Source organism: Halotalea alkalilenta DSM 17697, assembly GCF_000621205.1.
Classification (GTDB): Bacteria; Pseudomonadota; Gammaproteobacteria; order Pseudomonadales; family Halomonadaceae; genus Halotalea; species Halotalea alkalilenta.
Window position 1 is genome coordinate 126,457 of record NZ_KK211230.1, and the last position, 57,671, is coordinate 184,127.

Genomic DNA, 57,671 nt, shown 5'->3' on the forward strand with positions numbered 1-57,671 from the left:
GGGTCGGCACCAGCCTGCCGCGGCCGCGGACGAACAGCTGGAAGCCGACCTGGTCCTCGAGGTCGCTGATCAGCCGGCTCACTGCGGGTTGGGAGACGAACATCATCTCCGCCGCCCGGGTGACGGTCTTGTACATCATCACATGGCGAAAGGCGTTGATCTGTCTCAGGTTGAGCACGGGGAAGCTCCGTTGGAAGTGTCGCGACGCCGCGGGTCTCAGCCGGCGTGGCCGATCATGGCGGCGTAGCGTTGCTCGAACATCGTGACGAAATCCCGGGCGAGCCGGGACATCGGTTGGTCGCGGGAGCTGAGCAGGGCGAATTCCAAGCCCAGGTCCTCGACCAGCGGGCGGGTGATCACTTCGGGATGAGGGGAGAGCGCTGCGCTGATCGGATCGACCAGGGCGATGCCGTGGCCCTGGCTCACCAGGCGGATCGCCTGCAGCGTCAGCGAGACTTCGAGCCGCGCCGGGGGGCTGGGTTCGGTCGCGTCCCGCAGGCGATCGAGGCGCCTTCGCAGCGGATCGTTGCGCTCGAAAGTGATCAGGTTCTCCTCCGCCAGCGCCGCGAGCGGCACTTCGTCCAGCTCAGCCAGCCGGTGTCCGGCGGGCATCATGCACAGGCAGGGCAGCGCGAAGCGACGCAGCTCGCAGCGCTCCTCGCGCTGCTCGAGGATCGCGAAGCCGAGATCGCAGCGCTGGGTGAGCACTTCCTCGATGACCTGGGCGGAGCGGTAGTTGCCGAGCTGCAGGCTGGCGCGCGGGTGGAGATCGAGAAACTCTCCGGCCAGGTCGGGTAGGAAGGTCAGGCCGAGCATCGGCATGGCGCAGATCCTCAGCGCGCCGATCTCGCGGTCGCGGATCCTCGTCGCGGTGGTGCGCAGCTGCTCGAGTCCGATCCAGGCACGCTCCACCTCCCGGTGGAAGATGCGTGCCTCCGGGGTAGGGTGCAGCCTGCCGCGCACTCGTTCGAACAGCTCGAAGCCCAGGTCCTCCTCGAGCTGGCGCAGCAGCCGGGTCACGCCGGGCTGCACCGTATTCATGCGCTGCGCCGCCTTGGAGACGGTGCCGCACTCCATCACATGCTTGAAGGCGAGGATCTGCCGATCGCTCAGCCTGGGGGATCGTATCGTCACGGCTATCACTTGTTGTTATCGGTCAGGCGACAACCATTATTCGTTTCGCCGATCGGCCGATGCAATGCTGGCGTTCGAACCACCATACGGCGCTTCTTCCACCATGAGTCAATCAAGCCCCGGGACATGGCTGATCGTCGGCGCCGGGCTGGTCGGGCTTTCGCTCGCCTACGGCCTCGCCCGGCGAGGCGCTCGCGTCACCCTGCTCGACGCCGGCGAAGGCGAGCCGCGCGCCGCTCAGGGCAACTTCGGGCTGGTCTGGGGGCAGGGCAAGGGGCTTGGGATGCCGGCCTATGCCGATCTGAGCCTCGATGCCTGCGCCGACTGGCGCTCGTTCGCCGAGGAGCTTGGCGCGCGCAGCGGCGTCGATCTCGGCTATCGGGGCGGCGGCGGGGTCGATCTCTGCCTCGACCACGGCGAGGCAGCGGCCCGGCGCGAGGAGTACGCGAGCGCCATGCGGGCGCGGCCCGGCTACGCCGCCCGGCTCGGGGTCGAGTTTCTCGATAACCGCCAGCTGGCCGAGTGCCTGCCCGGCATCGGCGGCGAGATCCCGATGGGCAGCTGGTCGCCCCACGATGGCGCCTGCGATCCGCTGGCGCTGGTCCAGGCGCTGCATCTCGCCTGCCTGTCGCTCGGCGTCGAGTATCGCCCGGGGTGGCGCGCGACCCGGATCGATGCGCTGGCGAACGGTTTCGAGGCACGCAGTATGGAGGGGTGGCGCGCACGCGGCGAGCGGCTGCTGCTCGCCGCCGGACTCGACACCGCGAGGCTCGGCGCGCCGCTGGGGTTGGGCGCGCCGCTGACCGCGGTCCGTGGCCAGCTGATGGTCACCGAGCGGATCGCCCAGGCTCCGCGCTTGCCCACGCCCCAGGTCCGGCAGACCCGGCACGGCGGCTTCCTGTGCGGTGAAACCCACGAGCGGGTCGGGCGCAATCTCGACACTACGCCCTCGATGCTCACCGCGATCGCTCGCGACAGCCTCAGGATCTATCCGTTCTTGAGCGCGGCGAGGATCGTGCGCGCCTGGGCGGCCTTGAGGGTGATGACCCCTGACGGCTGCCCGGTCTATCACGCCTCGGCGCGCTGTCCCGGCGCCTACGCGGTCAGCTGCCACAGCGGGGTGACGCTCGCCTCGGTACATGCCGGGCGCCTCGCCGGGGCGCTGCTGGATGATCGCCTGGAGACCGACTTCGCCGCGTTTTCCGCCGCGCGCTTCGCGCCTGCGGTGACGGCCTGATTCGACCGCTGCCGGCCTGGCCTGCCGGTGAGGCGGATTCCACGGCCCGGCTCGCGATCGCGAGCCGTCGATGACGACATGCAATCGATGACAACGTACAACCCATGGAGATGTCGATCGTGAAACGCCCGCTTTGCCTCATCACCTTCTCACTGGCCGCGCTGCTTTCCGCCCGGGCCCTGGCCGAACCGCCGCTCAAGGTCGCCGTCGACGTGCCCTACGCGCCGTTCCAGCTGCAGCATGCCGATGGCAGCTTCGATGGTTTCGAGGTCGAACTGGTGAACGCCATCTGTGCCGAGATGCAGCGCCGCTGCGAGTGGGTCAAGCAGCCCTGGGACGGGATCATCCCAGGGCTGCTCGCGCGCAAGTACGACATCATCGCCTCGGCGCTCAGCATGACCGAGGAGCGCGCTCGTCAGGTACGCTTCGCCGAAGCCTACTACGTGGTGCCGTCTAGCTGGGTCGCGCCCGCTGAGGGCATGCTCGATCCCAACGCGGACCTGAGCGGGCGGACCATCGGCGTGCAGCGGTCGACGATCCAGGACGACTACGTCACCCGCGCCCATCCTCAGGCCGACATCCGCCGCTACCCTGACGCTAGCGCCCTGGCCGCGGACATGAGCGCCGGGCGGCTGGATCTCGCTTTCATCACCACGCCGCTGGCCCAGGAGGTGTTCGTCGACCAGGGCGGCTACCGGCTGGTCGGGGAGCCGATCCGCGAGCCCCGCGAGATATTCGGCGAGGGCATCGCCGCGGCCTTCCGGCCTCGTGACCAGGCGCTGGTCGAGCGCTTCGACCGCGCGCTTCACCAGGTCGTCGCCAATGGCACCTACGGGGAGCTGATGGCGCGCTACTTCGACTACGACGTGCGTCCCGACGGGCTGCGCTGAACCGGTTTCAACGCGCACCCGCTCGGGGCGGCAACGCATCGGGATCGCTCGGGGTGGTCCTCGGCGCTGTGCGGGTATCCGCACGGGCCGTTCGGCCCGGTCGGATTATCGTGCGCGTCCCGCTGCTCCATACTGAGGAAGTTTCTCTGTCCCTCATGGAGCCTTCGCGATGGAACTTCGTCAGTTGGGCGCGGGCGGTCCGCGTGTCTCTGTGCTTGGGCTCGGCTGCATGGGCATGTCGGGGATGTATGGCGCGTCCGATCGCGCGCAGTGCATCGCGACCATCCACGGCGCGCTCGACGCCGGTATCGATCTGCTCGACACCGGCGATTTCTACGGCATGGGCCACAACGAACTGCTGATCCATGAAGCGCTGCGCGAGCGACCGCGCGACGAGGTGTCGATCAGCGTCAAGTTCGGTGCGCTGCGCGACCCGGCCGGCGGCTGGGGGGATACGACGCCCGGCCCGAGGCGATCAAGAACTTCGTCGCCTATTCGCTGACCCGGCTCGGGGTCGATTACATCGACGTCTACCGCCCGGCGCGGCTGGACCCGCAGGTGCCGATCGAGGAGACCGTGGGTGCGATCGCACGGCTGGTCGAGGAGGGCTACGTGCGCTACATCGGGCTCTCCGAAGTCGGCGTCGAGACCCTGCGCCGCGCCGCCTCGGTGCATCCGATCAGCGACCTGCAGATCGAGTACTCGCTGATCTCGCGCGGCATCGAGACGCGGATCCTGCCCGCCTGCCGCGCGCTGGGCATCGGCATCAGCGCCTATGGCGTGCTCTCGCGTGGACTGATCAGCGGCCACTGGCGCGCAGGCGCCGCCGGTGGTGGAGACTTCCGCGCCCATAGCCCGCGCTTCCAGGGCGAGGCGCTCGAACACAATCTCGCCCTGGTCGAGAGGCTGCGCCAGCTCGCCGAGGGGTGCGGGCTGACGCCGGCGCAGCTGGCGATCGCCTGGGTCGCGGCCCAGGGCTCGGATGTCGTCGCACTCGTCGGTGCGCGCAGGCTCGATCGATTGAGCGAAGCGCTCGGCGCAGTCGATACCCGGCTCGATCACGCCACGCTCGAGGCCCTGGATACCGCCTTTCCTCCCGGCATCGCCGTGGGCGAGCGCTATGCGCCGGCGCAAATGTCGATGCTGGACAGCGAACGAGGCTGATCAGCCTTCTCCGACCACCAGTACGATCTTGCCGATGTGGTGGCCGGCGTCCATCAGCGCATGGGCATCGGCTGCGCGGGCGAGGGGGAAGGTGGCGTCGATCAGCGGCTTGATCTCGCCGCGTTCGATCAGCGGCCAGACCTCGCGCTCGAGCTCGCGGGCGACCTCGGCCTTCTCCGCTACGCTGCGCGCGCGCAGGGTCGAGCCGGTATGGGTGAGGCGCTTCTTCATCAGTTCGAAAAGCTCGACATCGCGGCCGTGGCCGCGCTGGGTGGCGATCTGGATGATCCGCCCGAATTTGGCCGCGGCGCGGTAGTTCCTGGTCACGTAGTCGCCGCCGATCATATCGAGGATCAGGTCGACCCCGTAGCCGTCGGTGAGCCGTGAGACCTCCTCGACGAAGTCCTGTTCGCGATAGTTGATCGCGGCGCTGGCGCCGAGCTTCAGGCAGGCCTCGGCCTTGGCCTGCGAGCCGACGGTGACGATCACCTGCTCGGCGGCGAAGGCGCGGGCGAGCATGATCGCGGTGGTGCCGATGCCGGACGAGCCGCCGTGGATCAGGACCCGGTCGCCGGCCTTCAGCCGGCCGTCCTGGAACAGGTTGGTCCACACCGTCATGAAGGTTTCCGGCAGCGCCGCCGCCTCGACCATGCCAAGCCCAATCGGCACGTGCAGCGCGTTGTCCTCGTGGATTACGCAGTATTCGGCATAGCCGCCTCCGGCGACCAGGCCGCAGACCCTTTCTCCCTCCTCGAAGCGGGTGGCGCCCGCGCCCAGCCCGACGACCCGGCCCGCGATCTCGAGGCCAGGGATGTGTGATGCGCCGGGTGGCGGTGGGTACTTGCCCTGGCGTTGCATCACGTCCGGCCGGTTGACCCCGGCCGCGGCGACCTTGACCAGTATCTCCCCCGGCCCTGGCGTGGGCAGCGCATGCTCGCGGATGGCGATCACCTCGGGGCCACCGGCGCCGTCGAACTCGATCACGCTCATATGGCTCGGTAGTGACTGATTCATGCAGCTCTCCTTGTAGCGGTTGGCCCGCCCCTGTTCGATGGCCCTCGGTAAGGACGAGGAGAACGGCCGGGCGGGGCGGGCAATGACGAGTGGTTCAAGCGTAGGTCAGCGCGTGCTCGGCGTCACCCGATCTGGCGGCGGGGTCCGGCGCGCCGCAGCGCCAGCCGCAGCCCGTCGATCGCCAGCAGCAGGGCGAGGCTTGCGCCGAGCACCGGCAGCGCCCAGCCGAGCAGCGCCGTGGCGAGCGCGAGCGCAGGCCAGGCCCGGCGAGGCAGTCGGGCGAGGGCGTACCACAGCGGCTCGAGCCGGCGCGGACGCCGCCGCCACCAGAGCCGGTAGCCCCAGATGATCAGTAACGCGAGCCCCAATGCCGTCGCCGCCAGCAGCAGCTGGTTGGGCAGGCCGAAGAGCATGCCGATGTGGGCATCCACCCCCCAGCGGGTCAGCTTGGCGGCGAGCGGAAAGTCGGCGAAGCGCAGCAGGTCGACCACTCGTCCATCGCGCGGGTCGATTGCCGCGCTGTCGGCCTGGGTCGGCCATTGGTAGTCGATCTCGCGCACCGTCCAGGCGCGGGCCTGGTCGTTCGACGGGCGCAGCTCGATGCGTGGCGCGCCGAGTCCGGCGCCGCGGGCCGCTGCGAGCACCAGGTCGGCCTGGGCGGGATCGAACGCGGCGGTCGCCGGCTCGTCCATCGCGCCATGATGCGCCGCTTGGGGATCATGGCGTGGCTCGATCCGGGCGGGGTCGAGCTGGGTAGAGACACTCGGGGTACCCCAATCCAGCGCGCTGCGCAGCTCGGAGATTCGCTCTCCCGCCCATTTCGACCAGGTCAATCCGGTGGCGGAGAAAAACGCAAGGCCGACCAGCAGTATCAGGCCGAGGGTGGCATGGTGACGCGCGGTGCCGCGACGCTGGCCGCCGCGGCCGAGCCACCATAGCGCGGTGCCGCCGAGCGCCAGGAGCCATAGCCAGGAGGCGGCCAGTTCGCTGTAGGCGCGACCGAACTCGCCGAGATGCAGGCTGCGATGGAAGTGGTCGATCCAGGTACGCAGCGGCAGCAGGCCGCTGGTGCCATAGACGGGCAGCGTCCCGCGCAGCTCGAGGCTGACCGGGTCGACGAACACCGCGAGGTGCATCGAGCCACCGAGCTTCGGCTCGGCGAACATCACCCGCGTCGTCGTGCCCGGCAGGGGCGCGGGGCGTATCGCGGCGGGGGCGGGGTGGCCATCGATCGACGCGCGCGCGGCTTCGACCTGGGCGGAGAGCGGCTGTGGTGCGCCGCTCGCCGGGGCGCGCAGTGCATCGGCGTAGAGCCAGGCCTCGAGCGAGGGCGTCAGCGCATAGAGTGCGCCGCTCAGTGCGGCGGTGAGGATGAATGGGGCGACCAGCAGGCCGATGTAGAAGTGCAGGCGGTGGATCAGTGCGATCCACACGCCGCGCGCCTTGGCATCGGCGCGCGGTGGGGCAGCGGAGGCGGGCATGGCCGGTTCCTCGAGCGTGAACGCAATCCTGGGCACGGATTGCGGGGCGCCGACATCCTCGTGAGATGCGGCGGGTGACGGTTTCAAGCGGCTCGAGCTGCGGCGGGTGGTGCGCGGGGCGGGGCGTGGATGGAACGCGCGCTGCCCGGAAAACCTTGGTCGGGGCGCGCGGTGAGCAGCTGCCGGTCGAGATTGCCCAGCTTGGTGAGGACTGGGGGGCTCGGGGGCAGGCTGGGTAGCTGGAGCAGGTGGCAATAGCCGCACTTGGCATGGTCCTGCGCGGCGTGGGGCGCCTGTGCCGGTGGGGCCGGGCCGTCGCGGTGCTGCGCTTCGGCGTGGTGCGGGGTCGACGAGCGATGCGCGGGCGGATGGTCGTGCGCCATCGCCGCCGGTTCGAAACGCCCGGGCATCTGCTGCGCCAGCGCCACCGTCTGAGAGACCAGTGGGGCGATGGAGATCAGCAGCATGGCGCAGAGCGCGATCCAAGCGGTGAGGTGGCGACGATCGAGACGCATTGAAGAGCAAGCTGCAGGAATGGGAACGCAAGGGTGCGGCGAATCCGCCTTTGGGTCAATCCTATGTGCTACACATAATTGTTATTTAGTAACGTTTTTGGCATCCTGGGCAGCGCTTGGCCGTATCGATTGCACCGGACCCTGCACTGCCTTAAGGTCGATGCCGACTATCGTGCCCAGCGGGAAGCCGGTGAGATTCCGGCGCGGTCGCGCCACTGTATTCGACGCCCGTCGAGAGCCAGACCTCGCGAGTCACGCCCCTGCATCCACTGCCAATGGGACGCGTCATCCCAGGAGAACCCATGCCCTACGTTTCAGCGGCGCTCGTTTCGCGGCGCCAGCTTCTACCGCTGTGCTTGAGCATGGCGAGTCTCGTCCCCTCGCTGGGACAGGCCGCCACCGACTATCCGCTGCGTATCGACAACTGCGGCCGTACCCTGGTCTTCGAGCAGGCCCCCGAGCGGGTGGTGAGCATCGGCCAGGCGAGCACCGAGATCCTGCTCGGCCTCGGGCTCGGTGCGCGAATCGTCGGTACCGGGGTGTGGTTCGGGCCGCTGCCGCCAGCGCTCGCCGCCGAAGGTGCCGCGGTGCCGCGGCTCGCCGACAACGCGCCGAGCTTCGAGGCGGTGGCCGGTACGCGCCCGGACCTCGTCACCGCCCAGTACACCTATCACCTCGGTGCCAATGGTGAAGTCGCCACGCCCGAGCAGTTCGAAAGCCTCGGCATTCTCTCCTACGTCTCGCCGTCCGACTGCGAGGACAAAGGAGTGACCGCGGACTCCAACGCCGACGGCAGCCGTTCGCAGCCATTCGAGATGGCGCTGGTCGAGCGCGAAGTCAGCGAGCTGGCCGAGATCTTCGACGTCGGGCCGCACGGCGAGACGCTCAACGCAGCGCTCGGGGCACGTATCGCACAGGCCCGCGAGCGCCTCGCCGGCGGCGCCTCCGAGCCGCTCAAGGTGGTGTTCTGGTTCTCGAGCCCCAGGCTCGAGGGCGACCCCTGGGTGGCGGGCAGTAACGGTGTGCCCGGCTACATCGCACGCACCCTCGGGCTCGACAACGTGATCGAGACCGAGGAGGAGTGGCCCGCGGTGAGCTGGGAGCGGATCGCCTCGCTCGACCCCGACGTCATCGTGGTAGCGCGGATGGACCGCAGGCTCTATCCCGCCGACGACGCCGAGGTCAAGCGCGCTTTCCTCCAGCGGGACCCGGTGACCCGCGAGCTGCGTGCAGTGCGCGATGGCCGCGTGCTGGTGGTGGATGCCCAAGCGCTCAATCCTTCCCTTCGGGTGGTCGATGGCATCGAGACGCTCGCCGATCAGCTCGATGCCGCTGGGGCGACGCGGTGATCGAGCGGTTCGCCGCTGACGCCGGCTGGGCCTGGCGCTATGGGCTTGCGCTGGTCGCGGTGCTGGGCCTGGGGGTCGCCGTGGTGCTCGCCGCCTCGATCGGTGAGATGCGCATCCCGTTCACGGTGTCGTTGAAGGCGATCCTCAACGGGCTCGGTCTCACCGACTATCCGCTCGATAGGATCCAGCAGGGCATCGTCTGGGAGTACCGGGTCAGCCGCGCGCTGGTCGCGGCCTGCTGCGGCGCCGGGCTTTCGGTGTGCGGGGCGATCCTCCAGGCGCTGCTGCGCAACGCGCTGGCCGAGCCCTACGTGCTTGGAATCTCGGCCGGGGCTTCGACCGGCGCCGTGCTGGTCATGCTGCTCGGGGTCGGCGGTGGCGTGATCGGGGTCTCGCTCGGCGCCTTTCTCGGCGCGGCGCTCGCCTTTTCGCTGGTGCTGCTGCTCGCCGCCAGCGGCCGTGCCGGGGTGACGCGGGTGATCCTCGCCGGGGTCGCCGGCGCCCAGCTGTTCAACGCCTTGACCGCTTACATCGTCTCCACCTCGGCCAACGCCGAGCAGGCGCGCAGCGTGATGTTCTGGCTGCTCGGCAGTCTCGGCGGCGTGCGCTGGCCCGACGTCTGGCTCGCAGGGCTGGTGGTCGGGGTGGCGCTCGTGGCCTGCCTGCTGTTCGCCCGCGCCCTGGACGCCTTCGCCTTCGGCGAGGACCTCGCCGCGACCCTCGGCATCTCGGTCGCCGGCGTGCGGCTGGTACTGTTCGCGATCACCGCGCTGGTCACCGCGACCCTGGTCAGCATCGTCGGCGCGGTAGGGTTCGTCGGCCTGGTGATCCCCCACGCCGCGCGTTTTCTGGTCGGCCCCGGGCACTCCAGGCTGCTGCCGGCTTCGGCGCTGATCGGTGCCAACTTCATGGTGCTCGCCGACATCGTCTCGCGGATCATCGTGCCCCAGCAGGTACTGCCGATCGGCGTGGTCACCGCGCTGGTCGGCGCGCCGGCCTTCGCTTTGATCCTCTATCGATCGAGGCTCAGCCCATGAGTCTCGAAGCGCATGGCCTGGACTGGCGGGCCGGAGGCCGATTGATCCTCGACCAGGTATCGCTGCAGGTGCCGCCCGGCGAGCTGATGGGGCTGCTCGGCCCCAATGGATCGGGTAAGTCCACCCTGCTGCGCCTGTTCGCCGGACTGGCCCGCCCCGCCCGGGGCGAAGTGCTGCTCGACGGCGCGCCGCTCGCCCGGCGCTCCCGCCGCGACATCGCTCGGCGCATCGCCCTGGTCGAGCAGCACGCCACCACCGATACCGACATCTCGGTGCTCGAATCGGTACGGCTCGGGCGGACCCCGCATCGCTCGGCGATCTCCGGCTGGAGCGCGAATGACCAGCGCGCGGTAGACAGCGCACTCGACCAGGTCGGCTTGGCCGACAAATGCGCCCGACGCTGGCACACCCTGTCGGGCGGTGAGCGCCAGCGGGTACAGATCGCCCGCGCGCTGGCCCAGCAGCCGAGCGAGCTGCTGCTCGACGAACCGACCAATCACCTCGATATCCAGCACCAGCTCGAGTTGCTCGAGCTGGTGCGCCGGCTGCCGCTGACCTGCGTGATGGCGATCCACGATCTCAACCTGGCGGCGATGTTCTGCGATACCCTGGCAGTGCTCGACGGCGGGCGTCTGGTCGCCTTCGGCGCCCCTGAGGAGGTGCTGACGCCCGCACTGATCGAGCGCGTCTACGGCGTGCGCGCACTGGTGTCTCGCTCCACCCCTCATCGGCGCCCACACGTCCAGTACCTGCCGCTGACCCCCTCGAGCCTCGACCAGGAGCCGCCATGCGAGCCCTCGACCTGATCGGCATCGGCGCCGGCGACCCGCGCCATCTCACCTTGCAAGCGGTCGAAGCGCTGGGTCGGCTCGATCTCGTCGTGCTGATCGACAAACGCGCCGAAACCGCCGAACTGACCCTGATGCGCGAAGCGATTCTCGACCGCTTCGCCTCGCCGAGGCTCGAACGCCTCCACCTCGACGACCCACCGCGCCGCCGCGAAGGCGACTACGCCGCCAACGTCGAGGCATGGCATACCGCCCGGGCCGAGCTGCTCGAGGACGCGCTACGCAGCCATCTCCAAGACGGACAGCGCGCGGGACTGCTGGCCTGGGGCGAGCCCACCCTGTTCGACAGCGCGCTGCGGCTGATCAGAACGATCCAAATGCGAGGAAGCATTGAACTCGAAGTCGAGGTAATCCCCGGCATCTCCAGCGTCCAAGCGCTCGCCGCGCGTCACCGCATCCCCCTCAACCGGATCAACGAGCCGGTCCACATCACCACCGGGCGCAAGCTCGCCGCAGGGTTTCCCCCCGGACTCGACGCGGTGCTGGTGATGCTCGACGGCGACTGCACCTTCCTGCAAGTGGCAGAGCCGGGGATGGAGATATTCTGGGGCGCCTATCTCGGCACCGAGGATGAGATCCTCATCGAAGGCCTGGTTGGAGAGGTCGGCCAGCGCATCGTCGAGCTACGCGCGGCGGCGCGCGCCCGCAAGGGGTGGATAATGGACACCTACCTGCTACGGCGGCGATAGCTGAAGGTTTTTATACCGTTATCATGATAGGGGCGGTCTTAGGATTGTCCAGAACCGAGTCGAACCACGGCCCCGGCGCCGAGGATGGGTCCCTCGACTGGCGCCCCCATTGCCGAGCCAGTACTCGATCTTGGCGCGTATGGCGCCGCTCGGGACGAACGGATAGGAGGTACGCGCTCAGGGTGTCCGGAAGCATCGACTTCCGTTCATGGTGGGGAGCGAGGACCCTTCGATATCCGCTCGTGGTGAGCCGGCGAGGAACGAGCCGAGTCGAACCACGGCCTCATCGCCGCCGCACGATCCCTCGACTGGCGCCCCCATTGCCGAGGCGGTGCTCGAGCTTGGCGCGTACGGCGCCGCTCGGGACGAACGGATAGGGGGCCCCGAGGTCCGGCGTTCCCAGCCGTTCGTGGTGAGCCGGGCCTTCGACGACCTGGGCCAACTCGCGCAAGGCTGCGCAGGCCCGAGTCGAACCACGGCCCACTCGCCTGAGGCGGGGTCCACTCTCCGTTCGCTGCCGGCGTTTTTGCTTCAGCCGTGGGCAAGCAGGGTGGGGGCGCGGCGGCGCTGCTCGGCGAGCGCCCATTCGACGTGCTCTCGAACCAGCGGGCTTGGGTCGTCGCGGCGGGCTTGGAGTGCGTCGATCACTCGCGGCGACCAGGGCGCGTTGCCCAGTCCTACCGCGATGTTGCGCAGCCAGCGCTGGTGGCCGATGCGGCGGATGGCGCTGCCTTCGGTGCGCTCGAGGAATTCCTCTTCGTTCCAGGCGAACAGCTCGATCAGCTCGGCGCGATCGAGGGCGTGGCGGGGGGCGAAGTCGGGTTCGGGGCTTGCGCGGGTGAAGCGGGTGAAGGGGCAGACCAGCTGGCAGTCGTCGCAGCCATAGACCCGGTTGCCGATCGCGCGGCGCAGTTCGAGCGGGATCGCGCCTTTGAGTTCGATGGTGAGATAGGAAATGCAGCGCCGCGCGTCGACTATCTTGTCGTCGACGATCGCGCCGGTGGGGCAGGCGCTCTTGCAGCGCTCGCAGCTGCCGCAGTGCTCGCCTTCGAATGGCGGGTCGATCGGCAGCGGCAGGTCGGTATAGAGCTCGCCAAGGAAGAACAGCGAGCCCGCCTTGGGGTTGAGCAGCATCGAGTTCTTGCCGAACCAGCCGAGGCCGCTGCGCTGGGCCAGCGCGCGTTCGAGCACGGGGGCTGAGTCGACGAAGGCGCGGTAGCCGAAGGGGCCGATTTCGGCCTCGAGCCATTTCGCCAGCGTCGTCAGCCGCTTGCGTATCAGCTTGTGGTAGTCGCGCCCGAGCGCGTAGCGGGAGATATAGGCCTTGTCCGGCTGGCCGAGCACCTTGGTGGTTTCGACCTCGGGCGGCAGGTAGTCCATCCGTGCGGTGATCACCCGGCGGGTGCCGGGCACCAGCCGGTCGGGGCGCCAGCGCTTGTCGCCGTGCTCCGCCATGTAGCCCATCTCGCCATGCATGCCTGCAGCGAGCCAGTGGGCGAGGTGCTCGCGGTGCTCGCCGAGCTCGACATCGGCGACGCCGAGCTGCTGGAAGCCGAGTTCGCGGCCCCAGACCAGCAGCTTGGCCTTGAGCGCAGTGAGATCGGGTTGCGGGCGCGGAGCATCATCCGTCATGGCGGTGCGGTGTCTTGGCGTGGCCGCTCATTATGCATCAGTGACGTCGCACCGGCGAATTAGCCAGGCCGCTCCCTGCGGCCTAAGCTGTGCGACGAAGCCTGTCCGAGACGTTCCAAGGAGCGAACATGAGTACTCCCCTGCATACCCGCCGCCGTAGCGCCGCAGTCGAGGTGCCGGCGCGCTTGCATGACGCGGCCCAGACCCGGGCGCTCGATCGTGAGGCGATCGCGGCTGGGATCTCGGGGTTCGAGCTGATGCGGCGGGCGGGTGCCGCCGCTTTCGCCCTGATTCGGCAGCGCTGGCCCAAGGCGCGGCGTATCCGGGTGTTCTGCGGCGGCGGCAACAACGGTGGGGATGGATACGTCGTCGCCGCGCTGGCGAGCAGGGCGGGGCTCACGGTCGAGGCGCTGGCGTTCAAGTCGCCCGAGACGCTGACGGGCGAGGCCGCCGATGCGGTCGCGATGGCCCGCGAGGCGGGGGTTGCGATCCTCGATGGCGAGACCGGGCTCGACCAGCCGTTCGCTGCCGACCTGCTGGTCGACGCGCTGCTCGGCACCGGTGCCAAGGGCGCGCCGCGCGGCGTCTACCAGCGTGCGGTCGAGGCGATCAACCAGGACGCCGCGCCGGTGTTGGCGATCGATCTGCCGAGCGGGGTAGACGCCGATACCGGGATGGCCGAGCAGGCAGTGAATGCGGCGCTGACGGTGAGTTTCATCGCGCGCAAGTTCGGGCTCTACACCGGCCTCGCCGCCGACTACGTCGGAGAGCGCTTTTTCGATGATCTCGGCCTGGACCCACGGCTGCTCGCCTCCGGCGAGGCGCTGGGCCGGCTGCTCGAGCCGGCGATGCTGGCCGAGCACCTGCCGCCGCGGCTGCCGAGCAGCCACAAGGGGCACACCGGACACCTGCTGGTGGTCGGTGGGCGCCCTGGGTACGGCGGTTCGACGATCATGGTCAGCGAGGCGGCGGCGCGGGTCGGTGCCGGGCTGGTCAGCCTCGCCACCGATGCCTGCCACCTCGCCGCCGCCTTGGCGCGGCGGCCTGAACTGATGGTGCGCGGGGTACGCAGCGGGCTCGAGATCGGCGATCTGCTCGAGGCCGCGGACGCGGTGGCGATCGGCCCGGGGCTCGGCCAGGGTGCCTGGGGCCAGGGGCTTTTCGATAAGGTACTGGAGCGCCCCGGGCCGCGGGTGATCGATGCCGATGCGCTGCATCTGCTCGAATCGCGCTATGCCGGGCTCAGGCGCGACGATTGGGTGCTGACCCCGCATCCCGGCGAGGCGGCGATGATGCTCGGCTGCAAGGCGTCCCAGGTGCAGGCCGACCGGCTCGCCGCCGCGCGCGAGCTGTGGCGCCGTCGCGGCGGGGTGATCGTGCTCAAGGGCAACGGTACCCTGGTGGTGGCGGGGGAGAACGAAACCGATGTCGCGCTCTGCCCCTATGGCAATCCCGGGATGGCGAGCGGAGGCATGGGCGACGTCCTCGGTGGGATGATCTCGGGGCTCCTGGTGCAGGGCCTTTCGCCCTTCGATGCCGCCTGCGCCGGCGTGCTGGTGCACGCCTTGGCGGCCGACGAGGCCGCGCGTGTTGGCGGGGAACGTGGTCTCCTCGCCGGTGATCTGGCATCCTTTGCGCGACGTATGGTCAACCCTTGAATCTTCACGAGAGCCAGCATGCCGCGCAGTTCCCGTCCCAACACTCGCCAGCGAGTCGAGCTGCTCGCCGACGAGGCCGCCCAGGTCGAGCTCGGCGTCCGGCTCGGTCGCTGCCTCGCCTATCGGGGCTGCGTGTTCCTGATCGGCGAGCTCGGTGCCGGCAAGACCACGCTCGCGCGCGGCGTGCTGCGCGGCCTCGGTCACCTCGGTGCGGTGAAGAGCCCGACCTATACCTTGCTCGAGCCCTATGCGATCGGCGAGGCGCGGGTCAATCATTTCGATCTCTATCGTCTCGGCGACCCCGAGGAGCTCGAATTCATCGGCGCCCGCGAGCTGTTCGAAGGCGATGCTCTGAATCTGATCGAGTGGCCTTCGCGCGGCGCGGGCTGGTTGCCGCCGGCCGACCTGGTGGTGGAACTGAAAGTGATCTCCAGCGGACGCGAGGCCACCCTCACCGCGGCCAGCGAACATGGAGAATCCGCCTTGGGTAGATTAGCGCGCAGTTCTTCGGAGGCAGAGTGAAGTCATTGGTGTTTTCTCATCCGAGCCTGCATCGCGGGTTCATCCTGCTTGCTCTGCTGCTCTGCGTGCTGGTCCAGTGCTTCCAGTCGGCCCAGGCGGCCGAGCTCGGTAATATCCGCACCTGGAGCCAGGATGGCACCACGCGAGTGGTGTTCGATCTCGACGACGACGTCGACTATCAGGTCTTCACGCTCGATGACCCCATGCGCCTGGTGGTCGATTTCAAGAACACCAAAGTGGCGGGCGACATCGCTTCCGCCGCGGCGAACGAGCCATTGTTCAAGTCGGTGCGCTGGGGCGTGCGCGACGGCCTCGACCTGCGCGTGGTGATCGATCTCGCTCGGCCGGTGGTCTACAGCCAGTTTCCGCTCGGTCCCGCGGCTGGCGCTACCGGTAGCCGGCTGGTGGTCGATCTCCAGCAGGGCCAGGGCAGCAACGGCGATGACGCCGTGCTCGCCGCGGCGCGCCAGCAGATCGGGGTCACCGATGCCGACGAGGCACAGCGCGATCCGATCGCGGCGATCATCAGCCAGCAGGAGGCCAATGCGCGCCGTCAGGCGGCGACTCCGCCGTCTTCGCCACAGATCGCCGAGGCCACCAGCCCGACCGCCAACCAAGGGCGCGGGCGCGACATCGTGGTGGTGATCGATCCGGGCCACGGCGGTAAGGACCCGGGGGCGCTCGGTGCCAACGGCACCCGTGAGAAGGATGTGGTGCTGGCGATCGCCCGTCGGCTGAAGGCGCGCTTCGACGCCGCGCCCGGCTTCACCGCCAAGCTGACCCGCGACAGCGATGAGTTCATCCCCTTGCGTGGACGCACCGAGATCGCTCGACGCAACCATGCGGACTTCTTCGTCTCGATCCACGCCGACGCGGCCAAGTCGCGCACGCCGCGCGGCTCCTCGGTCTACGCGCTCTCCCAGCACGGGGCGACCTCCGAGGCGGCCCGCTGGCTGGCCCAGTCCGAGAACAGCGCCGACCTGATCGGCGGGGTCGACGGTGATCTCAGCCTCAACGACAAAGACGAGATGCTGCGCGGAGTGCTGCTCGACCTGAGCATGACTGCGACGGTCAACGCCTCGCTCAGCGCCGGCACCCACCTGCTCAGCCAGCTCGGGCGCTTCAACCGGTTGCACAAATCGCAGGTCGAGCAGGCCGGCTTCGTGGTGCTGAAGTCGCCCGACATCCCTTCGCTGCTGGTCGAGACCGGCTTCATTTCGACCCCGGCCGAGGAGGCGCTGCTGAGCTCCGGTGCGCACCAGGACCAGCTCGCCGGGGCGATCTTCGGCGGCATCAATACCTATTTCCAGCAGCATCCGCCGCCCTCCACCTATCTCGCCCAGCAGATCCGTGGAGGCGGGCTCGCCAGCGGCCAATACCGGGTGCGCAGCGGCGATACGCTGTCCTCGATCGCCCAGCGCCAGGGCGTGACGATGGCCGAGCTCAAGCGCGCCAACGCGCTCGAGACCGACGTCGTGCGCGCCGGGCAAGTGCTGCACATACCTTGAACCGGAGGCCCGCATGAGCGACGCGACATCGAGTGAGCGAACGGCGGCCGGGAACCGCCGGCGCATCCAGGTGCTTTCGCCGCGGCTGGCGAACCAGATCGCCGCTGGCGAAGTGGTCGAGCGTCCTGCTTCCGTGCTCAAGGAGCTGGTCGAGAATGCGATCGACGCGGGCTCCCGGCGGATCGAGATCGAGCTCGAGGCGGGGGGCGCCAAGCTGATCCGGGTGCGTGACGACGGCAGCGGGATCGACGCCGAGGACCTGCCGCTCGCGCTCTCGCGCCATGCCACCAGCAAGATCGCCACCCTCGACGAGCTCGAGGGAGTGGCAAGCCTCGGCTTTCGCGGCGAGGCGCTGGCGTCGATCGGCTCGGTCGCGCGGCTGGAGCTGTTCTCCAACGTCACCGACGAACCGGCGAACGGCTGGCGGGTGGTCGCCGAAGGGCGCGACATGGCGTCGAGGGTCAGTCCCGCGCCGCATCCGCGCGGCACTTCGGTGGCGGTGCGCGATCTGTTTTTCAATACGCCGGCGCGGCGCAAGTTCCTGCGCACCGAGAAGACCGAGTACGGCCATCTCGAGGAGGCCTTCAGGCGCCTGGCTTTGTCGCGCTACGACATCGGCTGGGTACTGCGCCACAACCAGAAGGGCATCCACCAGCTGCGTCCCGCCGCGAGCCTCACCGAGCGCCGTGCCCGGGTCGCCGCGCTGCTCGGCCAGGAGTTCGTCGCCAATGCGCTGGACGTGGAGGTCGAGGCCACCGGACTCAGGCTGTGGGGGTGGGTGGGCCTGCCGACCCACACCCGCGCCCAGGCCGACCAGCAGTACTTCTTCGTCAATGGCCGGGTGATCCGTGACCGGCTGGTCGCTCACGCGGTGCGCCAGGCCTATCGCGACGTGCTGTTCCACGGCCGCCAGCCGGTGTTCGTGCTCTATCTGGAGCTCGACCCCAAGGTGGTCGACGTCAACGTCCACCCGACCAAGCACGAAGTGCGTTTTCGTGATTCCCGCCTGGTCCACGACTTCCTCTTCTCCAGCCTGCACCGTGCGCTGGCCGATACCCGCGCGGGTGCGGCGGCCGGTGCGGTGAGTGAACAGGGGGAAGAGGCAGGGCAGGAGGCGCGGATCGACCCGCTGACCGGTGAACTGCTCGACGCTGCGGCCGGTAAGGCTGGTGAGCCGCCGGCCTGGCGCCAGCAGTCGATCTCGCTCGGCGAGCGTCGCCCCGACTATCCGGGCGGCGGCGGCGGGGCGAGGGAGGGCGGTATCGAGCGGCCCAGCGGCGATCGGGTGCGCGCCTTCCTCGATGGCTACCGGGCGCTTCACCCGCGCGATCAGGAAGCCGCGCTGCTCGCACCCCGCGGGCGCGACGATGGAGTCTCCGAGCCGAGCATCGATCGGGCCGGGGACGAGGCGCCCGAGGTGCCGCCGCTGGGCTACGCCGTCGCACAGCTCCATGGTGTCTACATCCTGGCCCAGAGCGCTCGGGGCCTGGTGGTGGTCGATATGCACGCGGCCCATGAGCGGATCACCTACGAGCGTCTGAAGCGCCAGTTCGAAGCCGGCCGGGTCGAGGCGCAGCCGCTCCTGGTGCCGGTCTCGATCGCCCTCTCCGAGGCCGAGGTCGAGCTGGCGCTGGCGGAGGCCGAGGGTTTCGCCCGGCTCGGTGTCGAGCTCGACGCCGCTGGCCCCGAGACCCTGCTGGTGCGCCAGATCCCGACGCTCTTGATCAAGCGCCAGGGGCAGGAGAACGTCGAGCCCTTGATCCGTGAAATGCTTGCCGAGCTGTCGCGCTATGGGCGCAGCGACCTGCTGCGCGGGCGGATCGACGAGATCCTCTCGACCATGGCCTGCCACGGCAGCGTGCGTGCCAATCGCAGGCTGACCATCGAAGAGATGAATGCGCTGCTGCGAGACATGGAGATCACCGAGCGCAGCGGTCAGTGCAACCACGGCCGCCCGACCTGGACCGAGCTCGGCATGCGCGACCTGGATCGGCTGTTCCTGCGCGGGCAGTAGCCGCCTGCTCAAGGTGTCAACCCGTGCTGGCTTCGGCTAGACTGCCGGGCCCTGACGCCGCACCCACCATCCCCGGGTGCGGCCGCGTTTCGACAGAGCTTCGATGGACGACCGGATGCCTTGCCACCGCCAAGACCCGCGACCGTTGGCGATCTTCCTCATGGGCCCGACCGCCGCAGGCAAGACCGACGCTGCGATCGCGCTGCACGAACGGCTCGACTGCGAGCTGATCAGCGTCGACTCGGCGATGATCTATCGCCAGATGGACATCGGTACCGCCAAGCCGAGCGCGCAGGAGCTTGCCCGAGCGCCCCATCGGCTGATCGACATCCTCGACCCGGCGCAATCCTACTCGGCGGCCGATTTTCGCCGCGACGCGCTGGCGGAGATGACTGCGATCACCGCCCGTGGCCGGACACCGCTGCTGGTCGGTGGCACCATGCTCTACTTCAAGACCCTGCTGGAGGGCAACGGCGGGCTGCCGTCGAGCGACCCAGCGCTTCGCGCCGCGCTCGAGGCCGAAGCGCAGCGCCGTGGCCTCGCTGAGCTGCACCGCGAACTCGCCGCGGTCGACCCGCAGTCGGCTGCGCGCATCCATCCCAACGACCCCCAGCGACTGCTGCGCGCGCTCGAAGTGCAGCGCCAGACCGGGCGCTCGCTCACCGAGCACTGGCGGGCGCAGCGCGCCGAGCCGCTGCCGTGGCGGGTGCTTCAACTCGCCCTGGTTCCCGCCGACCGTGCCGCTCTGCACGCGCGGATCGAGGCGCGTTTCGATGCGATGCTCGCCGCCGGGCTGGTCGATGAGGTGGCGGCGCTGCGCGCGCGCGGCGACCTTCATGCATCGATGCCGTCGATGAGAAGCGTCGGTTATCGTCAGCTCTGGCGTTACCTGGATGGGGAGTGCGATTGGGCCACGATGCGCGCCCAGGGGATCGCGGCGACCCGCCAGCTGGCCAAGCGCCAGCTGACCTGGTTGCGCAGCTGGCCCGAGCTTCTCACGCTCGAGGTACCGCGCGACGACATCGATCCGGCGCTCTTGAAAATTGTGCGAGGCGCCGGCACTTAGCGTAGACTGGTCGTCCGCGAACGAAGCCGACATTTAGTGTTCAAACGTTCGAGTACGGGTGGTTTCGACCCGTACCCAGGGCACCGGCTTCGGGCCGAATTGGGGCTCGGCGAGCGTCCCGGTGACGTACCCCTGTGCGGCCCATCCAAGATTTCGGTTGGGGGCGCGGGTACGGAGGGTGGCGCGTCGTGCCGTGAGATCGACCACAAGACCCCAAAAACGCGGCATCTTTTTTTCGGAGAGCAACATGTCCAAAGGACAGTCACTACAAGATCCCTACCTGAACATCCTCCGCAAGGAGCGGATTCCGGTTTCCATCTTCCTGGTCAACGGCATCAAGCTGCAGGGCCAGATCGAATCCTTCGATCAGTTCGTGATCCTGCTGCGCAACACGGTCAGCCAGATGGTGTACAAGCATGCCATCTCCACCGTGGTGCCGTCCCGCAACGTGCGCCTGCCGGCCCCGGATGCAAGCGTTACCCCCGGTCAGGACCAATGATGACGACGAGGCGCTGATTGTTCTTCGAACGTCCCGATTCGGGTGAAACGGCCATCCTGGTGCATATCGAGTTCCAGGATGGCCGGGAGCCCGAGGACCCCATGGAACTGCTCGAGCTGGCGCGCTCCGCAGGTGCCATTCCCGCCGCGCTGATCGAAGGTAGCCGCCGCTACCCTGAAGCCCGCATGTTCATCGGCGAGGGCAAGCTGGAAGAGGTGCGCGAAGCGCTCCAGGCCCACGAGGCCGAGCTGGTGATCTTCAACCACGCCCTCAAGCCCTCCCAGGAGCGCAATCTCGAGAAGGAGCTCAAGTGCCGGGTGCTCGATCGCACCGGGCTGATTCTCGACATCTTCGCCCAGCGCGCGCGCACCCACGAGGGCAAGCTGCAGGTCGAGCTCGCCCAGCTCGAGTACATGTCTACCCGCCTGGTGCGCGGCTGGACCCACCTGGAGCGGCAGAAGGGCGGTATCGGCCTGCGCGGTCCCGGCGAGACCCAGCTCGAGACCGACCGGCGGCTTTTGCGCGCGCGGATCCGCCAGATCAACAAGCGCCTCGAGAAGGTACGCAGCCAGCGTAGCCAGAACCGGCGCGCCCGCGACCGGGCAGAGATCCCCTCGACCTCGCTGGTGGGGTACACCAACGCCGGCAAGTCGACGCTGTTCAACGCCTTGACCGCGTCCGACGTCTACGCCGCCGATCAGCTCTTCGCCACCCTCGACCCGACCCTGCGCCGGCTCGAAGTCGCCGATGTCGGCCCGGTGGTGCTGGCCGATACCGTAGGCTTCATCCGCCATTTGCCGCACAAGCTGGTGCAGGCGTTCAAGGCGACGCTCGAGGAGGCCGCCGAGGCCGATCTGCTGATCCACGTGATCGATGCCGCCGACCCCGATCGCGAGGCCAACATCGCCCAGGTCGATGCGGTGCTGGAGGAGATCGGTGCGCAGGACGTGCCGCGATTGCTGGTGATGAACAAGATCGACCTGCTGGGCAGCCAGCCGAGGCTCGAACGCGATGCCCAGGGCCGGCCGCATACGGTCTGGCTCTCGGCACGTGACGCCCAGGGATTCGAGCTGTTCCACCAGGCGCTCTCCGAGCTGCTCGCGGTGGATCTGGTCGAGCTTTCGCTCAGGCTGGCGCCGCACAAGGGCTGGCTGCGTGCGCAGCTGCACGAGCTCGGGGCGGTGCGTGAGGAGCACTACGACGAGCAGGGATATGCCTGTCTCGATATTCGCCTGCCGCAGCGCGACTTCCTTCAGCTGCTCTCGCGCGGTGAGGAGAACCCTAGGGACTATCTGCCTGCCGAGGCCTTCGCCTCCGATTATTGAAGCGAAGATTTGGCTCACACCCTTCACGCTTGGCCGTTTTGGCCCTAGTGTGGAGCCGAGGCGGCGTCGCTCTATCAGCTCAGCTAACGTTAAGCTCGAGCCTGATGCGGGTGGCGCCGCTTTGGTGTTAGCTTGTCGGCACCGACATTAGGCTTTGCGATTCATATGGTTGATAATGTGCACAGCCGATGGAACGGGGGTTGATACTGTTTTCGCCGCTTCATGCGGACTTGGCGGCTAGCATATCGAAGATGCATTTGTTGCGGCTTCGGCGCTTGCCTTGCGCGCGGCGGCAGCGATGACCACAGCGCGATGATCGAAGCCGGGCCACGTTGACGAGCGTGGGCGGGTGGCGACGAACTCTTGGAGAGGATGTATGGCTTGGAACGAGCCAGGTAATGGTGGCAACGACAAGCGCCACGACCCCTGGGGCAGCGGCAATCGCAAAGACGAGGGCAGTGACCAGGGGGGCCGAGACGATGACAAGCGGCCGAACGATCCCTGGGGCGGTGGCAACCGTGGCGGCAAGGGTAGTGGCCGTCCGCCGGATCTCGACGAAGCATTGAAGAAACTGCAAAACGGGCTGGCTGGTCTGTTCGGCGGTAAGAAGCGCTCCAACGGTGGTGGCGATGGCGGCAGCGGTGGGCGCAAGCACAGCGCGCTGATCCTGCCGGCGGTGCTGGTGGTGGTCGCCCTGGGCGTCTGGGCCGGCTCCGGTTTCTATCTGGTCGATCAGTCCGAGCGCGGCGTAGTCCTGCGTTTCGGCAAGTATCACGACACCGTCAACCCCGGTCTGCACTGGAACCCGCCGCTGGTCGACAGGGTCAGCCTGGTCAACGTCACCGAGGTGCGTTCGTTCCAGCAGAACTCCTCGATGCTCACCAGCGACACCAACATCGTTACCGTGCGGATCTCGGTGCAGTATCAGGTCGCCAATCCCCGCGACTTCGTGCTCAACGTACGCGAGCCGGAGCAGAGCCTGCGCAATGCGCTGGACTCGACCCTGCGCCATGTAGTCGGCGCCAGCGGGATGCAGAACGTGCTGACCAGTACCAGCGAAGTGCAGGAAGTCCAGCAGGCTGACGACACCTCCCCGTCGCAGGTCGAGGATGAGAGCGCCAATCCGGATGCGGTGCCTTTGATCAGCATGACGCCGCCGGTGCAGGATTCGCTGCTCAGCGGTCGCGAGGAGCTCGGGCCTGCCGTCGCCGAGCGGCTCCAGCAGGCGCTCGACGCCTACCGGGTCGGCTTGAGGCTGCAGACCGTCAACCTCGAGAGCACCCAGGCACCCGACCAGGTCCAGGATGCGGTCGACGACGTGATTCGCTCGCGCGAGGATCGCCAGCGCTCGATCAACGAGGCCCGCGCCTACGAGAACGCGCTGCAGCCGCAGACCGAAGGGGAAGCGCAGCGCCTGATCGAAGAAGCGACCGGCTATCGCAACTCGGTGGTATCCGACGCTCGCGGTCAGACCAGCCGCTTCCTCGCGGTGCTCGGCGAATATCGTCAGGCCCCTGAAGTGACTCGCGAACGCCTTTACCTGGATGCGCTGAGCTCGATCTACGCTCGCAGTCCGAAAGCCCTGGTCGATCTCGACCAGAACAACAACTCGATGATCTACCTGCCGCTCGATCAGCTGCGTGGACGCGGCCAGGACGGGCAGGGGGCTCAGGTCGACCCCGACGAGGTGCGCCGGCTCGAGTCGGTCTCCCGGCAGACGGTCGACCAGGTCATCAACCGCCCCGGCCGTACCGAGGCCCAGAGCGGTAGCAACACCAGCGGTCTGCGGGAGGGACGGCAATGATCAACAACCGCGCATTGGTCATCATCGCGCTGCTGGCGGTCATCGCCTGGATCGCCAACGCTAGCTTCTACGTGGTCGACGAGACCCAGCGGGCGATCAAGCTGCGCTTCGGTGAAGTGGTCGAGGCGGACATTGCGCCGGGCCTGCATCTGAAATGGCCTTTGATCAACACCGTGCGGACGTTCGACGCCCGCGTGCAGACGGTGGAGAGCAGCGAGAGCCGCTTCCTCACCGCCGGGCGTAATGCGTTGATCGTCGACTCCTACGTCAAGTGGCAGGTGACCGACCCGAACCTGTTCTACGAGTCGACCCGTGGCGACATGGCGCGTGCCGAGAGCCTGATCGCACCGCGCGTCGATGAGAGCCTGCGTAACGCTTTCGGTAGCCGCGACGTCAGCACCATCATCAGCGAGGACCGTGATGAGATGCTGCTCCAGCCGATGGCGAACCTCGATCGTGCGATGCGTCAGGAAGTCGGCGTGGCGATCCTCGACATTCGCTTGAAGCGTGTCGAGCTGCCCCGCGAGGTGACCCAGGCGGTGTTCGAGCGGATGCGCACCGAGCGCCATGCCGAGGCGCGCCAGTATCGCGCCCAGGGTCTCGAACAGAGCGAGCGTATTCGCGCCCGCGCCGATCGTGAGCGCCAGGTTGCCCTGGCCACCGCGCGTCAGCAGGCCGAGACGCTGCGCGGCCAAGGGGATGCCGAGGCTTCGCAGATCTATGCCAACGCCTATCAGCAGGACAGCGAGTTCTTCCGCTTCTACCGCTCGCTCGACGCCTATCGCACCAGTTTCAGCGGCGATGGTGATATGCTGATACTGAGCCCCGACAGCGAGTTCTTCCGCTACTTCAGCAATCCGCAGGGCGAGGCTCAGAACTAGGCTTCGATTCCCGCGGCATCCGGCGCTCCTGGCGCCGGATGCCGTACGGGATGGCACGCCGCTGCAAGCGTGGTAGAATCCGCAAAACCGGGCGCGCCCCGGTTTTTTTGTGGCCGAGTCGCGACGCGCTCCCGCCGTTTCCGACCAAGGGAAACGATCGCCCGGCCGCTTCATCGCAGTCCGACGTTTCGCCAGCGCCATCCGGCGCCTCCTTGGTTGGCCGCGCGACAACGTCCGAGCAGTCAAACTTCTAGGGCATCCAGACATGACCATGGCCGATCGCTGGCTTCTTCCCGACGGCATCGACGAGGTGCTCCCGCCCCTGGCGCTGCGCATGGAGTCGCTGCGTCGCGCGCTTCTCGATCTTTACCATCGCTGGGGCTACGACCTGGTCGTGCCGCCGCCGGTGGAATTTCTCGATTCACTGCTGACCGGTACCGGCAGCGATCTCGAGCTGCAGACCTTCAAGCTCACCGACCAGGCGAGCGGGCGGATGATGGGGCTTTCCGCCGACGTCACCCCGCAGGTCGCGCGGATGGACGCCCACTCCCTGCGCCGTCCCGGCCCCTCGCGGCTGTGCTACTGCGCCAATGCGCTGCGTGCCACGGCGGACCAGTACCAGGGAGGGCGCAATCCGGTGCAGCTCGGCCTCGAGCTGTTCGGCCATTCAGGTATCGACGCGGATCTTGAGATCGTTCGCCTGGCGCTAGAGAGCCTCTATCTCGCTGGCGCCACCGATGTCCACCTCGCCTTCGGTCATATCGGCATCTATCGCGTGCTCACCGAGGCTGCGGGGCTCGACGCCGCGCTCGAGCGCGACCTGTTCGAGGCGATCGAGCGCAAGGCCTATACCGAGATCGATGCGCTGCTCGAAGAGGCCGAGATCGACGCCTCCCTGCGCCACATGCTGGCCCGCCTGCCGAGGCTGCACGGCGGTCTCGAGGTGATCACCGAGGCGCGCGAAGCCTTCGTCGACATGCCCGAGGAGATCTCCGCCCAGCTCGAGCAGTTCGAGCACCTGGCTCGACGCATCGGCGCGGAGCACCCGGAGGTCGAGCTCTACTTCGATCTCGCCGAGCTTCGCGGCTATCAGTACCACACCGGCGTGGTGTTTGCCGCTTACGTACCCGGCTATGGTCAGGCGCTGGTCAAGGGTGGACGCTACGACGACACCGGACGCGCTTTCGGGCGTTCGCGGCCGGCGACCGGCTGCTCGATGGAGCTCAAGCTGCTCGCGGGACTTCGCGAGCAGCTGCCGCCGTGCGACGGTATCTGGGCGCCCGCCGGGGAGAATGGCGAACTGGAGGCCGTCGTCGCCAAACTGCGCGCGGCCGGTGAGCGGGTGGTCCAGGCGCTGCCTGGGCAGGTCACCGGCCCGCTGGATCATCGCTGCAATCGCCGTCTCGAGCGAATCGACGGCGAATGGCGCTGTGTGCCGCTCGACGCATGAGCACCCCGCGCCGCCAGACCAGGACAATTCCGGCATCACACGTTACAGAGGCAAACCGCCATGGGTAAGAATGTCGTCGTGCTCGGCACGCAATGGGGCGATGAAGGGAAGGGCAAGGTCGTCGACCTGCTGACCGAATCCGCTTCGGCCGTCGTGCGTTTCCAAGGGGGCCACAACGCTGGCCATACGCTGGTGATCGATGGCAAGAAGACGATCCTGCGCCTGATCCCCTCGGGGATCCTGCGCCCGGACGTTACTTGCGTGATCGGCAATGGGGTGGTGCTCTCTCCCGATGCGCTGCTCAGCGAGATCGCCGAGCTCGAAGCGAGCGGCGTGCCGGTGCGTGAGCGCCTGCGCCTGTCGCCCGCCTGCCCGCTGATCCTGCCCTACCACGTCGCCCTCGACGTCGCCCGCGAGAAAGCGCGCGGCATCGCCAAGATCGGCACCACCGGCCGCGGCATCGGGCCGGCCTACGAGGACAAGGTCGCGCGCCGCGGCCTGCGCCTCGGCGACATGCTTCACCGCGAGCGCTTCGCCAGCAAACTCGGCGAGGTGCTCGATTATCACAACTTCGTCCTGACCCGTTACCACAACGAGCCGGCGATCGATTTCCAGCGGGTGCTCGACCAAGCGATGGAGATGGCCGAGGAGCTGCGCCCGATGGTCTGCGATACCGTGGGCTTCGTCCACGACCTGCGCAAGGCGGGCGAGAACATCATGTTCGAGGGGGCCCAGGGATCGTTGCTCGACATCGACCACGGCACCTATCCCTACGTGACCAGCTCGAACACCACCGCCGGTGGTACCGCCACCGGCTCCGGCGTGGGTCCTTTGTATCTCGACTACGTCCTCGGGATCACCAAGGCCTACACCACCCGTGTCGGCTCCGGGCCCTTCCCGACCGAGCTGTTCGACGAATTCGGCCGCCACCTCGCCGAGCGCGGCCATGAGTTCGGCTCCAACACCGGCCGTGCCCGCCGCTGCGGCTGGTTCGACGCCGTCGCGCTGCGCCACGCGGTGATGATCAACTCGATCTCCGGTATCTGCCTGACCAAGCTCGACGTACTCGATGGACTCGAGAACATCCGTGTCTGCGTCGGCTACCGCGCCAAGGATGGTGGGCTGATCGACAGCCCGATCGATACCGAAGGGTACGAGGCGATCGAGCCGGTCTATCACGACCTGCCGGGCTGGAGCGAGTCGACCGTCGGGGTCAAGCGGGTTGAGGACCTGCCCGCCAATGCGCGTGGCTACATCAACTTCCTCGAGAAGGAAGTGGGCACCCCGATCGCGATCATCTCGACCGGTCCGGACCGCTCCGAGACCATCGTGCTGCACAACCCGTTCGACGACTGAGCCTTATCGTCTCCGAGCGCGAAACGCTCCGCCAATCCCATGGCGGAGCGTTTCAGATTAATGACAAACCCCTTCTAGACCCAGCGGCGCTCTCGATCCTGGCGAGTCGAGAACCGTTTTCGCCCCAACGAACCTATCGCTCGTTTAGATGCGAGGGGCGGACCCCTCGCGCTCCCCCTTTAGGGGGACGCGCCGCCACAAGAGCGCGAAACCCTGGCCGATCAATCGCTTGCCCTCGGGTCGGCGCGCATGGACGTCCCTGTCCGGGCGCGCCTTTTGCGACATCCATGTCGCAAACCCCGGTGCAATCGATTGCCTGCCAGCGCGCTCTTGGAGGCGGCTGGAAGCCATCGTGGCATCTTCGAATACTTTGTCAGCAGTCTAAAACGCTCCGCCAATCCCATGGCGGAGCGTTTTCGTTTCGGCAGGCGCCTTCCGCCATCGCCTAGGCGTGGCATTCAGCCAAGGTCGAAGGTGGCGCCGCCGTCGATACGCAGGTCGTGCAGGGTGATGTGCCCGGCACGGGGGGAGAGCAAAAACAGGATCGCGTCGCTGACGTCGTCGGGGGTGGCGATCTTGCCCAGCGGGATGCCGGCCTTGAAGCTTGCGAGCGAGCCTTCGATCACCTTGGCCCGGCCGCTCTCGTCCGCCCACATGCCGCGCTGCATGTCGGTGTCGGTGGAGCCGGGAGAGACGACGTTGCAACGGATGCCGTATTCGGCGAGCTCGAGACCGAGGCAGCGGGTCAGCTGGGTCGCCGCGGCCTTGGAGGCGGCGTAGGCGCCCATCTCCATCCGCGGGGTACCGGCGGCGTTGGAGCTGACCACCACGATCGCACCGCGACGGCGCGGGATCATCCGGCGCGCCACCGCGCGGGCGAGGCGGAAGGGGCCGCCTGCGTTGATCGAAAGCGCCCGCTCCCATTCGTGATCCTCGAGATCGACCACCCGGCCCATCTGCAGCACGCCCGCGACGCTTGCGAGGTGATCGATCGGCCCGTGGATGGCCTCGGCCGCGGCGACGGCCTGGTCGACGGCCTGGGTGTCGGCGACGTCGAGCGGATGCAGCGAAAGCCTGTCGCCTGCGTCGAGCGCGGCGGCGAGCCGTTCGAGTCCATCTCGCTTCAGATCGAGCGCGGCGACCCTCGCGCCCTGCTCGAGCAGGCGTCGCACCAGGCACTCACCGATGCCCTGGGCGGCGCCGCTGACCACTACCACCTGGCCTTCGAACTCTCGCTCCCGAGGGGGGGGCGAGAGGGTCGTTTCACCACTCATCTCACCGCTCATTTCACGCCACCGGCGCGGAAGATCTCGCGCCATTCGTCAAGCGTCGCGTGCTCGACCAGATCGGCGAAGCCGACCTCGATGCCCTCGCGGCGCAGCCGCTCGGCGAGGCTCATCAGACGAATCGAGTCCATCCCGGCGAGCATCAGGTTCTCGTCACCGGGAATCTCCTCCAGCGGAGTCTCGAGCAGCCGCTCGATCTCCGCCTCGAAGGCGGCCAGATCGAAGCCGCGGGCGCTGTCCAGCGCGGCGATGGTGTCGGCGGTGGTCAGGCTCACGCCGCAGTTGCGCGCGACGTAGTCGGTGGCCATGCGGTGCTCCGCCGCCGAGAAGTCCGCCACCGCGTCGTAGACGAAGAACGGCTGGACATCCTGCATGAAGGCCTCGAGCGCGGTCGCCATGCAGCCGATGTGGCCATAGATGCCGGTGATGATCAGCTGGTCGCGGCCCAGCTCGCGCAGTTGGGCGCGCAGGTCGGAACGCTGGAAGGCGCTGTAGCGCCACTTGGTCAGTACCACCTCGTCCGCGGTGGGGGCGAGGCGGGCGACGATCGGGTAGAGCTCGGGATGGGCGGGCAGGCCCGGGCCCCAGAAGTCGTTGAGCAGGGCGCGGTCGCTATCGGGCTGTTCGGTCGGCTGCGCGGTGTAGAACACCGGGATTCCATTCGCGCGCGCATGGTCGAGCAGCTGGCGAGTGTGGTCGAGCAGCATCGGAATCGGTGCCTGGTCGCGGTAGTACTTGTCGAGGAAGTACTCCTGCATGTCATGGATCAGCAGCGCCGCACGGCCTGCTTCCGGCCGCCAGTCGACCCGGTTGTCGGGACGAGCCTCGGCGCCGGGCATCGGATAGGGCGTGATCGCGGGGATGGTCATGGTGATGCAACCTCTACGGCAGATAGGCGAAAGCCGCCCGGCGCGCGGTCGGGCGGCATGGGGTTCAGGCGAAGCGCTCCTTGAGCAGTTCGCGTAGCACTTTGCGGCTCACCTTGCCGACCCCGCTCTGGGGGAAGGCGTCGATGAATTCGAAGCGATCGGGCACCTTGTAGGCGGCGAGACGTTCGCGTACGAAGCGGGCGAGATCACGCTTGTTAAGCGCTTGGCCATCGCGGGCGACGACGAAGGCGCAGCTGCGCTCCCCGAGGTAGTCGTCCGGCATGCCGACCACCGCGACGTCGTGGACACCGGGATGGGCGAGCAGCACGTTCTCGACCTCGTCCATCGCGATCTTCTCGCCGCCGCGGTTGATCTGGTCCTTCTCGCGGCCCTCGACGATCAGATCGCCCTGCTCGGTGCGCACGGCGATGTCGCCGGTGCGGTAGAAGCCGTCCGCGGTGAACGAGGCCGCGTTGACCTCGGGCGCGTTGAAGTAGCCGCGAATGGTGTAGGGACCGCGGGTGATCAGGTGGCCGGCCTGGCCGGGGGGAAGGTCACGGTCCTGGTCATCGACGATGCGCACCTCGTCGAGCGGCGAGATCGGTCGTCCCTGGGTGTGGATGATCAGCTCCTCGGGATCGTCGAGGCGGGTGTAGTTGACCAGCCCCTCGGCCATCCCGAACACCTGCTGGAGCGTGCAGCCGAGCGTCGGACGCACTCGCCGCGCCGCCTCGCTGACCAGTTTGGCGCCGCCGACCTGGAGCACTTCGAGGCTCGCCAGCTGCTCGACGCCTCGGCTCGCCGCTTCCAGCCAGATCAGCGCCAGCGGTGGCACCAGTGCGGTGATGGTGACCCGCTCGCGCTCGATCAGCGGGAAGCAGACGTCCGGGCTGGGGCGCGGTGCCAGCACCACCTGGCCACCGGCGTAGAGTACGCCGAGGAAACCGGGCGAGCTCATTGGGAAGTTGTGGGCGATCGGCAGGCTGACCAGGTAGACGCTGTCGGCATCGATGCCGCAGAGCTCATTGCTGCCGCGCAGGCTGTAGATGTAGTCGTCGTGGCGCCGGGGAATCAGCTTGGAGAGCCCGGTGGTGCCGCCGGAGAGCTGGAAGAAGGCGAGCTCGCGCGAGTGCGGCGGGGCTGGAAGCTCGTCCGCCTCGGGAGCGGTGGCGAGCAGGTCGTCGAAGGCGACCAGCTCCTGCGCGTCGCCACAGATCACCAGGTGCTCGAGCGTAGGCACTGCGGCCTGGGTCTCGCGAGCGAGCGCACGATGGTCGAAGCCTTCGAAGCGGTCCACGGTGATCAGCGCGCGCGCGCCGCTGAAGCGGCAGAAGTGCTCGAGCTCATTGCGGCGGTGGGCCGGCAGCGAGAACACCGGCAGCGCACCGAGGCGGAACAGCGCGAAGCAGGCGATGATGAACTCGGCCCGATTGGGCAACTGCAGTACCACCCGGTCGCCTTTCTGGATACCCAGCCGATAGAGGCCGAGGGCGCAGCGGTCGACCCGGGCGTCCAGCTCGCGATAGCTCAACCGGGTCTCGCCGTCGACCACCGCGATCCGCGCGCCCTGGTCCGCGGCGCGTTCGCGCAGGAAGCCGCCGAAGGTCTCGCCCCGCCAATAGCCTGCGGCGACGTAGCGCTCGACGAACTCCTCGGGCCAGTCCGGGCAGAGAGCGGAGACGTCGTCGTCGGGGGTCACCTGGATCGGGTGGGCGTTGGCTGCGTGGTTCATGCATCTGTCCCTGGAGTGGAGGAGGTGGTGGACGCCTGGCCGAGCGAGTCATCGAGGCCCAGCGCCGCCAGCATGGTACCGAGCTTGGTACCGGTCTCGGCGAACTCGCTGGCGGCCGTCGAGCCCTCGACCAGCCCGGCGCCCGCATAGAGGGTGAGGTGTTCGCCACGCAGCTCGGCGCAGCGCAGCGAGAGCGCCCACTCGCCGTCGCCCGAGGCATCGCACCAGCCGACCAGGCCGCTGAACAGCTCACGTTCGAACGGTTCGAGCCGGCGGATCGTCGCGAAGGCGGCGGCGTTGGGATGGCCACATACCGCCGGTGTCGGGTGCAGCGCGCGGGCGATGGCGAGCGACGAGGGTGCCGGCTCGATCAGCTCGCCGCTGAGTTCGGTCGACAGGTGCCAGAGCTTGCCGGTGCTCAAAAGCGTCGGACCCTCAGGCACCTCGAGCTGCGAGCAGAAGGGGCGCAGCGCCGCGACCACCGCATCGATCACCAGCGCGTGTTCACGCAGGTCCTTGTCGGAGCGCAGCAGCGCCGCCGCGGCCAGGCGATCCTCCTCGGGATCGCGGCGGCGAGCCGTCGACCCCGCCAGTGGGTTGACCATCACCCGTCGGCCGATCCGCCGCACCATCAGTTCGGGGCTGGCGCCGAGGAACACCGCAGGCGACTGGCGCGCCTCCAGCGGGGTGGCGAATACATAGGCCTCGGGATTGCGATGCAGCAGCCGGCGCAGCAGCAGGGTGGGATCGAGCGCACCGTCGGTCTCGACCTCGAGGGTCCGGGCCAGCACTACCTTGTCGAGGCGCCCGGCGCGGAACTCGGCCAGTGCCGCTTCGACCCCGGCGCTATAGCCGGCGCGGTCCGGATGCGGTGTGACCCGGCGTGCCCTGGCGTCGAGGGCCGGCTCGGCCTGCTGGGCCGCCCAGTCGGTCAGTGCGCAGTGCTCGGTGCAGCGTCGAGGCAGCAGCAGCCGGCCGTGGCGATCATCGGCGAACGGCAGCGCGCCGACCACCCGCGGATTATCGATTCCCGCGCGCCGGCCAAGTTCGAGCAGCTCGGCGAGGGCTTGTTCGCCTTGGTCACCGCGTGGAGAGCGGGTGTCCAGCCAGTCGCCGGCGAGCAGGGCGCGGGTCGGCGAGCTGAACAGGAAGTCTTCCGCGCGATAGGCCGAGACCAGTGCCTCGGCGGTGGCTTCGTCGCCGGTGGGATGGGGGATGACCATCTCGTCGTTCACGGTTCGCTCCTGACCGCCATCACAGGGGCGGTATAAGGCTCAGGGTGGGCATGTTAAATCCAAACGGAGGCTGAATCATTCGCATTTGTCGACGCGGCGTCGCCGCACTACCGCGGCTTACTCCATCCATCCGCAAGGATTGGCTCTATACGCGGGACTCAAGCGGGATCCGGGCCCCGGCATCTGGTCTCGCGTCGTGCCCCGGGCACGCGCAGCACGGCGTCGCAGAGCTCGCCGAGCGGCTGGGCTTCGCCGCCCCAGGGATTGACCCGGCGTGCGGCGAGATCGCCTTCGACGTCGATCAGTTCGAGACCGCGGCAGGGGCTGTCGAAAGGCGTCAAGCGCGGCGGCAGCTCCGGCCACAGCGTACGCAGCGCGACGCCGCTATCGAGCAGTTGGCTGGCGAGGGTGGCACGCCCATCGACCGGCGAGCGGGCCAGGTGGCGCATGCCGAAGAGCAAAAGCCCCGGGCGACCGGTCGCGAGCAGACGCTTTTCGATGCAGTCGAGGAAGGCCTTGCGGCGGTGTCCGTCGCGCTCGGCGCACGGCCAGTCGCCGAGCGGCTCGGCGAGCCACACCCGCATCCGCCGCTGCGCGGGCCGGTGGCGATTGACCGCCCGCAGGCGGCGCAGCAGAGCGACGTAGACCGGATGGCGCCAGAGCGTGGCATGGGGACCATCGCTCCAGATCGGCTTCAGCGCGCCGGCGCCGAGGCGGCCGCCGGCCAGGTAGGCATCGAGCAAGGCCTGGTGGCGCTGGCAGCCGAACTCGACCACCAGGTCCTGGCAGCGCGATGCGATCGCCTCGCTGAGTATCAGCTCGCTCAGCGTACGCATCACCTTGGGGGTCAGATGGGCTTCGCCGAGGCCGACCAGCGTGGCCTGATCGAACCATCCGGCGAGGATGGCGGCGACCTCGGCGGCGCCTTCGGTCACGATGCCAGCCACTGATCGATCCGGGCGGCGATCCGCGCCAGCATCTCCGGGCGGATCATGCCGGGATGGTCGCAGTCGAGATCGATACCGACGATCTCGCCTTCGACGTAAGGTGCCCAGGCGCTGCGTTCGAGCCAATGCTGCTCGCGCGGCGCGGCGGCGGTGAAGAACAGCATCGCGCCGCGATAGCGCAGGTGGTGCGAGGCGCGCACCAAGCGGCTCGAGTTGATCACCACGTCCACCAGCCGGTCGAGGGTCGTGGTATCGAGACTCGCCATCGCGTGCTGTTCATGCTCGAGCAGCGCGACCACGGTGGCGCGATCGAAGGGCGCCCCGGCCGGGGCCTCGACCCCGGCGAGACGCAGCAGCGCGATCAGCGCCTCGCGCTCATCGGGCGGCATCATGTGACGCCACAGGTCGCTCGGGTAGGCGTCGAGCAGGGCGAGCAGCTCGACCTCCTCCCCATCCTCTTGCAGCAGCGCGGCCACGGTGTGGGCGACCATGCCGCCCAGCGACCAGCCGAGCAGCCTGTAGGGGCCTTGGGGCTGGCGGGTACGCAGCGCGGCGAGATAGTCGCGCGCCATCGCCTCGAGGCTCTCGGGCGGTGTCTCGCCCTCCCGCAGTCCTTCAGCCTGAACGCCGATCACCGCTCCGTCGCCGCCCAGTACCCGCGCGAGCCCCGCGTAGCACCAAGCCAGCCCGCCGGCCGGGTGGAAGCAGAACAGCGCAGGCGTCTGGCTGCCCGGCGCGGCGCGGCGCAGGGTGAGGAGCCGATCGAGCGCGCCCTCGCGCTGTGCCTGGTCGAGCTCGCGCGCCATCCGCGCAGGGGTCGGGGCGGTGAACACGGTGGCGATCGAGACCTCCTCGCCGGTCGCTTCGCGAATCCGCAGCGCCAGTTGCACCGCCGCCAGCGAGTGCCCGCCGTAATCGAAGAAGTCATCGTCGGCGCCGAACTCGTCGAGCGCCAAGGTGGCGGCGAACAGCGCGCAGAGCTCACGCTCGCGCGGTGATGACGGCGCGCGACGCGCAGGCGTAGCCGCCTCGGGAGGCGGCGGCAGCGCGCGCCGGTCGAGCTTGCCGTTGGGGCTCAGCGGCAGTCGCTCGATCGGCACCAGTACGCTCGGCACCATGTAGTCGGGCAGCCAGTGGTGAAGGTGATCGTCGAGTTCGGCCTGCCAGTCGCTGGCGCTGTCCGCGGCGAGCACCAGGTAGCCGATCAGCCGCTCGGCATGGAGAGTGACCGCGGCGCCCTCGACCGTCGGGTGACGCTCGAGCACCGCCTCGATTTCGTCGAGTTCGAGGCGCTGGCCGCGCAGCTTGACCTGATGGTCGATGCGGCCGTGGTACTCGAGCTCCCCGGCCTGGTTCCAGCGCGCCAGGTCGCCGCTTCTATACAGTCGCTGGCCGTCGAGCCCGGTGACGAAGCGCTCCGCGGTGAGCTCAGGGCGGCCGATGTAGCCGCGCGCCAGGTTGCGGCCACCGATATGGAGCTCGCCGATCACCCCGATCGGCAGGCGCATGCCCCGGGGGTCGAGGATCTCGATCCGGGTATTCCAGATCGGGCGGCCGATGGGCACCGAGGCCTGTTCCTCGAGCTGCTCGCAGGGCCAGTAGGTGACGTCGACCGCGGCCTCGGTGGGGCCATAAAGGTTGTGCAGTCGCGCGCTACCTGCGAAGAGACGCTGGAAGCGCTCGACCAGGCCGCGCTTGAGCGCCTCGCCGCTGGCGAACACCTGCCGCAGGCTCGGCAGCCTGCGCGGGGCATGCTCGAGCTCGTCGAGGAAGGCCGCGAGCATCGAGGGCACGAAGTGCAGCGTGGTGATCGACTCGGCGGCGATGATGTCGGCCAGGTAGTGCGGGTCACGATGGCCCCCGGGGCGCGCCATCACCAGGGTGGCGCCGTGAAGCAGCGGCCAGAACAGCTCCCACACCGACACATCGAAGCCGACCGGGGTCTTCTGTAGTACCCGGTCGCCGGCGCCCAGGCGGTACTCGTGCTGCATCCACTCAAGCCGGTTGACGATCGCACGGTGCTCGATCACCACCCCCTTGGGCTCGCCGGTCGAGCCGGAGGTGAACAGCACGTAGGCTGGATCGGTCGGCGAGCGCGCAGGGAGCCTGCGCTGGTCGAGCGCGGAAGGCGCGGTGAGACGCGCGTCCCGGGCGTCGAACCCGAGCCACTCGAGTCCCTCGGGCAGCGCCTGGGCGTGCTCTGGGTCGCAGATCACCAAAAGCGGCGCCGCGCGTTCGATCATCCGCTGCCAGCGCCCCGGCGGCTGGTCCAGCGGCAGCGGCATGTAGGCCGCGGCGCACTTGTGGATCGCCAGCAGGGCGATTTCGAGCTCCAGCGAACGCGGCAGCGCTACGCCGATCACCCGGGGCGTCTGCGGCGCGGGCGTGGGCAGCGTGTCGAGGCGGGCGAGGATCAGCGCGGCAAGGCGCCGGGCGCGGGCATCGAGGGTGCGGTAGTCGAGCCGCTCGCTCTCGAAGGCCAGCGCCTCTGCGTCGGGGGTGCGTGCCACCTGGCGTTCGAACAGCGTCGCCAGGTCGGTTTCCTCGACCGGATGGTCGGTGTCGTTCCAGCGCCCGATGCGCTCGAGCTCCTCCGCGGTGGCGATCGGCAGCTCGCCGACCGGCCGACGCGGATTGGCGGCCAGCGTCTCGCACCACTGTACCAGCCGGGTCAGGTGATCGAGGGCGTCTGGGGCCGAGTACAGCTTGGGATTGCTCTCCAGGGTCAGATGCAGCGCGTCATCGTCGTTGCCGAGATAAAGGCTCAGGGTCATGTCGTCGACCGGCCCGGGAGCGAGGTGGTGCGTCTCGGTGGCGCAGCCGTCGAACAGCCGCGGCTGGGCGAACGGCAGGATGTTGACCTGGGGGCCGGACAGCGGCGCCTCGCCGGGCAGCCGGTCGAGCTCGCGAGCGAGCCATTCATGGCGATAGCGCTGATGGCGGCGGGCGCCGCCCAGCGCCTTGCGCAGCTGGGCGAGCCAGTCGACCAGGTCGGTCTCCAGGCCAGCCTCGATCCGCAGCGGTAGTACGTTGACCACCGATACCGGCGTGCGCAGTGCGCTGGCGTCGAGCCGGCCCATCATCGGCAGGCCGAGTACCGGCGATGCGCTGGCGGTCATCCGCGCGAGATAGCTCGCGATCATCGCCAGCAGCAGTTCGGGCAGGGTGGCATCGAGCGAGTCGGCCAAGCGTGCGAGCGTGGCTCGACGCTGCGCATCGAGCGTCACGCGATGGCGCTGGGGGCGAGGGGCGGCGAGCGAGAAGCGCCCCGCCAGCGAGACGGCTTCGCCCGCCTCGGCGAGCTGGCCGTGCCAGTAGTCGCGATCCTTCAGGCAGGCCGGACTCTCGCGATAGGCGCGCTCGGCCTCGAGCCGGGCCTCGAGCCTGCCGAACCAAGCCTCGCGCGGCGCGGCTCCCGTGCCCAGCGCCTGATAATGCTCAGCGACACGCTGCTGCAGCAGTCCATAGGCATAGGCGTCGAACTGCAGGTGATGAATGCTCGAGAACCATATCCAGTGCCGCTCGCCGATGCGCAGCAGCGCCTGCTCCACCAGCGGATCGCTCGCCGGGTCCAGCGCACGCTCGAGCCGCTCCTGCATCCATTTCCAGGCGGTCTCCCGCGGGGCGGGGTGGGCGGAGAGGTCGATGCGTGCGAGCGGGATCGGCGGGTGGGCCTCGAGCTGCTGGAAGGGGCCTTCGGTGTCCACATCGAACCGCGCCCTCAGCACTTCGACCTCGGCCAGGCTCGATTCGATCGCGCAAGCGAGCCGATCGGCGTCGAGCGCACCGCGAATTTCCAGCGCCTGGCCGGTGAGGTAGGCCTGGGCCGCGGCGCCCAGCTGCTGGGCATACCAGACGCCGCTCTGGCTGCCGGTCAATGGGTATCGCTGCACCTCGATAAGGTCGGCAGCGGTGGGATGGGAAGTGTAGTGGGACACTCGCCTGCGACTCCTGGACGGCATTTGTCGGTCGAAAAGTGTGACGTAAAGCTAAGCTTAAGGTCAATCAAATGAGAATAATTTTTGTTTGTTTTTGGTGAATGCTGCTTCCGGCAGCACCAGTTTGGTGCCGCTTTGCTTGGCCGGAGTGCATCGCGTCGCGTCGCCATGACGAATCGGCTACCATGCCGTCTGATCGATTCAAATGATAATGATTCGGCTTATGCCTTCCGGCGAGCTACCTTATCGTAGTGGAGATTTCCTCAGGTCATGGTCCATGACGTGCATTCGCTCTACAGCCATCACCGTGCCTGGCTGGCCCGCTGGCTGACGGGCCGTCTCGACGACCCGGGCGCAGCTTCGGACCTGGTCCAGGATACCTTCCTGCGCTTGCTCGGCGTCGATGCCCGGCAGCTCGAGCGATTGAATGAGCCGCGCGCCTACCTGGTCACCGTCGCCCGGCATTTGTTGATCGACCACCAGCGCCGTCGTGCGCTCGAGCGCGCCTTGCTCGAAGCCCTCGCCGCCTGTCCGGCCTCCTCGGTGCCCTCCAGCGAAGAGCGGATGATCATGCTCGAAACCTTGCTCGAGATCGAACGTCTGCTCGACGGCCTGGCGCCCAAGGTGCGCAGCGCCTTCCTGATGGCGCGTCTCGAGGGACTCGACCAGGCCGAGATCGCCCGTCGCCTCGGTGTCTCCACGCGCAGTGTCAGGCGCTATCTGATCGAGGCGCTGAGCCACTGTCTGCAGGCCAGCGGATGAGCGACGCCGGGCCGCCACTGCCGCCGCGCGTCGCCCGGGAAGCGGCGCGCTGGTGGCTGAAGCTCGAGGAGCGCTCGCCGAACCCGAGCGTCCATGCCGCCTTCGAGCGCTGGCTGTCGCGAGACCCGCAGCATCTCGAGGCCTGGCAGCGGCTGACCGCGCTGGACCAGCGGCTGGGCGCGCTACCGCCCGGGATCGGCGAGAGGAGCCTGGACGCTGCGCGGCAGCAACGGCGTATGTTACTCAAGAGCGCGGCGGCGGTCGCGATCGGTTTGCCGCTGGCGGTGGAGGGAACGCGCCGGCTGCCTTGGAGCAACTGGCTCGCCGACCAGCGTACCGCGGTGGGCGAGCGGCGCGAGATCACGCTGGCCGACGGCGGGCGACTGTGGCTCAACACCGCGAGCGCCGCGGACATCGAGTATGACCGGCGCAGCCGCCGGTTGCGCTTGATCGCGGGCGAACTGGTGGTTCGCACCGCCGTCGACGTCGAGCGCCCGGCGCGACCGTTCTTCGTCGACACCCCGAGCGGGCGCGTCGAGGCGTTGGGGACTTACTTCGGGCTGCGCCTGGAGGAGACGACGGTCGATCTCCTGGTGCTGGAGGGGCGGGTACGGGTGGATACGCGAGGTGGCGCCTCTCGAACGATAGAGGCGGGCCAGTCGACGCGCTTCGACCACGAGCGGATCGCGCGACCGACGGCGGCGGATACCACCTCGATCGGCTGGACCCAGGGGCTGCTCCATGCCGAAGACTGGCGGTTGGACCGGGTCGTCGACGAACTCTCGCGCTATCGCAGCGGCTGGCTTTCATGCGACCCGGCAGTGGCGGCGCTGCGGATCTCGGCGGTGCTTCGCCTCGACGACGTCGATGCCGCCTTGGCAACGATCTCGGCCAGCCTGCCGGTGCGGGTGCGTTATCGCACCCGCTACTGGGCGACGCTCGGTCCGCTGGAGAGCTGATCGCTCGCGTCGCCGAGCGTCTCTCGATCATGGAGTGGGTGAATGAGAAAAACGGCAATGGGAAAAAATTATCTTTTCGATGTCCGCTTTTCTCCATTGGTTCGTCATCCCTGTCGTAACCGATCGACAATTACTCCTGTCAGGGAAACCACACCATGTCATTCGATTCTCGCCGTCCCTCCGCCGTTCGCTGGCGCCGTCTCGCGGCGCGGGGAGGTCTGGCGGCGGCGCTGGGTTGTACCCTCGGCGCATCGTTGCCTGTCCTCGCCCAGCAGTCGGCGGCGCAGCCGGGCGCCGTGCGCAGCTATGCGATCCCTGCAGGCCCCTTGGGTCCGGCACTGATGCGTTTCGCCAGTGAGTCCGGGATCAACCTGGTGCTCGACCCGCAGCTGGTCGCCGGACGCACCACTCCGGGCGTGCAAGGTAGCCTCTCGGTGGCGCAAGGGTTCTCTGGTCTGCTCCAGGGCAGTGGCCTGGAAAGCGTGCCGAGCGGCAATGGGGGCTACGTGCTGATCGAGCGCAGCGCGCAGAGCGGCTCTTTGGATACGCTGACGGTGATCGGTACCCGGTTCGTCGCCGGAAACGACCAGCTGGTGCCGGAATACGCTGGCGGCCAGGTCGCCAGCGGTGGCCGGCTGGGGGTGCTCGGACAGCAGCAGGCGTTCGACGTGCCGTTCAACATCACCTCCTATACCGCCAAGCGGGTGGAGGACCGCCAGGCCAAGACGCTTGGCGATGTGCTCAAGAGCGATGCCTCGGTACAGGTCGGCTCGGGCTATGGCAACTACGCCGAAAGCTTTCGTATTCGCGGCTTCACGCTTTCCGGCGATGACGTTTCGTTCGGCGGCCTCTATGGCGTGCTGCCGCGTCAGGTGGTGGTGCCCAACGCGATCGAGCGAGTCGAGGTGCTCAAGGGGGCGAGTGCGTTCCTGAATGGCGTACCGCCGGGCGGGTCCGGGGTGGGTGGCTCGATCAACCTCGAGCCCAAGCGCGCCGGCGATGAACCGCTCCTGCGCACCACGCTGGGCTACGCTACCGACGGCTACGGCGAGGCCGCGGTCGACGCTGGGCGCCGCTTCGGTGTAGACGGCCAGTTCGGCGCACGGATCAACCTGCTTCGCGGCAGCGGTGGTTCTCCGGTCAGCGGTGACGACGACGAGCGCTCGAGCTCGTTCGCGCTGGCGCTGGACTATCGCGGTGAGCGGCTGCGTAGCTCGCTCGACGTCGGCTACCAGAAGCAGGTCTACCAAGGCATGCGTCGCGGTATCTATCTCGGTAGCGAGCTGACCGAGATGCCGCAGGCGCCCTCGCCGCGCACCAACTACACCCCCTCCTGGGCCTACTCGAAGATCGAGACCAGCTACGGCATGTGGCGCGGCGAGTACGACTTCGCGCCCAACTGGACCGGCTACCTGGCGCTGGGCGGCAACGATACCGAGGAGTACGGCGTCTATAGCTCTCCGACGGTGAACAACCTTGCCGGCGATGCCACCGTCGGGCGCATGGATGTCCCCTTCGAGGCGAAAAGCTTCGCCTCACAGGCGGGCGTGCGTGGCAGCTTCGATACTGGCGCGGTTTCCCACTCGGTCAACCTCGGCTATTCCGGGGTGCTGCGCAGGAGCTACAGCGCCTACCGGATGACCTCGAACTCGGATACCAACATCTACCATCCGGTGGACGTGCCGGCTCCCACCGACTATTACGACTTCCCCGGCGGGGACATGGACGACCCCAACCTGCGCAACCGCGTACGCGCCAACGGGGTCTCCTTCTCCGACACCTTGTCGATGTTCGACGACAGGCTGCGCCTGCTCGCGGGCGTTCGCTACCAGGAACTCACCGTGCGCAATTACAGCTATGAAGGCGCGCCGGAAAACGCCTTCGACGAGTCGGCCTACACGCCGGTCTACGGCATCGTCTATCAGCCGTGGCAGACGGTCTCTTTCTACGCCAACTATGTCCAGGCCTTGCAGCAGGGGCCGACGGTGCCCTCCACCGAAGGCTACCCCAACGCAGGTCAGGTGCTGGGCACGGTGCGTTCGAAGCAGTACGAGGCCGGGGTCAAGTTCGACTATGGCCGCATCGGCGGCGGTATCAGCCTGTTCCAGATCGAACAGCCCAACGCTTCGGGCGATGGGCAGGTCTATGCGCTCAACGGCGAGCAGAAGAATCGCGGGCTCGAGCTCAGCGTCTTCGGCGAACCGCTGATCGGCTGGCGCTTGCTGGGTGGGGTGACCTTCATGGATGCCGAGCTCAGCGGCACCACCGACGGCGCCAACGATGGCAACGACGCCATCGGCGTGCCGAAGTACCAGGCCAATCTGGGCAGCGAGTGGGACCTGCCCGGCGTCGAGGGACTGACCTTGACCGGCGATGTGGTACGCACTGGTTCGCAGTACGCCGATGACGGCAACCAGTATCGCCTCGAGCCCTGGACCCGGCTGGATCTTGGCGTGCGCTACGCCACCCGGCTCGCCGGCAGCCCGGTGACCTGGCGCGCTGGAATCGAGAACGTGACCAACGATGGCTACTGGGAGAGCGTCGGCGAGAGCGGCTACGTCACCCAGGGCATGCCGAGGCTGTTCAAGCTTTCGATGTCGGTCGATCTCTGAGGCCGACGTTCACATCGGGCTGGCCGATGCCAGCCCTCGACCATTTTCTTCACTCAAGGAAACGCTAGATGACCCACTTTCGCACTTCTCGTCTTGCCCGTGCCGTCGCCCTTGGCCTGGGGCTCGGGTTCGGCCTCACCGCGCTGCCGGCGCTGGCCGACACCGTCGCCAGCGCACCGGCGGCTGCCGGCTCGACTGCGGCGCAGCAGGGCGAGGACGCGCGGGTGCTGAGGCGCGAGCTCTCCCACGGGCTCTACGAAGTGGCCTACAGCCCCAGCCGCGACTCCCTCTACGTGGCCGCGGCCCAGCGCTTCAACGATGGCCAGGGCGGGGTGCTGTTCGAGCTCGACCCGCGCACCCTCGAGGAGAAAAGACGCATCGAGCTGCCCTACAAGGCTTTCGCCCTGGCCCTCGACGATGCCCGCGGCCGGCTCTACGTCGGTGACACCATGGACGCTTCGGTGAGCGCGGTCGATCTCGACAGCGGGACGCTGGTCGGCTCGCTGCGCTTCGCCGAGAAGGCGCCGGGCGAGCAGTACTATCCGGTACACCCACGCATGCTGCGCCTCGACGCGAACGCTCAGCGGCTCTACGTCACCGCGGTAGCCGATCCGGGCAAGCTCTATGTGGTCGACACCACCGACATGAGCCTCGCCGGCACCGTCGAGGGTCTCGGCAAGTGGACCGCGGGGTTGACGCTCGACCCGAGCCGCCAGCGTGCCTACGTGAGCAACTTCGATGGACAGATCGTGGTGATCGACACCGCAACGCTCGAGGTCGATGCCCGCTACGCCGCCGGCGGCACCCAGCCGACCAACCTGGCCCTGGACGAAAGCGGCCAGCGGCTCTACATCACCGACCAGGAGAGCGGCGACGTGGTGGTGCTGAACGCCGCCGACGGTGCGCCGGTGACCCGGATCGCGAGCGGGGCGGGCGCGCTGTCGCTGACCTTCGACGGTGATCACCGTTGGTTGTTCGTCACCAACCGCGAGGCTGGCACGGTCAAGGTGTTCGATGCCGAGAGCTACACCTTGCTCGAGACCTTCGAGCTACCGCCGCATCCGAACAGCCTCGCGGTCGACGATGCCAGCGGTAGCTTGTTCGTCACCATCAAGGAGCCGCTCAGCCAACCCGAGGGTGAAGATGGTGATTGGGAGGGCGACACGCACGACTCGGTAGCCCGGATCACGCCCTGAGCTTGGACCAAGCTTGCTCCGTGGACCGCCCGCTGCCGGCCATCGTCTATCCTGCCGTCGAACGAGGCAGGAGTGGCAGGAGAGACGTCGATGACCCAATGGCGAGACAGTGAGCGGCGTTTTGGGGCGATCAGTCGCGGACTGCACTGGGCGGTGGCGCTGCTGCTGCTCTGGCAGTTCGCTGGGATGCTCTGCAAGGTGCTGATCGGTCCCAGTGCGGTCACCGGGTTCCTGGTCGGCACCCATAAGCCGCTCGGTGCGCTTTTGCTGGTGCTGATCGCGCTGCGCGCGATCTGGGCGCTCGGGCAGCTCAAGCACCGCCCACCCCAGCAGGATACCCTTTTGGGGTGGTGCGCCCGGGTGGGGCACTTCTCCCTCTATGCGCTGATGCTCTTGGTACCAGCGCTGGCTTTGCTGCGCCAGTACGGCTCCGGGCAGGCCTTCGCGCCGTTCGATATTCCACTGTTCGCTGGGGGATTCGAGCCGATCGGCTGGATGATCGCCCCGGCCAATGCGCTGCATGGCTGGCTCGGCTGGGCGCTGCTCGCGCTTGCGGCAGGGCACGTGCTGATGGTGGTGGTGCACCGCCGGCTGCTCGGCGATGACGTCCTGCCGAGGATGGCGGGACGCAGCGATTGAGCGCATCGCGGGACGGTAGATAATCCGTTCTCGAGAAAAATATTAGCATGCTATTTTTATCGCCAAGGTTTAATATTTCGATAATGAACCGTTCGAAGTCATGGCTTGGCGAGTACTTTCATGAGCATGCAATCGTTTTCCCGATCGCCGGCGGATACCGCTGCTGGCGGTCTGCTCGGCCCGGAGGCCGATCCGCTGTTTCGCGACTTGGTTTCCTCTTCGATGCGTTGGCAGGCAGGTCTGGCCCACTTGGAGCATCGCATCAGAAGCCTGTCCCAGCGCTGGGTGTTCGGGCCAATGGAGCGGCTGTTGTTGAACCACTGGCTTGATCACGGCCGCTGGGCCCCCGCGATCGAGCGCATGGGGCTGCCGCGTCGAGCGATGCAGGCCGCGCTGGGGGAGGCTGCGCTTACGCTCTATGTCGATCCGCGCAAGTTGATCCGCATCGTCAAGCACGCTCCCAGGGACCAGGAGCCCCGGCCTTCGTCCAATGTGTTCATCTGGGACGGCAATTGGGACCTGGGACGGGAGGACCTGCGCGAGGGATCCCGCTACCGTTTCATCCGCGATCTCGAGCAGCATCGCGACGAGCTGCGCGAAAGCGAGAGCTATCGGCGGCTGTACGCGGATCTCGCCCGGGGCAAACCCAGGCGGTTTCGCCAGCTCGGGATATGCCTTGACAGCGAGGAGAAGATCGAGGGCTACCTGCGGGTCTATCTGGCGTTCCTCGACGGCATGGCCGCAGAGGGTTTCGATGCCAGCCGTGGCAAGGACCGCCTGGGAGTCGCGGTATCGCGCGAGGGCAAGCTTTTGAAGATCAACCGCGGCCTGCACTGGCTAGCGATGGCGCAAAGCATCGGGCTGCCGCTGGTCCCCGTCGTGGTCCAGAACGTTCATCGGCAGTGGTGGCAGCAAGTGGTCGGCCAGCGCCATGGCGAGCAGGCGCTCGCCGCGCTGCGTTCGGCGCTCCAGTCCTGCGTACCGGAGGAGGCGCCGGGCCCGCTCGACCGAAGGCCACCGAAGGCGTTCGACGATCGCTTCTCGCCTTCGCCGCGTAGCGAAAAACTGCTGATTGCACCACCGCCGCCAGAGGAGACGGTGGGTGAGAAGTGCCCCGGTGGAAACCGGACCGGGGCCGCGCGTAGCGAGGAACATTCGATTCTCTAAGCCACCCGGTCGCCACCGGCAGCATCCTGGCGCATGCCGGCAGCGCGGTGTTTCAGTCGAGCCACTCGGCGACGCGATCCTCATGGTTGGCGACCCAGTCCTTGGCGGCCTGGTCGGGCGTGGCGCCTTCGCTGATCGCGAGCATCACCGCGCCGACGTCGTCCGGCCCCCAGCTGAAGCGCTTGAGGAAGGCGCTGGCCTCGGGGGCCTTTTCGTCGATGCCGGGATGCGCCACGGTGTCGATGCGCTCGGCCTCGCCGAACACCGACTTGGGATCGTCGAGGAAGCGCAGCTGCCACTTGGCGAACATCCAGTGAGGGATCCAGCTGGTCACCACGATCGGCTGTTCGGCGTTGATCGCGCGGCCCAGCGCCACGGTCATCGCCGGTCCCGAGCTCGGCATCAGGGTGTAGTCGAGCCCGTACTCACGGATCGCATCCTCGGTGCGGCGCATTACCCCGGCGCCGGCATCTATACCGGTGATCCTGCCGTCGAAAGCCGCGCGTTCGGCCTCGAGGTCCTCGATGCTCCTGGCCTGCACATAGTCCGGCACCACCAGTCCAATCTTCGCATCCTCGTAGTTGGTGCCGAGTATCTCGACATCGTCCTTGAGCCGTTCGTAGTACTCGCCATGGGTCGCGGGCAGCCAGGCCGAGAGGGTGAGGTCGAGATCACCTCGGGCCACCCCCTGCCACATGATCGCGGGCTCCACCGCCCTGAGTTCCACCGGATAGCCGAGTTTCTCCTCGAGGATCGCCGCGGCGACATGGGTGGTGGCGACGCTGTCGTCCCAGCCGTTGACGTAGCCGATCGACAGACTCGGCTTGTCGGCGGCGAACGCTGCGGTGGAGAGCGCCAAGCTTGCAACCAGCGGAAGGGTAAGGTGCAGTTTCATCGGATGTCGCTCCAGGTGCTGAGGGATGGGGTCACTGCGGCAGGCTCGCGAGTACCGCGGCCCGGGCATCGCCACCTTCCCGGGTGGTGACGCCTTCGAGCCAGGCGTCGAGACGCTCGGGATGGGCCTTGATCCACTGACGGGCGATCTCTTCGGGCGTGCCCTCCTTGGCCTCGAGCGAAGCCATCAATTCGCCCTCCATCGGTACGTCGAAGCGCAGATTGTCGAGCAGGCGGGCGGCGTTGGGGCAGCGCTGCGGATAGTCGGGCGCGGTCACGGTGAACACCTGCGCCGCGCCCTGGTCGGGACCGAACACCTCGTCGCCGCCGTCGAGATAGCGCATGTCGAAGCTCTGGTTCATCGGGTGCGGCGCCCAGCCGAGGAACACCAACCACTGCTGGCTGCGTACCGCGCGACGCACTTGGGTGAGCATTCCCGCCTCGCTCGATTCAATCATCTGGAAATCGCCCAGGCCGAACTGGTCCTGCTTGATCATCTGGTCGATCAGCAGGTTGCCGTCGTTGCCGGGTTCGATCCCGTAGATTCGTCCGCCGAGCTGGTCTTTGAAGCGTGCGATGTCCTGGAAGGTCTTGAGCCCGGCATCATAGGCGTAGGCCGGTACCGCGAGGGTGTACTTGGCGCCTTCTAGGTTGGCGGTCTCGCCGATGCGCAGCGACCCTTCGGCGCGAAATGGCGCGACCAGCGAGTCCATCGACGGCGACCAGTAGCCGAGGAAGGCGTCGAGACTGCCGGTCTTGACCCCGGTGAAGGCGATCGGCACCGAAACCAGCTGGGTGGTCGGAGCGTAGCCGAGCGCTTCGCCGAGCGCCGAGGCGACTCCCGTGGTGGCGGTGATGTCGCTCCAGCCGATCTCGGCGAAGCGCAGCGCGGTGCACTCCGGCGGATCGCCCGCGGCGAGCGCGGCGCCGCTGGACATCGTGAGGGTAAGGCCGAGGCCGTATAGGTAGCGTCGAGCGTTCATCAGTGGCTTTCTCCCTTGACCGGCGCACGCTGGCCGGAAATGCGGCCGAACAGTCGGCTTAGATATCCCGAGCGGCGCGCTCGGCGGCTGTCGCCGAAGCTTTCGGTGATCCGATCGAGCACGATCGCCAGCAGTACCACCGACATCCCGCTTTCGAAGCCGAGGCCGATGTCGAGGCGCTGGATACTGGCGAGCACTTCGTTACCGAGCCCGCCGGCGCCCACCATCGAGGCGATGATCACCATCGACAGCGCCATCATGATGGTCTGGTTGACCCCGGCCATGATCGACGGCAGTGCGTTGGGTAGCTGGACCTTGAACAGCAGCTGGCTCGAGGTGCAGCCGAACGACTGGCCCGCCTCGATGATCTCCTTGTTGACCTGGCGAATGCCGAGGGTGGTGAGGCGTACCGCCGGTGGCATCGCGAAGATCACCGTGGCGATGATCCCTGGCACACGGCCGAGGCCGAACAGCATCGCCGCCGGGATCAGATAGACGAAGGCGGGCATGGTCTGCATGAAGTCGAGCAGCGGGCGGAGCAGCATGTTGACCCGGTCGCTGGTCGCGGCCCAGATCCCCAGCGGTATACCGATAAGCAGGCTGATCATCGTCGCCGAAAGGGTCAGGCCCAGGGTCACCACCGTCTGTGGCCAGAAGCCGCTGAGCAGGATCAGCCCGAGCGCTGCGAGGGTGAAGACGGCGAAGCGCAGTCCCAGCCGCCAGGCGCCGAGCAGGGCGAAGAGCAGGATCATCACCTCTGCCGGCATCACCTGCAGCAGGGACTCGATGGTGGAGGCGAATTCGTCCACCACCAGGCCGATGGCGTCGAATACGCCGCTGTAGTTGTCGAGCAGGTAGTCGACGCCGTCGTTGACCCAGTCGCCGATATGGAGCTGGAAGTTCATGGCTGTGCTCCTTGCAGGCGGCTGAGCAGCCGGCCTTTGGTGATGGCGCCGGTGTAGCGGCCGTCATCGTCGACCACCGGAATCGGGCCTTCGTTGCTGATCAGCCGCTCGATCACATCGGACAGCGGCAGGTTGGGCGCGACCGGTGCGACCGGCTTGAGCAGCGACTGCTCGAGGCTCAGCGGGCGATCGTCGGCGGTCAGCAGGGCGAGCTTCTCCAGGCTGATCGAGCCGCGGAAGCTGCGCTGCTCGTCGACCACGAAGGCGTAGTGCTTGTCCTGCGCCTCGAGATCGCGGCGCACCTGGCAGCCTTCCGGGGCGCGGCCGTTGTGTACGTAGACCGGGACGCTGTCGGCCTTGAGCTGGTCGGCGACGAGGAATCGGCTGGTGTCGACGGTCGAGAAGAAGTGGCGCACGTAGTCGTCGGCGGGGGCGGCGACCAACTCCTCCGGGGTGCCGACCTGGACCATCCGGCCGCCCTCCATGATCGCGATGCGACTGCCGATCCGCAGCGCCTCCTCGATATCGTGGGAGACGAACAGCACGGTGCGGCGATGCTCGCGCTGCAGGCCGAGCAGGATCTCCTGCATTTCGCGGCGGATCAGCGGGTCGAGGGCCGAGAACGCCTCGTCCATGATGATCAGCGAAGGGTCGACCGCGAGCGCCCGGGCGAGGCCGACGCGCTGCTGCATCCCGCCGGAGAGTTCGTCGACCCGCTTGGTGGCGAAACCCTGCAGCCCGACCTGTTCGAGCACCTCCGTGGCGCGCCGCTCGCGCGCCGCCCGGCCGACTCCTGCGACCTCGAGGCCGAAGGCTGCGTTGTCGAGGACGTTGCGGGTCGGCATCAGCGCGAAGGATTGGAACACCATGCTCATTTCGCGCCGGCGCAGTTCGATCAGCTCGCGGCGGTTCATGCTCGAGACGTCGCGGCCATCGATCAGCACCTGGCCGGCAGTCGGCTCGATCAGCCGGTTGACCAGTCGGATCAGCGTCGATTTGCCGGAGCCGGAGAGCCCCATCAAAACGAAGATTTCACCTTCCGCGACTTCGAAGGAAACGTCGTTGACACCGACTATCACGCCGCTTTCCCGGTTGAGCCGCTGCTTGTCCCAGCCCTCGTTGAGTCGCTGCATCGCCTGGCGCGGATGGGAGCCGAACAGTTTGTAGAGATTGCGTACCACGATCTTGCCATGGGGGGGCGACATGCGGGGAAGCTCTCCTCGGAGCGCCGCTCGCGAACGCGCGCCTCGGTCTGGGAGGGGGCGGATCGCGAAGCGGACGTTGTTCTTGTAGTCGACCGCGGCGGTCGCTGCTCGATGATGGTGCCTGATCGCAGCGGCCGTTCTCGTATGGGTCACAATAGCCCCTTGCCGTAGGCGTCCTTGTCGGCAAGCGACATCGGGATTGCGTTCAACGACACGCAGGCATTGGGCGGTTCATGCAAAGGATGCGGCGTGGGGCAGCGGTTTGCTAGGGTGAAATCGATCTATCGGACGATTTTTCGAGGCGGCGGCAGCGTTTGGGTGCGCGAATCTTGCATGGAGGATTGCAAGGGGGCCGCATGGCGATGCCGCCCCCCGTGGAGGCCGGGGAGAGTTCCGGCACCATTGGCCTGCAACCCAAACTCCAGGCGTCTCTGGCAGCCCTTGCGGGGGTTGGCGCCGTCGGATCGTGTTTCAACGAGGAGTACTCCATGTCCCAGTCAAGCGAAGGCTCCGATTCCTCCATTTGTCGAGCCCGCAGCGTTGGCTTCCTGTTGCTCGACAATTTCACCCTGATCTCCATGGCATCGGCGATCGAGCCGCTGCGCATGGCCAACCAGCTCTCCGGGCGTGAACTCTATCGCTGGGTCACCCTGAGCCCCGATGGTGCACCGGTCTGCGCCAGCGACGGCGTGCGGGTGGCGCCGGATCTATCCTTCGACGCCGCGCCCGCGCTCGACATGGTGATCGTCTGCGGCGGGGTCGACATTCGCGCCAGCGTCGGGCGCGAGCATATCGGCTGGCTGCAGAGTCTGGCGCGCCAGGGCAGGATGCTTGGCGCTGTGTGTACGGGGAGTTGGGCACTGGCGCGCGCCGGGCTGCTGGACGGCTACGATTGCAGCGTGCACTGGGAGTTCCTCGCCGCGATGCAGGAGGCCTTTCCGCGCGTAGCGATGACTACCCGGCTGTTCTCGCTCGATCGCGACCGCTGTACCTCCTCCGGCGGCACCGCGCCGATGGACATGATGCTGCGGCTGATCCAGCAGTCCCATGGGCGCGAGCTAGCCGCGGCGATCTCCGAGATGTTCATCTACGAGCGCATCCGCAACGAGCAGGATCACCAGCGGGTGCCGCTCAAGCACATGCTCGGCACCCACCAGCCCAAGCTGCAGGAAATCGTCGCGCTGATGGAGGCCAACCTCGAAGAGCCGATCGACCTCGACGAACTGGCCCACTACGTCGACGTCTCCCGACGCCAGCTCGAGCGGTTGTTCCAGAAGTACCTGCACTGCTCTCCGTCGCGTTACTACCTCAAGCTGCGTCTGATCCGAGCGCGCCAGCTGCTCAAGCAGACCTCGATGTCGATCATCGAGGTCGCCTCGGTGTGTGGCTTCGTCTCCACGCCTCATTTCTCGAAGTGCTATCGCGAGTATTTCGGCATTCCCCCGCGGGAGGAGCGCGTCGGCACCACTTCGGTGCGGGTGCTGACGCTGCCGGTCAATCTCGAGTCGGCCAACCGCGACGAGTCGCTTTCGACCACCGCGCTGAGCCGCGCCCGCAACGAGTCGACCTTCGCAAGCGTAAGGGTGTGAATAGGCAGCGGTATCGCCCCGAACGGGCGATACCGCAGACTGCTGACAAAGTATTTGAAGATGCCACGATGGCTTCCAGCCGCCTCCAAGAGCGCGCTGGCCGGCAATCGATTGCACCGGGATTTGCGACATGGATGTCGCAAAAGGCGCGCCCGGACAGGGCGGAAAAACTGCTCCTGCATTTTCCGCATTCCCGCCATCCATGGCGGTCAGACGTCCATGCGCGCCGACCCGAGGGCAATCGATTGATCGGCCAGGGTTTCGCGATCTTGTGGCGGCGCGTCCCCCTAAAGGGGGAGCGCGAGGGGTCCGCCCCTCGCATCTAAACGAGCGATAGGCTCGTTGGGGCGAAAACGGTTCTCGACTCGCCAGGATCGAAAGTGTCGCTGGGTCTAAAAAGGGTTTGTCATTAATCTGCGGTATCGCCCCGAACGGGCGATACCGTGGGTGTTCAGCTCAGTGGGCAGGCTACCGATACGGCGGCTCGGAGCTGCTTCTGCGATGACAGAGCCGTCATCTGCAGCAGGTGGCGATAGAGGCTCGCTGCATCGCTGCGCAGCCCATCGACGGTGCTCTCTGCGGTCTTGTTGAGATAGAACCCGCGCCGGCCATAGAGTTCGATGACTTCGCCGGCGGGCGCGAAGTGCAGGCCGAAGCGCTTGAGCAGGCGTGGCAGGGAAGGCTCCATCACTGCATAGGCACAGGGTCGGTGCGAGTTCTTGATCATCACGCCCGCGGCCAGATACAGCAGCAGGCCGATCGACATCGGCAGAGCGGCGCTCTTGTCGCCGTTCAGGCGGTAGTCGCGCACCACCGCCAGGCGCGAAATCTCGCACACCTGCCAGGGTTCGAAACGCGAGGGATGCAGCGGGCCACAGGCCGGCGTCGACGGCCAGTGGGCTTCGAGCGGCAGCCGATGCGCGTGGTTTTCCGGCATCACTACCCTGACGCAGCCCACCGCCATGCCGTTGGCGCGATCGCGCAGCAGGCAGTGGATGGAATAGTCGTCGTGCTCGTCCTGCTCGAGTCCCAGCTGTGGCTGGGGGGTGGTGAAGTAGCCCAGCTCCTCTCGAAATATCCGGTGGCGCAGTGCGAAGACCTGATCGCGCTCTCGCTCGTCGTTGGCGACGCTGAGTTCGAAGTGCTCGAGCAAACCGCCGATGGCAATCGCGATCATGGGAGGATCTCTCGTTGGTCGGGCTTCGCTTTCGCACGGTGGAGACGAAAAGAGCTGCCCGAGAGGGTGGGGAAATCTGAGTGAAGACCAGAATACGACTAACGTCTCGCAGCTGGGATGTTCGATGGTTCATTCGATTCGCCCTGGCTGGTATCGCGCGTGACTTATCGCTAGCGTAAGTGCTTCATACCTGCGGCTCCAGGCGCGCGAGCAGCTGGCTCACCTGCGTCGGTCGGCCGAGATAGAAGCCCTGGGCGTGGGTGACGCCGATCTTTTCCAGCAGCCTCAGGGTTTCTTCATCCTCGACGCACTCGGCGACCACCTGCTTGCCGAATGCCAGTGCGGTCTCGGTGATCGCCTTGGTGATCAGCCAATCCTCGTGGCTGGTCGCCAGTTGGCGGATGAAGCTGCCGTCGATCTTGACCACGTCGGTGGGCAGGTGGCGCAGGTGGTGGAAGCTGCTGAAGCCGACACCGAAGTCATCGAGCGCGGTCTTGCAGCCCAGCGCGCGGATGCCGTTCATTATCCGGCTGGCCTGGGCGATGTCGGTCACCGCCACGGTTTCGGTGATTTCGATGGTCAGCCGATCGGCGGGCGCGCCGCTCGCCGCGAGCATCCCGTCGAGCTTGTCGAGCAGACGGTTGTCGAGCAGCGAAGCGGCCGAGAGATTGATCGCCAGATGGACGCCATAGGGCTTCAGTCGCGTGAGCAGGGTCAGCCCCTCTCTCATCACCCATTGGTCGATCTCGGTGATCAGCCCGCAGCGCTCGGCGATCGGGATGAACCCTCCGGGTTGGATCAGCCTGCCCTGCTCATCGACCATCCGCACCAGCGCCTCGTAATGGTGAACCGAGCCGCCGCGCAGGCTGACGATCGGTTGCAGCTCGAGTACGAAGCGCTCCTCGCGCAGCGCCTGGCGCAGCCGCTCTATCCCATCTACCCGCTGCTGCAGTGCAAGCCTCGGGGCCTGTAGCGCGCTGAGCAGGTGCCAGCGCTGGTGGACGCTCTCCTTAGCCTGGTACATCGCCATGTCGGCGCTGGCCAGGAGCTCCACCGGGGTGGCGCCATGCTGGGGATAGAGCGCGATACCGATGCTGCCTATCGCGCGATGGCGGCGGCCGTTGGCGTAATACTCGATCGCCCCCAGCGCCTGCTCGATGCGACGAGCGATCTGAACCGCCTTGGCTTCGTCGGCGCCCTCTACCAGCAGTACGAATTCATCTCCGCCCTGGCGGGCGATCACCGCTTGTCCTTCCAGCTCGTAGCGCAGTGCCGCGGCGACCCGCTTGAGCAATTCGTCTCCCGAGCTGTGCCCGCTCAGCTCGTTGACCTCCTTGAATTGGTCGAGGTCGAGAAACAGCACCGCTCCTTTGCCGTTCTGGTCGATCATTCGATCCAGCGCCTGTTCCAGATAGCGGCGGTTGTAGAGCTGGGTCAAAGGGTCGCGATTGGCCAGCCAGGCCAATCGGCGCTCGGCGCTCTTGCGCTCGGTGACGTCGATGCCGACCGAGATCTGGCCCTGTGGCCGGTTGCTATCGTCGAGCAGCGGCGCGTGGTACCAGGCGATCACCCTGGGCGGCTGGTCGGGCTGCTCGAGCAGCGCCTCCTGGGGATGAACGTCGATCTCCTCCCCGCCCTCGGGGCTGCGCAGGAACACCTGGGCGAAGTCCCGCCCGAGCAAGGCCGCGGCTTCCATCCCGGTGACTTGCTCGGCCTGCCGGTTGACCCGGGTGATCTTGCCATCGGCGTTTTGCAAAAGGATCAGCACCTCGGCGGTATCGAGCAGACGGTTGACGAAATCCCGTTCACGGCCGAGCTCCTTGATGCGCTCGGCGAGTTCGGCGCTGTGCGCCTCGACGTCGAGTTCGAGCTTGGCGAGACGATTGGTGATCAATAGCGCCGTATGGTTGAGCACGTCGATCTCGTCGGGCCAGCGGGCATGGGGCAGGGCGATCTCGCGGCGAACCCGGGCGAAGTCCCGCGTGGCGAGTGCCGGCAGCGCCTGGGTGAGCCGCCTGAGCCGTTGCATCGGGCGCCACAGCAACGCCAGCAGCAGCGCCTCCGCGACCAGCCAACCGAAGACCATCACGATTATCAGCCGGTGGGTATCGGCGGCGATCGAGCGCACTTCCGCGGTGATGTCGGAGAGCACCAGCAGATGCCCGACCGCTTGTTCGCTGTCACCCTCGTTCAGCGGCATGGCGAAGAGCTCGTAGCTGCGATCCCCATCGCTGAACCGTTTGGCGCCCGCGTTCAGCTCCCTGACGCTCACTTGGCTGGAGGCGGTCTCAAGCACCGGCAGCGTCTGCTCGAGATTGGTGATCGTCAGCAGGTGGCCGTTCCAGGATGGGATGTAGCGAAGCTCTTCCTGCTGCACTGGGATGCCGCCGTCGATCATCAGCGAGACGTTGTCGCTGGTGGCGCGCTGGGCGCTCAGGGTCAAATCGGCCAGCGAGCGGTTGATCATCAGCACGCCGGCGCTCTCACCGCCGATCAAAATCGGCGTGAAGGCATATTGCAGGCAGCTCGAGGCGCACTGGATCGAGGTGACCACCTCATCCTCTTCCAGCACTCGGGAGAGAGTGGCCTGCAGCCAGTCGGCGCTATTGCTCTGTGGTTCCTGGCCCCAGTCGGCATAGCGACGCCCATTTGCATCGAACAGCGCCAGGCGATGGGCGTCGAGGGTCAGCTGGATGGTCGGCCACTGCGCCTCGAGATTGCGTTGCAGGCCGTCCAGCGTGCTGCCGCCCTCTTCGTCGCGCGGCGAGAGCGCGGCGAGCAGGCTGGCCTGCCGGCCGAGTTCGATCGAGGAGCGTCTGAGCGCGAGTTCGATCTCGCCGCGCTGATGGTCGTACCAGTCATGGCGGCGCTCCTCGAACTGACGCGTGAAGCTCGAGTGGCTCAGGTAGGTGAGCAGTATCGCGAGACACAGCAGGATCAGGCTGGTGAGCGCGATGGCGCGCCACTTCAGGCTGACCAGCGGGCGGGTCGGCGAATGCCTGGGGAGATGGTGCTGCGTCGATTTTTGCATCAATCGGTAGCCTGAAACAGGGCCTGCGGAGGGAGGAGGTCGCCTGGCGGCTACCCTCCACATTGGTTCAAAAGCGCAGAGTCATCTGCATCAGTAACAGGTTCCATCGCTTGCTGGCGTCGTCCCTGTCGGTGAGCCAGAAGGTGCCGGTCACATAGTGATACTCGGCGGCCAGCAAAAGCCTTGGGCTCACCGACCACTGCAGCCCAGTGGTCCAGTCCCGCGCATAGGCGGAGTAGGCGGGCGAGCCGGATACTTCGGATTGCCGGTATCCCCAGCGGTCGTTCCTATCGGAGATCGCCAGATCGTAGCGTAGCAACCATCGCCAATCTTCATTGAGCAAACGCGTGTACTGGAGATAAGCGCTCTCTCCGGTCACTTTCGAGTTGAGTGCCGGGTTGGACAAACCGGAGAACTCTCGCTTGCGCAGCGCGTACTCCATGGTCAGGTTCCAGTGCTCGGCATTGTACTGGGCGGAGAATATGATCGGTTGGAAGTCGAACTCGCCATCGGTTCGTCTGCCCCCCATCTCATCGATGTCGGCCTTCACCCGCGCGGTGCTGAGCGCAGCGATTATCCTGCCGCCGTCATGCTCATACTGTAGCTGGCTGATCATCGATGCCTTGGTATCTATCCGCGTCGGATGCCCCTGGATTCCCAGCGCACGCTCGACGTCGTCGTCCTTGAGCGGCACTCCGACGCCGAGGTTGAATCTCAAGGTGCCGTTGCTCAGCCGCCTTTCGACGTAGGTCATCACTCCGTCGGCGGCGAGTCCCAGGTTGCGGGTGCGGTCGAAGTAGATCGATTGCGGCAGCAGGATACCGGGGCGAGTGAAGGCGACGTCACGGGTCTGGTTGTAGATCCCCAGCGGCAGCTTTCCGCGACCGATCTGGAAGCCCGCGTTGGCGCTGGCGCTGGTATAGGGCTGGTAGTCGATCACCCCGTAGTCGAGCTTGGGAGCGCCGTCGCTCGCGCTGTCGCCGACCCGTCGCGCCAGTACCTGAGCCGCGACCAGCATCCGGGAGCTGGGTCGCAGCGAGGCGTTCAAGCCAAGCTCAGTATAGTCAGCGCTGAGATTGCCGTCGGCACCGAAGAAGTGGTTGCGGTCGGTATAGAGCAGGGTCTGGCTGAGGAAACCATGGATCTGCAGGTTGTCCACCGCGGCCAGCGACGAATCCGCCTGATAGCACAGCAGCGGCAGCAGGCACGATAGGCGGCGGGGCCAGCGGCGCTTATCGTAGCGGTATTGCGCGGACACGTTCATCGACCCACTCCCTTTCGACGTAACCTACCCCATTGGTGGTGTTCGCGATGCGATCCAGCATCTGCGCTTGGCTGTTGACCTGGTTGGGCGCTTGGCCCGTACCTGAATAGACGCCTCGATCCCAGGCCAGCCTGAGTTGGCTTGGATAGATGCCTAGCACCTGCTTGGCGAATCGTGAATGCACGGGGCTCGAGTCCGGCAGCACGAACACCTCGATCGCGGCACCGCTGTCGTCGAGCGATCTTTGGCGCATCGCGAAGATCGCGCGCGCGGTCTCCCGCGAAAGCGACATCGGCGTGCGTGAGCCAGGGTTGGCGATCAGCACCAGGTCATGCGGGGAGGTCGAATTCTCGGCGTAGGCATGGATGCAGAGCAGCAGAAGGCTCAGCCATTGCCATCGGCGCTTGGTGCTTCTACGACGCGGGCTGGGCAGCAGCGGATCGCGATGGGTCGTTCGGCCGAACGGCTTCGAGCTAGTAGCGCTTGCCATGGATATCCGCGCGCGAGTGGAACGTAAATTACATCGTAGTCCCGCCATCATCCTCTGCACCTTCGAGTCACGACTTTTGCATCGAGATTCGCGGCAGCGATCGTGTGCAGATGAGCGATGGGGCCGAATGATAAGCCGAGCGCAGCAAAGCTTGGACACATCGGATGTGTGAGAGCCCGGCTCAGAATAATCGGCACCGCAGAGGATTGCATCCGCCACGTGTAAGTAAAAGAGATGAAGGTGCCCGCACGGTGGGCGCGGCAGGAACTTCTTATGGTCAGAGTCTCTGATTATGGTGAGAGTCTCTGAGCGTTTCGCAACGATGCCGGCCCCTCTAGGGGCGTTTCGATGACGATGACTCGGCCTGGGTGTGCGGCGGGATATCGCGGCGATATGCTTGGGTGCGGCGAAAAGTCGCGCCTGGACCGCTCGCGATATTCCGTCTTTCTGTGATCGAAACGAGGGGAAAAGATCATCGACCTGAAGCGGTGGCCACCAAGGGCCACCGCTCGGTTTGCCGGGCTATGATCAGAAGTCGTAGCGCAGGCGCACCCAGTTTTCATCCGGCTGATTATCGGAGGTGTTGCTGAAAGTGCGCTCCAGATCGACCCGGAATCCGTAGGCCAGCTGGGTGGCGAGACCGACGTATTGATGGTTGGTCTGGTAGTTGTCCCAGCGCATGCCGTCTCCGGCGACGTAGGGTTGGGTGCTCTTCAAAAGCGGCATGTCGAGCGGGAATTTGTAGCCGGCGAAGTACTCCCACCCCTGTGCAGTGCCCTCGAAATAGTCGGTCGGGACGCGATTGTCGCGCAGCGGTACGAAGTCCTCGTAGACGCCCACCATCGCAGACAGGGTCCAGTTGTCGGGCTTCCACTGTATGGCGGTGCCGCTCATCTGCTGGTCGTATCCGGTGGGATCGCCATCGCCCTGGCGGATCTCCGCGCGGGTGTAGCTGTAGGCCGCGCTCAGGGTCAGGTCAGGGGTGACGCGGTAATCGGCACCGATCGCACCGCCGGATTTGCGCTTGTAGCGCAAAAGGTTCGCCTCGTCGCCACCGAGATAGTAGTCGTTGGTCGGCAGTGTCCAGCCCAGGGTGAGCTTGACCGGTCCGATGTCCTTGACGTACTTGAGCAGGTCGCGTGCCCGGTACGAGCCGTCATAGTCGCCATTGACCCCGTTGCCTGGCCCCTGGCCATGCATGTCGTTGTCCCATACGTCGGTCTTTTCGCCGATCACGCTGTAGAAGACGCTGTTTTGCTTGCCATAGGTCAGCGTGCCGTAGGTGTTGCTCGCCACCCCTACGTAGAGCTGCCGCCTGGTGGTGTTGTCCTTGTCGTGATCGTAGTGGCGATCCCAGTCGACGGTATTGAAGATGTCCAAGCCGGGCTCGTAGTAGCCGAGCAGGCGCAGATCGTCGCTGAGGAAGTACTCCGCGGTGAAACGCAGGCGGGTGCCGCCGTCGTAGCCGCGATGCATGTACGAGCCATCGTCGCTGCCGCCCATCTTGTTGCGATACTGGGCACGAATACTGCCCCCGACCTGGAGCTTGAGGTTGTTGAGCACGGGTGAGCCATTGCCGCGATCGAGCAGAGTGATCTCGGCGCTGGCGCTGGCGGCGTAAAGGAGCGCCCCGACTGCGGTGACGGCGAACACTCCCTGGTTGATCTTCATTGTATTTTCTATTTCCGTTGTCGTTTGGATGGAGCGCCTGGGCGTCG

At 67.2% G+C, this 57,671-nt stretch carries 47 protein-coding genes (1 of these 47 running past the window's edge); 26 read left to right on the forward strand and 21 right to left on the reverse strand.

Translation table 11 applies throughout. The annotated features are described in order from the left end of the window. Positions 1 to 178, reverse strand: the 5' portion of a protein-coding gene (locus Q376_RS0116085) for a LysR substrate-binding domain-containing protein (protein WP_027351176.1). 746 nt of this gene lie to the left of the window's left edge; the window shows 178 of its 924 coding nt (coding positions 1–178); the start codon lies at positions 176 to 178; the stop codon falls past the left edge of the window. A 38-nt stretch (positions 179 to 216) separates the two neighbouring features. After that, the gene (locus tag Q376_RS0116090) at positions 217 to 1,134 is read right to left on the reverse strand and encodes a LysR family transcriptional regulator (protein WP_162177914.1); all 918 of its coding nucleotides are present in this window, start codon (positions 1,132 to 1,134) and stop codon (positions 217 to 219) included. Positions 1,135 to 1,237: 103 nt separating this feature from the next. Between Q376_RS0116090 and Q376_RS0116095 the strand changes: the two genes are divergently transcribed. The 4 genes from Q376_RS0116095 (at position 1,238) to Q376_RS23065 (ending at position 4,425) form a co-directional block, all read left to right on the forward strand. Further along, complete coding sequence (locus Q376_RS0116095) at positions 1,238 to 2,371, forward strand: NAD(P)/FAD-dependent oxidoreductase (protein WP_027351178.1); 1,134 nt, start codon at positions 1,238 to 1,240, stop codon at positions 2,369 to 2,371. Between the two features lie 119 nt (positions 2,372 to 2,490). After that, complete coding sequence (locus Q376_RS0116100; protein WP_027351179.1) at positions 2,491 to 3,261, forward strand: transporter substrate-binding domain-containing protein; 771 nt, start codon at positions 2,491 to 2,493, stop codon at positions 3,259 to 3,261. Positions 3,262 to 3,430: 169 nt separating this feature from the next. Next, positions 3,431 to 3,763: an aldo/keto reductase gene (locus tag Q376_RS25555; protein ID WP_211266695.1), complete on the forward strand. Its 333-nt coding sequence runs from the start codon at positions 3,431 to 3,433 to the stop codon at positions 3,761 to 3,763. Further along, positions 3,760 to 4,425, forward strand: a complete 666-nt coding sequence (locus Q376_RS23065) for an aldo/keto reductase (protein ID WP_281173371.1) — start codon at positions 3,760 to 3,762, stop codon at positions 4,423 to 4,425. Before Q376_RS25555 ends, Q376_RS23065 begins: the two co-directional genes overlap by 4 nt. Here Q376_RS23065 and Q376_RS0116110 read toward each other — a convergent pair whose 3' ends face one another. From Q376_RS0116110 to Q376_RS23075, 3 genes are all read right to left on the reverse strand, one after another. Beyond that, positions 4,426 to 5,439, reverse strand: a complete 1,014-nt coding sequence (locus Q376_RS0116110; RefSeq protein WP_043448307.1) for an NAD(P)H-quinone oxidoreductase — start codon at positions 5,437 to 5,439, stop codon at positions 4,426 to 4,428. Between the two features lie 122 nt (positions 5,440 to 5,561). Next, positions 5,562 to 6,920, reverse strand: coding sequence for a PepSY-associated TM helix domain-containing protein (locus Q376_RS23070; protein ID WP_052365418.1), 1,359 nt, complete (start codon positions 6,918 to 6,920; stop codon positions 5,562 to 5,564). Between the two features lie 83 nt (positions 6,921 to 7,003). Next, positions 7,004 to 7,435: a DUF2946 family protein gene (locus Q376_RS23075; RefSeq protein ID WP_052365419.1), complete on the reverse strand. Its 432-nt coding sequence runs from the start codon at positions 7,433 to 7,435 to the stop codon at positions 7,004 to 7,006. A 302-nt stretch (positions 7,436 to 7,737) separates the two neighbouring features. On the opposite strand from Q376_RS23075, the gene Q376_RS0116125 reads away from it, so the two are divergent. The 4 genes from Q376_RS0116125 to cobF are packed head-to-tail and all read left to right on the forward strand — an operon-like array spanning position 7,738 to position 11,358. Beyond that, the gene (locus tag Q376_RS0116125; protein WP_043448309.1) at positions 7,738 to 8,784 is read left to right on the forward strand and encodes an ABC transporter substrate-binding protein; all 1,047 of its coding nucleotides are present in this window, start codon (positions 7,738 to 7,740) and stop codon (positions 8,782 to 8,784) included. Then, entirely contained in the window at positions 8,781 to 9,821 is a 1,041-nt protein-coding gene (locus tag Q376_RS0116130) for a FecCD family ABC transporter permease (RefSeq protein WP_027351182.1), read from the forward strand. Before Q376_RS0116125 ends, Q376_RS0116130 begins: the two co-directional genes overlap by 4 nt. Continuing rightward, positions 9,818 to 10,627 (forward strand): ABC transporter ATP-binding protein, encoded by an 810-nt coding sequence (locus Q376_RS23080; RefSeq protein ID WP_052365420.1) that lies wholly within the window; start codon positions 9,818 to 9,820, stop codon positions 10,625 to 10,627. Before Q376_RS0116130 ends, Q376_RS23080 begins: the two co-directional genes overlap by 4 nt. Beyond that, positions 10,609 to 11,358, forward strand: coding sequence for a precorrin-6A synthase (deacetylating) (cobF, locus tag Q376_RS0116140; RefSeq protein ID WP_027351183.1), 750 nt, complete (start codon positions 10,609 to 10,611; stop codon positions 11,356 to 11,358). The genes Q376_RS23080 and cobF overlap by 19 nt, the downstream gene beginning before the upstream one ends. 531 nt (positions 11,359 to 11,889) lie before the next feature. On the opposite strand, the gene queG is transcribed toward cobF, so the two are convergent. Beyond that, a complete protein-coding gene (queG, locus tag Q376_RS0116145; RefSeq protein WP_027351184.1) occupies positions 11,890 to 12,990 on the reverse strand; it encodes a tRNA epoxyqueuosine(34) reductase QueG in 1,101 nt (366 codons plus the stop codon). A gap of 128 nt (positions 12,991 to 13,118) precedes the next feature. On the opposite strand from queG, the gene Q376_RS0116150 reads away from it, so the two are divergent. The 11 genes from Q376_RS0116150 to Q376_RS0116200 all read left to right on the forward strand — a co-directional run bounded on the left by Q376_RS0116150 (position 13,119) and on the right by Q376_RS0116200 (position 27,073). Then, positions 13,119 to 14,648 carry a bifunctional ADP-dependent NAD(P)H-hydrate dehydratase/NAD(P)H-hydrate epimerase gene (locus Q376_RS0116150; protein ID WP_052365421.1) on the forward strand — a complete coding sequence of 510 codons (1,530 nt, stop codon included), beginning with the start codon at positions 13,119 to 13,121 and terminating at the stop codon, positions 14,646 to 14,648. 18 nt (positions 14,649 to 14,666) lie between these two features. Beyond that, positions 14,667 to 15,170 (forward strand): tRNA (adenosine(37)-N6)-threonylcarbamoyltransferase complex ATPase subunit type 1 TsaE, encoded by a 504-nt coding sequence (tsaE, locus tag Q376_RS0116155; RefSeq protein WP_052365423.1) that lies wholly within the window; start codon positions 14,667 to 14,669, stop codon positions 15,168 to 15,170. Further along, positions 15,167 to 16,678 (forward strand): N-acetylmuramoyl-L-alanine amidase, encoded by a 1,512-nt coding sequence (locus tag Q376_RS0116160; protein WP_245598977.1) that lies wholly within the window; start codon positions 15,167 to 15,169, stop codon positions 16,676 to 16,678. Before tsaE ends, Q376_RS0116160 begins: the two co-directional genes overlap by 4 nt. Positions 16,679 to 16,691: 13 nt before the next feature. Then, entirely contained in the window at positions 16,692 to 18,692 is a 2,001-nt protein-coding gene (gene mutL, locus Q376_RS0116165; RefSeq protein ID WP_052365424.1) for a DNA mismatch repair endonuclease MutL, read from the forward strand. A 160-nt stretch (positions 18,693 to 18,852) separates the two neighbouring features. After that, positions 18,853 to 19,758 carry a tRNA (adenosine(37)-N6)-dimethylallyltransferase MiaA gene (gene miaA, locus Q376_RS0116170; RefSeq protein ID WP_245598978.1) on the forward strand — a complete coding sequence of 302 codons (906 nt, stop codon included), beginning with the start codon at positions 18,853 to 18,855 and terminating at the stop codon, positions 19,756 to 19,758. Positions 19,759 to 20,005: 247 nt separating this feature from the next. Further along, positions 20,006 to 20,257: an RNA chaperone Hfq gene (hfq, locus tag Q376_RS0116175; RefSeq protein ID WP_027351190.1), complete on the forward strand. Its 252-nt coding sequence runs from the start codon at positions 20,006 to 20,008 to the stop codon at positions 20,255 to 20,257. A 17-nt stretch (positions 20,258 to 20,274) separates the two neighbouring features. Beyond that, positions 20,275 to 21,582 (forward strand): ribosome rescue GTPase HflX, encoded by a 1,308-nt coding sequence (hflX, locus tag Q376_RS0116180; RefSeq protein WP_027351191.1) that lies wholly within the window; start codon positions 20,275 to 20,277, stop codon positions 21,580 to 21,582. A gap of 376 nt (positions 21,583 to 21,958) precedes the next feature. Then, positions 21,959 to 23,386 (forward strand): FtsH protease activity modulator HflK, encoded by a 1,428-nt coding sequence (gene hflK / locus Q376_RS0116185; protein WP_027351192.1) that lies wholly within the window; start codon positions 21,959 to 21,961, stop codon positions 23,384 to 23,386. Then, complete coding sequence (hflC, locus tag Q376_RS0116190) at positions 23,383 to 24,267, forward strand: protease modulator HflC (RefSeq protein ID WP_027351193.1); 885 nt, start codon at positions 23,383 to 23,385, stop codon at positions 24,265 to 24,267. Before hflK ends, hflC begins: the two co-directional genes overlap by 4 nt. 265 nt (positions 24,268 to 24,532) lie before the next feature. Next, entirely contained in the window at positions 24,533 to 25,717 is a 1,185-nt protein-coding gene (locus Q376_RS0116195; protein ID WP_027351194.1) for an ATP phosphoribosyltransferase regulatory subunit, read from the forward strand. A gap of 60 nt (positions 25,718 to 25,777) precedes the next feature. Further along, positions 25,778 to 27,073 (forward strand): adenylosuccinate synthase, encoded by a 1,296-nt coding sequence (locus Q376_RS0116200; RefSeq protein WP_027351195.1) that lies wholly within the window; start codon positions 25,778 to 25,780, stop codon positions 27,071 to 27,073. A 458-nt stretch (positions 27,074 to 27,531) separates the two neighbouring features. Here Q376_RS0116200 and Q376_RS0116210 read toward each other — a convergent pair whose 3' ends face one another. The 6 genes from Q376_RS0116210 to Q376_RS23090 form a co-directional block, all read right to left on the reverse strand. Further along, complete coding sequence (locus tag Q376_RS0116210; RefSeq protein WP_081803620.1) at positions 27,532 to 28,347, reverse strand: 2,3-dihydro-2,3-dihydroxybenzoate dehydrogenase; 816 nt, start codon at positions 28,345 to 28,347, stop codon at positions 27,532 to 27,534. An 8-nt stretch (positions 28,348 to 28,355) separates the two neighbouring features. Next, complete coding sequence (locus tag Q376_RS0116215) at positions 28,356 to 29,228, reverse strand: isochorismatase family protein (RefSeq protein ID WP_027351198.1); 873 nt, start codon at positions 29,226 to 29,228, stop codon at positions 28,356 to 28,358. 64 nt (positions 29,229 to 29,292) lie between these two features. Next, positions 29,293 to 30,960, reverse strand: coding sequence for a (2,3-dihydroxybenzoyl)adenylate synthase (locus Q376_RS23085; protein WP_081803608.1), 1,668 nt, complete (start codon positions 30,958 to 30,960; stop codon positions 29,293 to 29,295). Beyond that, positions 30,957 to 32,195 carry an isochorismate synthase gene (locus Q376_RS0116225; protein WP_052365426.1) on the reverse strand — a complete coding sequence of 413 codons (1,239 nt, stop codon included), beginning with the start codon at positions 32,193 to 32,195 and terminating at the stop codon, positions 30,957 to 30,959. The genes Q376_RS23085 and Q376_RS0116225 overlap by 4 nt, the downstream gene beginning before the upstream one ends. Positions 32,196 to 32,353: 158 nt before the next feature. Then, on the reverse strand, positions 32,354 to 33,142 hold the full coding sequence (locus Q376_RS0116230) for a hypothetical protein (RefSeq protein ID WP_027351200.1): 789 nt from the start codon (positions 33,140 to 33,142) through the stop codon (positions 32,354 to 32,356). Next, entirely contained in the window at positions 33,127 to 37,080 is a 3,954-nt protein-coding gene (locus tag Q376_RS23090; RefSeq protein ID WP_043448314.1) for a non-ribosomal peptide synthetase, read from the reverse strand. Before Q376_RS23090 ends, Q376_RS0116230 begins: the two co-directional genes overlap by 16 nt. Before the next feature lie 270 nt (positions 37,081 to 37,350). On the opposite strand from Q376_RS23090, the gene Q376_RS0116240 reads away from it, so the two are divergent. The 6 genes from Q376_RS0116240 to Q376_RS23100 all read left to right on the forward strand — a co-directional run bounded on the left by Q376_RS0116240 (position 37,351) and on the right by Q376_RS23100 (position 44,415). Next, positions 37,351 to 37,842 (forward strand): sigma-70 family RNA polymerase sigma factor, encoded by a 492-nt coding sequence (locus Q376_RS0116240; protein ID WP_027351201.1) that lies wholly within the window; start codon positions 37,351 to 37,353, stop codon positions 37,840 to 37,842. Further along, on the forward strand, positions 37,839 to 38,801 hold the full coding sequence (locus tag Q376_RS0116245; protein ID WP_027351202.1) for a FecR domain-containing protein: 963 nt from the start codon (positions 37,839 to 37,841) through the stop codon (positions 38,799 to 38,801). Before Q376_RS0116240 ends, Q376_RS0116245 begins: the two co-directional genes overlap by 4 nt. A gap of 155 nt (positions 38,802 to 38,956) precedes the next feature. Further along, entirely contained in the window at positions 38,957 to 41,413 is a 2,457-nt protein-coding gene (locus Q376_RS23095; protein ID WP_052365428.1) for a TonB-dependent receptor, read from the forward strand. Positions 41,414 to 41,481: 68 nt separating this feature from the next. Then, positions 41,482 to 42,609: a YncE family protein gene (locus tag Q376_RS0116255; protein WP_027351203.1), complete on the forward strand. Its 1,128-nt coding sequence runs from the start codon at positions 41,482 to 41,484 to the stop codon at positions 42,607 to 42,609. Positions 42,610 to 42,699: 90 nt separating this feature from the next. Beyond that, entirely contained in the window at positions 42,700 to 43,248 is a 549-nt protein-coding gene (locus Q376_RS0116260) for a cytochrome b (protein WP_027351204.1), read from the forward strand. Between the two features lie 120 nt (positions 43,249 to 43,368). Then, positions 43,369 to 44,415 (forward strand): hypothetical protein, encoded by a 1,047-nt coding sequence (locus tag Q376_RS23100; protein WP_052365430.1) that lies wholly within the window; start codon positions 43,369 to 43,371, stop codon positions 44,413 to 44,415. A 52-nt stretch (positions 44,416 to 44,467) separates the two neighbouring features. Here Q376_RS23100 and Q376_RS0116270 read toward each other — a convergent pair whose 3' ends face one another. The 4 genes from Q376_RS0116270 to Q376_RS0116285 are packed head-to-tail and all read right to left on the reverse strand — an operon-like array spanning position 44,468 to position 48,402. Continuing rightward, positions 44,468 to 45,310, reverse strand: a complete 843-nt coding sequence (locus Q376_RS0116270; protein ID WP_027351205.1) for a glycine betaine ABC transporter substrate-binding protein — start codon at positions 45,308 to 45,310, stop codon at positions 44,468 to 44,470. A 31-nt stretch (positions 45,311 to 45,341) separates the two neighbouring features. Next, a complete protein-coding gene (choX, locus tag Q376_RS23105) occupies positions 45,342 to 46,292 on the reverse strand; it encodes a choline ABC transporter substrate-binding protein (protein ID WP_043448317.1) in 951 nt (316 codons plus the stop codon). After that, positions 46,292 to 47,197 (reverse strand): ABC transporter permease, encoded by a 906-nt coding sequence (locus Q376_RS0116280; protein WP_027351206.1) that lies wholly within the window; start codon positions 47,195 to 47,197, stop codon positions 46,292 to 46,294. The genes choX and Q376_RS0116280 overlap by 1 nt, the downstream gene beginning before the upstream one ends. After that, the gene (locus Q376_RS0116285) at positions 47,194 to 48,402 is read right to left on the reverse strand and encodes a quaternary amine ABC transporter ATP-binding protein (protein WP_027351207.1); all 1,209 of its coding nucleotides are present in this window, start codon (positions 48,400 to 48,402) and stop codon (positions 47,194 to 47,196) included. Before Q376_RS0116285 ends, Q376_RS0116280 begins: the two co-directional genes overlap by 4 nt. A gap of 488 nt (positions 48,403 to 48,890) precedes the next feature. On the opposite strand from Q376_RS0116285, the gene gbdR reads away from it, so the two are divergent. Then, positions 48,891 to 49,991 carry a choline metabolism transcriptional regulator GbdR gene (gene gbdR, locus Q376_RS0116290; RefSeq protein ID WP_043448319.1) on the forward strand — a complete coding sequence of 367 codons (1,101 nt, stop codon included), beginning with the start codon at positions 48,891 to 48,893 and terminating at the stop codon, positions 49,989 to 49,991. 451 nt (positions 49,992 to 50,442) lie between these two features. Here the strand turns inward: gbdR and Q376_RS0116295 are convergent, their stop codons facing one another. The 5 genes from Q376_RS0116295 to Q376_RS0116315 form a co-directional block, all read right to left on the reverse strand. Then, a complete protein-coding gene (locus Q376_RS0116295; protein ID WP_027351209.1) occupies positions 50,443 to 51,168 on the reverse strand; it encodes a PEP-CTERM/exosortase system-associated acyltransferase in 726 nt (241 codons plus the stop codon). A 184-nt stretch (positions 51,169 to 51,352) separates the two neighbouring features. Next, complete coding sequence (locus tag Q376_RS0116300; RefSeq protein WP_052365431.1) at positions 51,353 to 54,199, reverse strand: bifunctional diguanylate cyclase/phosphodiesterase; 2,847 nt, start codon at positions 54,197 to 54,199, stop codon at positions 51,353 to 51,355. Between the two features lie 67 nt (positions 54,200 to 54,266). Further along, complete coding sequence (locus Q376_RS0116305; protein ID WP_245598979.1) at positions 54,267 to 55,463, reverse strand: hypothetical protein; 1,197 nt, start codon at positions 55,461 to 55,463, stop codon at positions 54,267 to 54,269. Next, positions 55,432 to 55,953, reverse strand: coding sequence for a hypothetical protein (locus Q376_RS0116310; protein WP_245598980.1), 522 nt, complete (start codon positions 55,951 to 55,953; stop codon positions 55,432 to 55,434). The genes Q376_RS0116305 and Q376_RS0116310 overlap by 32 nt, the downstream gene beginning before the upstream one ends. A 528-nt stretch (positions 55,954 to 56,481) precedes the next feature. Then, complete coding sequence (locus Q376_RS0116315; protein WP_027351213.1) at positions 56,482 to 57,624, reverse strand: porin; 1,143 nt, start codon at positions 57,622 to 57,624, stop codon at positions 56,482 to 56,484. Positions 57,625 to 57,671 lie beyond the last annotated feature (47 nt).

Coding starts and splice junctions, on each gene's coding strand:
- Q376_RS0116095 (WP_027351178.1), top strand. CDS start 1,238: ATGAGTCAATCAAGCCCCGGGACATGGCTGATCGTCGGCGCCGGGCTG.
- Q376_RS25555 (WP_211266695.1), top strand. CDS start 3,431: ATGGAACTTCGTCAGTTGGGCGCGGGCGGTCCGCGTGTCTCTGTGCTT.
- Q376_RS0116110 (WP_043448307.1), bottom strand. CDS start 5,439: ATGAATCAGTCACTACCGAGCCATATGAGCGTGATCGAGTTCGACGGC.
- Q376_RS23070 (WP_052365418.1), bottom strand. CDS start 6,920: ATGCCCGCCTCCGCTGCCCCACCGCGCGCCGATGCCAAGGCGCGCGGC.
- Q376_RS23075 (WP_052365419.1), bottom strand. CDS start 7,435: ATGCGTCTCGATCGTCGCCACCTCACCGCTTGGATCGCGCTCTGCGCC.
- Q376_RS0116125 (WP_043448309.1), top strand. CDS start 7,738: ATGCCCTACGTTTCAGCGGCGCTCGTTTCGCGGCGCCAGCTTCTACCG.
- Q376_RS23080 (WP_052365420.1), top strand. CDS start 9,818: ATGAGTCTCGAAGCGCATGGCCTGGACTGGCGGGCCGGAGGCCGATTG.
- cobF (WP_027351183.1), top strand. CDS start 10,609: ATGCGAGCCCTCGACCTGATCGGCATCGGCGCCGGCGACCCGCGCCAT.
- queG (WP_027351184.1), bottom strand. CDS start 12,990: ATGACGGATGATGCTCCGCGCCCGCAACCCGATCTCACTGCGCTCAAG.
- Q376_RS0116150 (WP_052365421.1), top strand. CDS start 13,119: ATGAGTACTCCCCTGCATACCCGCCGCCGTAGCGCCGCAGTCGAGGTG.
- tsaE (WP_052365423.1), top strand. CDS start 14,667: ATGCCGCGCAGTTCCCGTCCCAACACTCGCCAGCGAGTCGAGCTGCTC.
- mutL (WP_052365424.1), top strand. CDS start 16,692: ATGAGCGACGCGACATCGAGTGAGCGAACGGCGGCCGGGAACCGCCGG.
- miaA (WP_245598978.1), top strand. CDS start 18,853: ATGGGCCCGACCGCCGCAGGCAAGACCGACGCTGCGATCGCGCTGCAC.
- hfq (WP_027351190.1), top strand. CDS start 20,006: ATGTCCAAAGGACAGTCACTACAAGATCCCTACCTGAACATCCTCCGC.
- hflK (WP_027351192.1), top strand. CDS start 21,959: ATGGCTTGGAACGAGCCAGGTAATGGTGGCAACGACAAGCGCCACGAC.
- hflC (WP_027351193.1), top strand. CDS start 23,383: ATGATCAACAACCGCGCATTGGTCATCATCGCGCTGCTGGCGGTCATC.
- Q376_RS0116195 (WP_027351194.1), top strand. CDS start 24,533: ATGACCATGGCCGATCGCTGGCTTCTTCCCGACGGCATCGACGAGGTG.
- Q376_RS0116200 (WP_027351195.1), top strand. CDS start 25,778: ATGGGTAAGAATGTCGTCGTGCTCGGCACGCAATGGGGCGATGAAGGG.
- Q376_RS0116210 (WP_081803620.1), bottom strand. CDS start 28,347: ATGAGTGGTGAAACGACCCTCTCGCCCCCCCCTCGGGAGCGAGAGTTC.
- Q376_RS0116215 (WP_027351198.1), bottom strand. CDS start 29,228: ATGACCATCCCCGCGATCACGCCCTATCCGATGCCCGGCGCCGAGGCT.
- Q376_RS23085 (WP_081803608.1), bottom strand. CDS start 30,960: ATGAACCACGCAGCCAACGCCCACCCGATCCAGGTGACCCCCGACGAC.
- Q376_RS0116240 (WP_027351201.1), top strand. CDS start 37,351: ATGGTCCATGACGTGCATTCGCTCTACAGCCATCACCGTGCCTGGCTG.
- Q376_RS0116245 (WP_027351202.1), top strand. CDS start 37,839: ATGAGCGACGCCGGGCCGCCACTGCCGCCGCGCGTCGCCCGGGAAGCG.
- Q376_RS23095 (WP_052365428.1), top strand. CDS start 38,957: ATGTCATTCGATTCTCGCCGTCCCTCCGCCGTTCGCTGGCGCCGTCTC.
- Q376_RS0116255 (WP_027351203.1), top strand. CDS start 41,482: ATGACCCACTTTCGCACTTCTCGTCTTGCCCGTGCCGTCGCCCTTGGC.
- Q376_RS0116260 (WP_027351204.1), top strand. CDS start 42,700: ATGACCCAATGGCGAGACAGTGAGCGGCGTTTTGGGGCGATCAGTCGC.
- Q376_RS23100 (WP_052365430.1), top strand. CDS start 43,369: ATGAGCATGCAATCGTTTTCCCGATCGCCGGCGGATACCGCTGCTGGC.
- Q376_RS0116270 (WP_027351205.1), bottom strand. CDS start 45,310: ATGAAACTGCACCTTACCCTTCCGCTGGTTGCAAGCTTGGCGCTCTCC.
- choX (WP_043448317.1), bottom strand. CDS start 46,292: ATGAACGCTCGACGCTACCTATACGGCCTCGGCCTTACCCTCACGATG.
- Q376_RS0116280 (WP_027351206.1), bottom strand. CDS start 47,197: ATGAACTTCCAGCTCCATATCGGCGACTGGGTCAACGACGGCGTCGAC.
- Q376_RS0116285 (WP_027351207.1), bottom strand. CDS start 48,402: ATGTCGCCCCCCCATGGCAAGATCGTGGTACGCAATCTCTACAAACTG.
- gbdR (WP_043448319.1), top strand. CDS start 48,891: ATGTCCCAGTCAAGCGAAGGCTCCGATTCCTCCATTTGTCGAGCCCGC.
- Q376_RS0116295 (WP_027351209.1), bottom strand. CDS start 51,168: ATGATCGCGATTGCCATCGGCGGTTTGCTCGAGCACTTCGAACTCAGC.
- Q376_RS0116300 (WP_052365431.1), bottom strand. CDS start 54,199: ATGCAAAAATCGACGCAGCACCATCTCCCCAGGCATTCGCCGACCCGC.
- Q376_RS0116305 (WP_245598979.1), bottom strand. CDS start 55,463: ATGAACGTGTCCGCGCAATACCGCTACGATAAGCGCCGCTGGCCCCGC.
- Q376_RS0116310 (WP_245598980.1), bottom strand. CDS start 55,953: ATGGCAAGCGCTACTAGCTCGAAGCCGTTCGGCCGAACGACCCATCGC.
- Q376_RS0116315 (WP_027351213.1), bottom strand. CDS start 57,624: ATGAAGATCAACCAGGGAGTGTTCGCCGTCACCGCAGTCGGGGCGCTC.